Origin of the sequence: Trinickia sp. (assembly GCF_035492435.1) — a bacterium.
GTDB lineage: Bacteria > Pseudomonadota > Gammaproteobacteria > Burkholderiales > Burkholderiaceae > Trinickia.
Map to the genome: position 1 here is coordinate 1 of NZ_DATJJF010000023.1, position 43,346 is coordinate 43,346.

Here is a 43,346-nt window from a genome sequence, read left to right on the forward strand (position 1 = left end):
TTTTTTTGCCAATGACAGCATGCCGCTGCTTATCCGGTTGCCAGTGTGCCGGGCCTTGCGACACGCTGAAACCTCCGTGGGACAACTCGCCCTCTCTCGAGCGTGCCGATTTTACTATTCCGAAGCGCACACTCGATTCCAGACATCACTTCCTTGCGCGACATTAAGCACGCGCCAACCCGCAGCTCGCGAGCCATTGCGGCCTTCACATTGAAACCCACTCGCGGCGACAAGTGCGCCATTTTAAGCGAGACCAGCCGCGCGTACAGCCGGATTATTCGCAAAAATTGATGAAATGTTTCGTATCACGACATGGACCGACTGCAGAGTCGTCTTCAATAACGTAGTCATACTTAAAAACGAGTGCCGATTTTTCGTCATACGCAACGCGGCGCATCATCGGTCCACTTAGTTATCGTTTCATTATCATATTGAAAGGCCGGGTTCGTTTCAGTGTCGTCCCGAATTCGCCAACTGTTATTACGTCTCGTTCAATTCCAAACATCGAAAGGCTAGAAGCGCCGCCACTGCAAGCACTGCTGCCGAACCGCTTCATGCAGCGACTTTTCTTTGGCGAACACGCCGCGCAGCCATGTGGCATCGTTCATCTGCTCGCGTGCAATCGAAGCGATCTGCTCGAGAGCGGCCTCCGAGTGAAGCGCTCGAGCGTGAGGCGCAAGGATATGCAGCGTTTCGAGGATGTCCTCGGAGATGGTCCGGCGCACGCCGGTCTGCGGGTTGATGCAAGCGCCGCCCAGACCGAATCGGCAGGCTTCGAAACGGTTGAACGTGTAGACAAGGTAATCGTCTTCTTTCGGAATGAAGGGTTTGTCGACGAGCAGGTGCCGCGCCAGCGCCTGGATGTAACAGGCGATGGCTGCCGCACGTTCGATCGACAGCGGCGTATCCATCACGCGCACCTCAATGGTTCCGTAACCGGGCTTCGGCCGGATATCCCAATAAAAGTCCTTCATGCTGTTGACGACGCCTGTCGCCACCATCTTCGAAAAGTATTCTTCGAACCCGTCCCACGTCAGCACAAAAGGCGCCCTGCCCGAGAGCGGGAACGCGAAAACCGAATTCAAGCGCGCCGAATGGAACCCCGTATCGACGCCCTGCACATAGGGGGACGAGGCGGAGAGCGCGATGAAGTGCGGAATGAAGCGCGACATGGAATGCAGCAGAAAGAGCGCGCTGTCGGGATCCGGGCAGCCGATATGGACATGCTGGCCAAAGACGGTGAACTGTTTCGCCAGATAACCGTAGAGCTCGGAAAGATACTGGAATCGCGGGGTGTCGAAAATCTGCCGTTCCGTCCAGTGCTGAAACGCGTGCGTGCCACCTCCGCACAGCCCAACGTTGAGTTGGCCGGCCGCCGTCACCAGCGTGTCGCGGATCGTGCGCAGTTGCGCGAGCGCCTCTTCATGCGATGTGCAGATCCCCGTCGACAGCTCGATCATGCTTTCGGTGATCTCGGGCGTAATATTTCCCGGGATTTTTTGGTCTTTCACGAGCCGCATCAGATCTGACGCCGCTTTTGTCAGATCGTAATCGTGCGTGTTGACGACCTGGATTTCGAGTTCGACGCCGAAGGTGAACGGCTGGGAGTTGACGAACGGTTCAAGTGCCATTTGATTTCCTGTCATGCATATCCGGTACCGGTGCTAAAGGCAGCAAGGCGCGACACTGTCACTCCCGGCGCTCGCCGACCAGCGCGAGGCTACGGTAGACGATCCACGGGCCCACGGTCTGCAGTAGGACGATGGAGCACAGCATCACGGCGCGCAGCGTCGGATCGAACTGGGGATAAAGGCGGTAGGTGTCGTCCACGAGCAGATAAGCGAGCGCGGACATCGGCGAAAGACTGAGACCAAGCGCCACGCCCTGTTTCCAGCCGAGGCCGCTCGGTTTCGCAAAGACGAGCACGCCGGCCAGCTTTGCCACCAAGCGCGCGGCGATAAGACCGAGCGCCGCAACGCCGCCGATGGCGACGTCCCGCCATTGAAATGTCGTCAGCGTGAGGACGAAAAGAATTACCGTGAGAAGCCAGCCCGCTGTACCAAAGTGTTCCGGCCACAGCTGCGGCTTTTCCTCGAGATTCTTGAAGATGATGCCGGCCGCAAGCAGGCTCAGGATCGTCGAGACTTTGAATACGTTTGCAATGGCGATTGCCAGCAGCACGAGCCCAAAGAGTGCGACGAACGAATGCTCATCCTGCATGTTGACGCGCCGGTAGAAGAACACACAGGCGCGTGCGAGCAGATAGGCAATGATGAGCGAACCGATGAGCAGGTAGAGCGGCTGGACGATCGTAGCGAAGACGTTGCCGTACATCTCCTGGTGCAGCCACCCGGAGACGAGCTTCTCGAGGACGACGGCATACATGCTGTTGAGTGCCGTCAGCGTCAAAAGACGCTGCGTCACTTGGCCTTCGGCACGCAGCTCCGTCTTCAGCTGAATGACCATAGCGGGCGACGTCGACATCGAAATAACCGCCAGCATCGTTGCAACCGGCGCTGACACCTTGGCAAACAGCAGCACCATGAGCACGAGCGCAAACGTGAGCGTTGCCTCGGCGAGGCTTGACGCGATCAGCCACGGATTACGGCGGATCCATCGCAGATCGAGCCGGCTGCCCAGTTCAAACAGTAGCAGCCCCAAGGCGACGTCGAGCAACAGTCGGGATGTGGCGTGCATTTCGGCATCGATGGCGCCTATGCCTGCGGAACCCGCGAACAGCCCGATTACGGCATAGCCCGAAACGCGAGGCACGCGCCATGCCCGGTAACAAAGCTCACCGCACAGCCCCGCGACGAACAAGGCGAGTCCCGCCCAAAAGACTCCGTTCGGCGCGATGGGCCAACTCGGAAGGAAGGAAAACGCCGATGACATGAATTGCTTCTCCTTTACGGACAGGCCGCTGCAAACGATTGCGAAGCGGCGTGTCGGGTAAACGGGGGCGTCCGCTTGTCGTAAAACAATCGACTGCGGACTCGATGACGGCTGCCGGAGCCAGCGCCTGGGCTCGAGGTGCCCTATTCAGGGATCGAGCTGGCTGGCAGGACAACCGATGTGCCGACACAGCAAGCCGCGGTGAGCGGCGCACTTGCGGGCCAGCGGAGTGAATGGAACGGCCGTAGCCGCCCTGATTTGTGATTCCGAACGGTCTCTCGCCGTACCGTCGACTCGCAGAATTTCCGGCGCGCCGACGTGCAATGCATGCAGGTGGAACGCAGATTGTGCCATACGCTGAGCGTTTTGGAGTGAATCCTGACCGATCTGCGTCGATTTCGGTACAAATGCCCTTACATCTGCATTTAATTGGAATTTTTTTCCGGATCGGAGTCGTCTTGGCGTCTTTTCAACGGCGGATTGGCTCGTTCGCGTTTCAGCAGGCCGTGCGCAGCGGCGACTCCCGGGTGCGCGCCTCATGGTTGATGTTTACTTGTTTACGTATGTATACGTAGTAGAAGTTAACAAGAGGCCCACATTTCTGTGGATAAGTGGCATTTGTCCTTCCAATTCAGTTAGTTGTAACACGTATAACCGTCTGTGCAGCGTGTGCGACCTCCCATGTATACGCAGCACAACTTTTGGGGCTTAGGACAGCAAGCTCGGTTTGTCCCGTTTACGTCCACACAGATTGCACAGCAATGTCAGCATGCAGTTCACCCAGTTATCCACAGTCGCCCGTGGATAACTCCCCGTTGCGGTTGTTTGAGAGACCATGGCGCAGCGCACGCAACAGATAACGTGCGGGATCGAGGCTGTCGGCGAGCTCGCGCTCGAGGGGCCAGGGCTCTCCTTCGATTTGAGCGGCGATGAGTTCGGCAGCCAGCGCTGACCAGACAAGCCCGCGCGAGCCGAATGCGAATGCACCATAAAGGCCTTCGGCGCGCGGCAGGTCGAGTGGCCTTGCGCCGCGCAACGCTGTGGCTTCGCGTACGCTTGTGACTTCATCCGCGAGCGCTCCGACCATCGGCAAGCGATCGCTGGCCACGCAGCGAAATGCGACGCGGCCGTCGAGCGATGCCGCAGCGAGGGAGGTAAGTTCGCTCGATAAGGCGGGCAACAGGCGCGAGAGACGAGACAAATTTTCGGCATGGCTCGATGCGCGCATCGACCGATCGTCGTCGACTTCGTAGGTGGCGCCTGTGAGCAGACCCTCGGCGAGCGGCACGGCGTATCCCTCGCCAATCACCGGGACGCGCAAGGCCGCACTGAAGCGTCGCGGCAACTGCGTCAGCTGGCCGCGCACGAGATGCGTCGGCATGTGGTTCGAACCGGCAAGGCGCACGGCATCCTGAGCATTGGCCAGCACCACGACGCTCGCGCGAGCGAGCAGCTCGCCGCAGTCGTCGAAGACGGCCCACGTGTCGCCGTCACGCTCGATACGCGCTGCCTGCACGCCCCCGCGCCACGTGAGGGCGTCGCCCGCGGCGGCGCATAGCGCTGCGCAAAGCGCCGCGGGATTGAGCGAACCGCCTTGCGGGTAAAAACAGCCGCCCTGACTAAGCGCGATGCCGGCCACGCCTTGCGCTTCTGATGTGGACAGCGTTTGCGCAAATGCGGAAGGAAAGCCATGCGTCTCAAGGGCGTCTCTCATGGTTTGCGCGTCACTCATGTCCGCGGGCAGATGCAAGAGACCGTCCCGGCTGCGCTCGAACCGGTGGCCGGCCAACTCAAGCGCTTGCCAGCGACGCAACGCATACGCGAAGCCGGCGCGCGTGATCCGAGAGGCGACGCTGTCATCGCGCGAGAGCAAAGGATGAAAGACACCGGCCGGATTACCGGACGTTTCGCAGGCGGGCCGCGCATGCCGTTCCACGGCCGTGACGCGCCAGCCTCGCGCGGCAAGGCGCTCGATCACTGCGCAGCCCGCGAGGCCGGCACCGATCACGACGGCATGCCGATCGGCCGGCGCCAGCGCTTGCGGCGGCTCGTGCCGGCGCACGCGCCAACGCGGTGCAAACGTGCCGACGAGCATTTCACGCTTGCCGGCGAATCCCGGTGCTTTCTGACACGTGAAGCCGACGGTTTCAAGGTCGCGCCTTACATGGCCGGCCGAACTGTAAGTGGCAAGCGTGGCCTCATCCCCGGCAACGCGTGCGAGCGCCTTGAAGATCATCGGTGACCATAGGTCGGGATTCTTCGAGGGCGAAAAGCCGTCGAGATAAAAAGCATCGGCTCGTAGCCAGAGCTTAGGCAGCAGATCGAGCGCATCACCGAACGCGATCGTCAGCGTAACGCGCCCACTTTCGAATTCGAGCCGGTTTAAGCCGGGCAGCAAGAGTGGCCACGCGTCGGCAAGCTGCGCCGCCAGCGGCGAATGGGTTTCGTCTGCAACGATGCGCGCATGGAGCGCTCGCAAGTCCTCCCTCGAGAACGGGTGCTTTTCGATCGATACGAACGCGAGCCGTTCACATCGTGCGGGATCCGCCCGCCACGCCGCCCAGGTGGCAAGAAAGTTGACGCCGATACCGAAGCCGGTTTCGAGCACCGTGAAAAGACGCCTGCCCTGCCACCGTGCGGGCAGCGCATTGCCGCAGACAAACACTTGCCGGGCCTGAGCGAGGGCGCCTGAGGCGCTGTGGTAGACATCGTCGTATGCCGGCGAGAACGGCGTGCCGTCTTCGCGAAAGGCAAGCGTGGCGGGGGTCAACGGAGCGGTCATAAAGGACGGATAGAATCCGTTGGCAAAATCCAACGTCGGCGTCACGCAAGCCCGCCAAACCCTTGGCAGAAGGGGCTTGCGAGGATAACAATGCGCTGAACCCAGCACTGGCAAGGCTTGCAAGCGCTAAATTCTTTGGAAGCCTTGCCGTTATTGGGTTTGCGCTGAGCTATCATAGCAAGCGCCGCAGGAACGTTGCGCCCGGACCCGGCGCGGCAGCCGGTGGCGCATGCTTCGCCACGCTACTCGACGGCACAGCTTGCGTACGTTAATCGGCGCGATTCGCGCTGTCCGTATCACTTCAATCTGAAAAGAGGAACGTTAATGAACAAACAGGAACTGATCGACGCCGTCGCAGGCCAGACGGGCGCCAGCAAGGCTCAGACCGGCGAAACGCTGGACACGCTGCTGGAAGTGATCAAAAAGTCAGTGTCGAAGGGGGATTCGGTGCAGCTGATCGGTTTCGGCAGCTTCGGCTCCGGTAAGCGCGCAGCCCGCACGGGCCGCAACCCGAAGACCGGCGAAACGATCAAGATTCCGGCCGCGAAGACCGTCAAGTTCACCGCTGGCAAGGCTTTCAAGGATGCCGTCAACAAGCGTTGAGCAAGCAATTGCCCGACATCTTGTCGACACCCGCCTAAAAGCGGGTTTTTTGTCGAGGGCATTCGCTTGATCATCGGCGATTGCCCTCGCTCGCCTTTCGCGAGACAGATTGCGTGATGCGTGCGCCGCTGTCACCGCCCCGAACACGCGGCGGCGGCAGCCGTCAATGCACGATCTGGCCTACTCCGTCCTCGTCGTCATATTCAGCGCCGAGATCCCATGCGGGGAAAGGGTCGGAGAAAGTGGCCCACCCTGAGGGACCCTGCGCATATTCGTCGTCTGTGACGAGACAAGAATCGAGCTTGGCGCGCCAATAGTGCGGGTCGAGATCGACACCTATCATGACGAGTTCCTGGCGCCGATCGCCGACTGTCGAATCGGTTGGATCTCCATGCCATTCCACGGCGATTTCCGCGGCGAGTTCATCGTCGGCGGGCCATTCTTCGGGCGGCTGCGCTGCCCACCAAAATCCGGCAGGGCCGTGACGACACGCACCGCCCGCCTGCGAGAGCGAGCCGATGACGTCGTTGCGCGTCGCCAGCCAGAAAAAGCCTTTGCTGCGCAAGACGCCCGCCCAGGTTTCGTGCAGCAGTGCCCACAGCCGCTCAGGGTGAAATGGCCGCCGCGCGCGGTAGACAAAGCTGCCGATGCCGTACTTGTCGGCTTCGCCCACATGGGTGTCGCCGTGCTCGTGGTCTTCGTTCAGTGACGCAAGCCAGCCCGGAGCACTCGATGCTTCGTCGAAATCGAAGCGCTTCGTATTGAGCACTTCCTCGACGGGGATGGTGCCGAAACGGCTCACGATCTGGACGGCGCGCGGATTGAGGCGCGCCAGAATGCCCTGCAAGCGCGCGAGCGCATCGGCATCGACGAGATCGGCTTTGTTCACCACGAGCACGTCGCAGAATTCAACTTGCTCGATCAAGAGCTCCACGAGCGTGCGATCGTCGTCTTCCGTCGCCGCGAGACCGCGCTCGGCGAGTGCGTCGGCGGATTCGTAGTCATGCAGGAAGTTGAAAGCGTCGACAACGGTGACCATCGTGTCGAGGCGTGCCGCCTCGCTCAGCGAAACACCGTCTTCATCGATCATCGTGAACGTCTCGGCAATGGGCATCGGCTCGGCGATGCCCGTCGACTCGATGACGATCGCGTCGAAGCGCCCCTCGCGTGACAGCTGCCGAATCTCAGTCAGCAAATCTTCGCGCAGCGTGCAGCAAATGCATCCGTTCGTCATTTCGACGAGCCGTTCCTCGACGCGCGACAGGGACGACGCATCGCGTACGAGCGAGGCGTCGATGTTGACCGCGGCGAGATCGTTGACGATGACGGCCACCCGCAAGCCAGCGCGATTGGCGAGGATGTGCTTGAGAAGCGTGGTCTTGCCTGCGCCGAGAAAACCCGACAGCACGGTAACCGGCAACGGAGGCTGATTCATGACAGTGAAATCGAATGCACGAGAAAGTTGGGCGTCGCTCAATGCGAGCCCGGGCAGCGAGCATTGTGCACTAATCGGGGCGATGCGGGGCGTAGAGGGCCTTCATGCGGCACTTTCAGTGAGATTGCAACTCGGTCGCCATGGAAATGCGCCGTAAGAAGGACTCAGTCTCAGGCGGCATCCTTCATTGCAGTTGTTATTTATTACTGCTCGAGTGCCCTTAATCGCAGTATGCTGCGGATTGCGACCCTTCTACTTTTGCGCCTGCAACAGTTTCCAGCGGCTAAGTATGTCAATGATCTGGCGTGCATAGCGGTCGCGCAGACTCGGGGTTTCAGAATGATAAGCCCCCACCGCTTGCCAGGTATTGCCGTACTTGTTCATTTTTTGGCGCAAATGCCAAGCAGCGATGTAAACGTTCTTGCACGGCTCCATCAGCGTGTCGGAGGAGATGCCGTATTGCGCGAGCGTCGGCAGATGGATCGAGTTGATTTGCATGAGACCGTAGTCGGTCGAGCCGTTGGCGTTCTTGTGGAGCGCGTCGGGCGTATTATGCGATTCCTGCCAGGCGATGGCGCGCAAGATAAGCGGATTCACTTTCTGATAGCGCGCAGCTTCGTCGAAACAATCCGCACGTGCGCTACCCCATGCAAATGCCGCGCCAAGCGCTGCAGCGACCATCATAATTGTGCGCGAAAAACGCGCGCTTCGGTGTTCCAGTTCCATTGCGGGGCCGGTGCTTCGGCCCGCTATCGGTAAGAAATAGCCTCGCATTTTTTACTTGACCTAACCATCCGTATGTATTGCACGCTGCTTCCTTTTCCGTTATTCAAATGAAAACGTCGACGGCGACATCCGAAAACGCCCGGTTCAGCCGTCAGGGTCAGCGGAGAAAACATCCGCCCGTATCATACCGATCGAAGCCTCGTCCGGAAACCTGGCCAACCCGACATAACCTAGCCAGCTGCGGGCGAATCGTTACGGGGAAAGCGTTTGTCGCCTTCTCAAGCTCGTCTTCCGAAATGAAGTCTCTTGGAAAACGAAGAGCGCTTCGAATGGTTGTGATTTTTACGACATAAAAAGCTGCTAAGGTTTCGGCTTTCGAGCGGCGGCTACCGGCGCGTAGAGGCCTGCGCCTTGGCTCGCTGCGCAGGTTGTCGCAATGAGCCGCTTTGTTGCTTTGTATCGAGCTTTCATTCCATGACGAGAAATCCTAGAGTTTTGCGTGGCATCGCAGCTTCGTTCTTGATCGCTGGCTTGGTGACCACCCCCCTCGCCTATGCAGATGTGTCGCTCAATTTCGTCAATGCGGACATTGACCAAGTCGCAAAGGCGATCGGCGCCGCGACGGGCAAGACGATCATCGTCGACCCTCGCGTGAAAGGACAGTTGAACCTTGTCGCCGAGAACCCCGTCCCCGAGGAACAGGCGATCAAGACGCTCGAATCGGCGCTGCGCATGCAAGGGTTCGCTCTCGTGCAAGATCACGGCGTGCTGAAAGTCGTCCCCGAGGCCGACGCGAAGCTCCAGGGCGTGCCGACTTACGTCGGCAATGCCACGCCCGCGCGCGGCGACCAGGTCATCACGCAGGTCTTCCAGCTTCGCAACGAATCGGCGAACAACCTGTTGCCGGTCCTGCGTCCGCTGATCTCCCCGAACAACACCATCGCCGCCTATCCCGCGAACAACACGCTCGTTGTGACCGACTACGCGGACAACGTGCGCCGCATCGCGTCGATCATCGCGGGTGTCGATACCGCGGCGGGCCAGCAGATCGAAGTCCTGCCGCTGAAAAACGCCAATTCGCTCGATATCGCGCAGCAGCTCACGAAACTGCTCGATCCGGGCGCCGTCGGCAGTACCGACGCCACGCTGAAAGTTGCCGTAACGGCGGATCCGCGCAGCAACGCGCTGATGATCCGCGCGTCCAACCCGGCGCGTCTCGCGATGGCGAAAAAGATCGCACAGCAGCTCGATGCGCCCAGCTCCCAGCCCGGCAACATGCACGTCGTTCGTCTGCGTAATGCGAACGCCGTAGCGCTCGCGAAAACGCTGCGCGGCATGATGGGCAAAGACAGTGGTGGCGGCGGCGCGAGCACCGAATCGACAAGCGCGAACGCATTCAATCAGGGCAGCATGTCGGGCGGTGGCGGTTCGACATCGACGGGCGCCTCCGGCACGCCGCCGCTTCCGTCTTCGTATGGCGGCAGCTCGTACGGTGGCGGCTCATTGGGTGGCTCCAGCAGCGGTGGCACAGGGGGCGGCATGGGTGGCGGCCTCGGCGGCGGCCGGAATTTTTCCCAGCAGCAAGGCGGCGGCGGAGGCGGCGGCGACGAAAATCCGGCCGGCGGCATGATCCAGGCCGATGCAGCCACCAACTCGCTCATCATCACGGCGTCCGATCCCGTTTATCGCAACCTGCGAGCCGTCATCGATCAATTAGACGAGCGCCGTGCGCAGGTCTACATCGAGGCGCTCATCGTGGAATTACAGGCGACGTCAGCCGCGAATCTCGGGATTCAGTGGCAAGGCGCGCTGCTGTCCAATGGCGGCAACAACGGCTTGTATGGCAGCTCGAGCTTCGGTTCCGGCAGCGGCAACATCGTGGGCTTGACGGCCACGGGTGCCGTGATCGCGGCCAACCCGGCGGCGGCCCTGGCTACCGCCGCGGCCAGCGGCACCAACTTGCTGCCGAATGGCCTCAACATCGGCTACCTACACCAGTTCGGGAATATATTCGGATTGGGCGGATTGCTGCAGGCGCTCGCGACTTCGAGCGATGCGAACGTACTTTCGTCGCCTAATTTGATGACGCTTGACAACGAAGAGGCGAGAATCATCGTTGGCCAGAACATACCGGTGCCTCAGGGATCGTACGCATCCCCAAGCGGCACGAGTTCGGGCATTACGACGTACAGCACCTTCGATCGCCTCGACGTCGGCACGGTTCTGCATATCAAACCGCAGATCACGGACGGCGGCTTGCTGAGGCTGCAGCTCTATACAGAAGTGTCTGCCGTGGATGGGACGACACTGACGAATGTGAATGGCCCCACGATCAACAAGCGTTCGATCGATTCCACAGTACTGGCTGATAACGGTTCGGTCATCGTCCTGGGCGGGCTGATGAACGACAATTATTCGGGCGGCATCTCGAAGGTCCCGCTGCTGGGTGACATTCCGTGGATCGGGCAGCTCTTCCGCTCGGAAAACAAGACACGCACGAAGGATAACCTGATGGTGTTCCTGCGGCCCGTCATTGTCCGGGATGGGGAGGACAGCGAAGCGATCTCCACGAGTCGCTACAACTACATGCGCGACCAGCAGCTCGGCTATCAGACCGACAACAGAGTCATCCGGGACAAAGACGTGCCCGTGGTACCGCCTATGCCACCTCAAGGTGGGGATCCGGCCCAACACCTGTTCGATCTCAACGATGTGACCCGCCAGCCGCCCGCGCCGCCTGTCCCCCCCGCGCCCACCGGCCCGGGTGTGCCGAACTCCGGCCAGCCTGCGGCACCCGTGCCTGCTCAGCCTGTCACACCCTCGCCCGGTACATCGAATCCGACCTCGCAAGACGGGTTCTCGGGAGTCAAGCCATGAGTACTTCGCTTGCGCCGCAGCCGCTCGCCGAGCGGGAGGCCCCCTCGCCGGTCGCCGCACGGCTCGTGCCGTACGGCTTCGCGCGCAATGGCCAAATCCTCGTCGCGCACCAGCGTCCGGAAGGCGTCGAGGTATGGATCAGCGAGCGCACGAGCGACGTGGCCCTCGCGGAGATTGCGCGCAACTTCGGCGCCTTGACGGCTGTGCGGCTGCCGGCCGATGAGCTCGCGCAGGCGATCAATCAAGCCTATGCGCGTAACGACGGCAGCGCGGCGCAAGTGGTTGGCGAGGTGGAGGGCGAGGTCGATCTCTCTCGCCTTATGCAGGACATCCCCGAGGTCGAGGATCTGCTCGAGTCTGAAGACGACGCGCCGATCATCCGGATGATCAACGCGCTGCTCACGCAGGCAGCGCGCGAGCATGCATCGGACATCCACATCGAACCGTTCGAGAACGCCTCCGTCGTGCGGTTGCGCGTCGACGGTACGCTGCGCGACGTCGTGCGCCCCAAAAAGGCGCTGCACGGGGCACTCATCTCGCGTATCAAGATCATGGCGCAACTCGACATCGCCGAGAAACGCCTGCCGCAAGACGGCCGCATTACGTTGCGCGTGGGCGGGCGTGCGCTCGACGTGCGCGTCTCGACGCTGCCCACCGGCCACGGTGAGCGCGCGGTGCTGCGTCTTCTGGAGAAGGACGCGCAGCATTTGAACCTCGAAGCGCTCGGCATGGGGCCCGACACGCTTAGGCAGTTCGACACGCTGATCTCGCGGCCCCACGGAATCTTGCTGGTGACAGGGCCCACGGGCTCAGGCAAGACGACAACGCTTTATGCCTCACTGTCGCGCCTGGAGACAACGACGAGCAACATCATGACGGTCGAGGATCCGATCGAGTACGACCTGTCCGGCATCGGTCAGACGCAGGTCAACGAGCGCATCGGCATGACGTTCGCGCGGGCGCTGCGCTCTATCCTGCGCCAGGACCCGGACATCATCATGATCGGTGAGATTCGCGATCTCGAGACGGCGCAAATTGCCGTTCAGGCGTCGCTCACCGGTCACCTTGTACTCGCAACGCTGCATACGAACGATGCAGCCTCGGCGGTCACGCGGCTCACCGATATGGGCGTGGAGCCGTATCTGCTCGCCTCCTCTTTGCTCGGCGTGCTCGCGCAGCGGCTCGTGCGGCGACTGTGCCCCGCTTGCAAGGAAGAGCGTGTGGAAGATGGCCGCGCGCATTGGCATCCCGTGGGTTGCGACAAGTGCGGGCGCTCGGGGTATGCAGGCCGGCGTGGCATCTACGAACTGCTGGTAATGGACGACGCGATCCGCTCGATGATCCATCACAATGCGTCGGATGCCGAGATTCTCGCGACAGGCCGCACGAAAGGCATGCGCACGTTGCGTGAGGACGGCGAGCGGTGGCTCGCTTCGGGCATGACTTCGCTCGAGGAGTTGATCCGCGTGACAGGGGGAGCTTAGTCAGGATGCCCGCATTTCGTTTTGAGGCCATCGACACGGCGGGCCACGCGCAAAAGGGCGTGCTCGACGCGGACAGTGCACGCTCGGCGCGCGCGCAATTGCGCACGCAGGGCTTGACCCCACTCGTCGTCGAGCCGGCCGGCAATGCCGCGCGCGGCGAGCGTAGCCGACGCCTTGCACTTGGGCGTAAGCTTTCGTCGCGCGAGCAGGCCATTCTCACTCGCCAGCTGGCCAGTCTGCTCATCGCAGGGCTGCCGCTCGATGAAGCGCTCGCCGTGCTGACGGATCAAGCCGAACGCGACTACATCCGCGAGCTCACGGCGGCTATCCGCGCCGAAGTGCTCGGGGGCCATTCACTCGCGAACGCGTTGGCGCAGCACCCGCGCGATTTCCCCGAAATTTATCGAGCCCTTGTTGCGGCGGGGGAGCACACCGGCAAGCTCGGCCTCGTGCTTTCGCGACTGGCCGACTACATCGAGCAGCGCAACGCCCTCTCGCAAAAGATCGTGCTCGCGTTCACCTACCCGGGCATCGTTACGCTGATTGCATTTGGGATCGTGACGTTTTTGCTGAGCTACGTCGTGCCGCAAGTCGCCAATGTGTTCGCAAGCTCGAAGCAACAGTTGCCGACTCTGACGGTTGTGATGCTGGCGCTCTCGGGGTTCGTGCGGCAGTGGTGGTGGGCGGCACTCATCGGTGTGGCGGTCGTCGTCTATGTCGTGCGCTCAGTGCTCGCACAAACCGGGCCTCGGTTAGCGTTTGATCGCTGGCTGCTGACGGCGCCGCTTGCGGGCAAGATCGTGCGCGGCTACAACACCGTGCGCTTCGCTAGCACGTTGGCCATTCTGACGGCCGCAGGCGTGCCGATTTTGCGTGCGCTTCAGGCGGCGGGGGAAACCTTGAACAACACGGCGATGCGCGGCAACGTCGATGATGCGATCGTGCGCGTGCGCGAGGGCACTTCCCTATCGCGTGCGCTCAACACTACGAAGACGTTTCCGCCTGTGCTCGTGCACTTGATCCGCTCCGGCGAAGCGACGGGCGATGTGACGACCATGCTCGATCGCGCGGCCGACGGCGAGGCGCGCGAGCTGGAGCGCCGCACGATGTTCTTGACCAGTCTGCTGGAGCCGCTCCTGATCCTCGCAATGGGCGGCGTCGTATTGGTGATCGTGCTGGCCGTGATGCTGCCCATCATCGATCTCAACAACATGGTGCAGTAGCGGCTGTGTCAGCGCACGTAAATGGTGGGACCGCCGCCGGTGTTTGCGGGAAGGAAGATCTCAGAGTGCGCGCCATTCTGGTCGAGGATGATGGAGCGCGCACGCACTTCAGCAAGCTTGCCGCTGCCGACCCTGCCGCCCAGCGAAACCGCGCGCGGCGGTTCGTCGCCCACGCTGAGAATCGCTGCGGCGCCTTCGCTCAGCGCGAGGATGCCGAAGAGCTTGATGCTGCGGTTCACTTCGGGCGTAAGCTTGCCGCCGAAGAGTGTCGCAGCGTCGTCGAGGGAGACGCTAGGTGCGACAGCGGCCGCACTTGGCGGCGGTGCGGGCGAACGAGCCCCCAATGTAACGATCCAGTAGGTCAGTGTCGCGCAAAAAATCGCGAACACGGCCAACGATAGAAGGCGGACTTGTAGGGTATTCATGTGCCTCATTGTACGGACTCTTCCGCAATTTGCGCACAACTTCGAAGTCCGATGAAACGACCTTTACAATCAGCCGCCGTATGAAACGCCACGCCAGTTTTTGGCGGGCTCCGGCACCCTTTTTACAACGAGGTACGAATGATGCAGATGTGGACCCTTCGCCGTACGGAACAACCCGCCCCGCGCACGCGGCGCCAGCGTGGCTTCACGTTGATCGAGGTCATGGTGGTTATCGCGATCCTCGGCATTCTTGCCGCACTGATCGTGCCGAGAATCATGAGCCGGCCCGACGAGGCGCGTCGTGTTGCAGCCAAGCAGGACATTGGGTCCGTCATGCAAGCACTCAATCTTTATCGGCTCGACAACGGCCGCTATCCGAGCCAGGATCAAGGCCTGCAGGCGCTCGTTCAGAAGCCCTCGACTGATCCGGTGCCGAACAACTGGAAGGAAGGCGGCTATCTCGAAAAGCTGCCGAGCGATCCTTGGGGACATCCCTATCAGTACCTGAACCCCGGTGTTCACGGCGAAATCGATGTTTTCAGCTATGGGTCGGACGGCAAGCCCGGTGGCGACGGCAATGATGCCGACATCGGTTCGTGGCAATAACCTCGGCTGCACGGTGAGCCGCTCACGTACTCGAGAGCGGCTCCCGGCTCGTACTTCGGACGACTTTCGATCATGACTCACTTTGGCGGCATCGCCGGGCTCAATCGCAGCGGCGGTAGCAGCGAGCGTTACGGCAAATGCCGTCGACGCGATGGGGGCTTTACGCTGCTCGAAATGCTCGTCGTGCTCGTGATCGCAGGGTTGCTCGTCTCGCTCGCCGCCGTCTCGCTCACGCGCAATCCACGCACGGATCTCAATGAACAGGCGCAGCGTCTCGCCCTCTTGTTCGAATCGGCATCCGACGAGGCGCAGGTGCGCGCTCGGCCCATCGCATGGGCACCGGTGGCCGGTGGCTACCGGTTTGACGTTCGGACGGAGGACGGCTGGCGCCCCTTGCAGCGCGATGACCTGCTGCGTGAAAGACACTGGGAAGGTGGGGTGACCGATATCTCGATTGACTATCCCGGCTCCAATCTGCATCCGGATCGGCTCGTCTTCGGGGTCGAAAGCATCGGGGCCGCGGTGACTATTACGCTTTACTCGGCCGTCGGGCGCGTGACTATCGTCGGCACCGGCAACGGCCGCTTCGAGGTGCGTTGAGATGGATCGCACATTCCGCCGCCGCGCGTCTGCTCGCGGCTTTACGATGATCGAAGTCCTCGTTGCGCTCGCGATCATCGCTGTCGCGCTGACTGCCGCGCTGCGTGCGAGCGCCATGCTGGCATCCAACGAAGCGGGGCTGCATCGCCGTCTGCTGGCCGGATGGAGCGCTGACAACGTGCTCACGCGCCTCTATCTGTCGCGTGAGTGGCCTGAAATCGGCTCGCGCACCTTCGATTGCTCTCAGGGCAATCAGGCGCTCAGTTGCACACGACGCGTCAGCGCCACGCCGAATCCCATGTTCAGGCGCATCGAAGTGATGGTCACAGTGCCTGGAGAAGACGGCGTTCTCGCTCAACTCGTCACGGTGGTGCCGAATGAAACGACCCGTGCGCTTTGACGGCGCGGCGCGCACGCGGCGCGCACGCGGCTTCACGCTGATCGAGTTGATGGTGGCCATCACGATCATGGCCGTGATCGCGGTGCTCTCATGGCGGGGTCTGGAGCAGGTTGTACGGGCTCGACAGACGATCTCCCACGCCATGGAAGACGAGCGCGTGTTTGCCCAGTTTTTTGACCAGGTGCGCATCGATGCGCGCGAAGCCGTGACGGATGACGAGGTGGGTCAATCGGCCGTGTCCATTTCCGGCTCCATGTTGCAGATCGTTCGCCGCTTCGGCATGAGCGGTGAGCCGCCGCGGCTGCAGGTCGTGCGCTATCAGGTCTCGGATGGTCTCGTGACGCGCTATGCGTCGCCGCCGATCGCGACGCCCGACGAGCTTAATCGCGCGCTATCGAGTTCGAGCGGTTCAGGCGACTGGAGTGCGGTGCCGCTCATCGGCGGCGTCGGCGCGATCAACGCGCGGCTTTTTGTGCCGCGCACCGGCTGGACGACGCAGATGGACGAAGTGGCCGCCGAGATCGCACGCAACGCCAACAACCTGAAGACGCCGCAGTTTGCCACCGCACCAATCGATCGCGCCGTCAAAGGGCTCGAAGTGAGCATTGGCGCTCCCTCGCTGCATGCGCCGATCACGCGCGCTTTTTTAGTCGGGCAATGACGATGCAGCTGCCTCACTTCATCTCCCCTCGCACGAAGGCGGCTTGCCGATCAGCAATGTGCCGCTCTCGCCCGCTTGGGCGCCAGCGCGGCGCAGCCATCATCAGCGCGCTTTTGGTGGTCTCGCTAGCAGCCATTCTCGTCGCCGGCATTCTGTGGCGCCAGCAGGTGCAAATACGTCGCATCGAAAACCAGCGTCTCTTGGCCGAGGCGAATTGGGTGGCGCGCGGCGCAACCGATTGGACGCGCCTCATTTTGCGTGCCGAGGCCGATACGTCACCGACCATCACGTACCTGGGCGGTGTCTGGGCCGTGCCGATCGCGCGAACGCGGCTGTCGGACTTTCTCGGCAAGATCGGTGAGGCGCAGGCAGGGGAAGGTGCCGAGACCTATGTGTCGGGCTTGATCGAAGACGAACAGGGCAAGTTCAATTTGCGCAATCTTGTCACCGTACCGGCTCCCGGCTTGCTGCAGGTGAACATGATGCAGGTCGCCGCCTTCCAGCAGTTGCTACAGTCGCTCGGAATGAACGCGCAGCTTGCCCAGACCGTCGCGATTCGCGTGCGCGCGGGCCTGCTGCGATCGGCGACGCGTTTTCAGGTGCCCTCGATGGGCATCGTTCAACCGCAACAATTGGGCGGGGGCGGCAACATGACCGACAACCCCGGGCTCGAAGACGGCAGCGGTCAGTCGAATGCGCCCGCGCTTCAAATGACGAGTGTCGATTCACTGCTCGGCGTTCCCGGCTTCACACCCGAAATGGTGACGCGTCTGCGTCCCTTCGTGACCGTCTTGCCGACACAAACGACTGTCAACATGAACACGGCCCCGGCCGAAGTGGTAGCGGCGATCGTGCCGGGCTTATCGATTTCTAGCGCGCAAGCGTTCGTCCAACGGCGCGAGACGGTCTTTTTTCGCAATACCGCAGACATCCAGCTTGCCCTGGGGGCAACCGGCTCGCCGCTTGCCTCGAACACCAGCACCAACCAGATTCCCATGGACGTAACGACGAGCTATTTTTTGATACATGGCCACGTGCAGCATCAAAGAGCCGAAGTCGAACGTACAACGCTCGTCTACCGCGATCCGCTGACTCACGCGACACGCATCGTGCGCGTCGTCGATCAGCCATGACCCATCAGTCCAGCCGAAGGGAGAACGGCCTTTGAGCACGTTGATCATCTTTTTGCCGCCGCGCGATCCGGCGGTGCCTTCACAGGAATGGCAACTGCCGGATATGCCATTCCTGCTACTCGACCGCACGGGCCGCAAGGAGCGTGCAGGCCGCGCCTCGCTTGCTTTCTTGCCGCGCGCGTCGACCACGCTCTTGATCGTTTCCGCACGCGACGTTCTCATGCTCGCCGCGACGCTGCCGCCGCTCAAGGCTCAGCGACTCAGGCAGGCGTTGCCCAACGTCGTCGAGGACCAGATCATCCAGGACCCGCAGAGCTGCCATATTGCGCTCGATCCGCAACCTCTTGCCGATGGCTCGCGGGTGCTGGCAGTCATCGATCGCGGGTGGTTCCGCTTTATCGTCGAGTCGTTCAACACGGCAGGCCATCGCAACCTGCGCGCGGTGCCCGCCACGCGTTGTCTGCCTGTCCCGTCGCAGCCGCCGCTGGCGGAGGGCACTGCGGAGACGCCCGCAAAGGGTAAAGAGACGACGCGAGCCGGCGAGCGCGTTGCGCCTGGCGCCGGAGCCGATGTGGGCCGCGACCGCACGGCGGCCCGTCAATCGTCGCCGGAGGGCAAAGGAGAGCCCGCGTCGGCTTCGCCCGCCCCACTCGTGGCCGCGGTGCTCGGCACCGTTCGCGAGATGGCCCAGGCCATTCTTGGTGACGCCGCCGCGGGTATCGAGCCGGTTCCGAACGGACCAGTGCCGTCTGTTGCGCCGCTTGCGTCGGCCGATCCGCGCATTGAAGTCGCGATTGCGCGTGGTGCGTTGGGCGAAGGCTTGGCGGTACCGGCATCGTCGTTCGGGGCAACGCTGGTTGCCCTCGCAGGCGAGCTGCCGCTGACCGTCTTTGAGCTGACCGATGTGCCGGGCGATGAGCCAATCGCTGTGCCAGGTGCCACTTCCACGTTGACGCGCGTCGGGGTGTCGGCGGGTGCCGAGCCGCTGCCGTTCGAAGCGTTTGCACGGGCGGCACTGACCAGTCGCTTAGACCTTTGCCAATTCGAGTTTGAATCGCGTCCTTGGCGACTCGATCGGACGACGATGCGGCGCTTGCGTGTGCCGCTCGCGCTCACGATCGCCTCTCTCGCCGTCGCGGTGATCGGGGCCAACGTGCAATGGTTGATGCTTTCGCGCGAGCGCGATGCGCTCAACGCACAGATGACGGAGCTGCTGCTGAATGCATTTCCGAAGACGACGGTCGTGCTCGATCCGCCGACGCAGATGAAAACGCAGCTCGAACGTCTGCGGCTCGCGTCGGGCCGGCTTTCGCCCGATGATTTCCTGTCGCTCGCGGCGCGGCTCGCGCCATCGCTCGGGCCGCTGCCCGTGAACGGCATTGCGTCGCTGGACTATCGCGAACACCGACTCGAGCTCACCTTCAAGCCGCAAGTGACGGCCGACCCCGACTTCGCGAAGCGGCTCGGGCAAAACGGACTCAGCGGCGAGATCGACAGCAACACGGGCAAATGGATGATCAAAAATCGGACGGGGCAATGAAGACGACTCACGCAATCGCCGACGTTTGGTCCGGCTTTTGGAGCGTGCGCACCGCGCGTGAAAAAACGCTGCTGACATGGGGCGGTACGCTTTTGGGCTTGGCAATCGCCTACTCGGTGCTATGGGCACCGGCGCAAGCAGGCCGCGCCCAACTACGCGAGACGTTGCCGGCTATGCGGCAACAGGTTGCGCAGATGACGGCTCAGGCCGACGAAGCGCGCTCGCTCGCGCCTAACGCGCAGGGCGCTGCACCGACCGGGAGTGCGCTAAGGGACGCGCTGACTGCCTCGCTCACGCAAAGCGGGTTTGGCGATCCGCAGGTGCAAGTCGCGGGCGACACCGTACGCGTGCAACTGAAAAACGCTTCGTTCCCCGCCTGGACGAGGTGGCTCGACGGCGCGCACAAGCAGTTCAAGGTGCAGGTGTCCGAAGTCCATGCGAGTGCGCTGAAGGCGGACGGCCAGGTCGATCTGACGGCGACACTCCAACCGGCGTCTGCAGGGACGGGGCGCTAATGCCGCTGATGAACGTTTGGATACGCCGCTTGGCAGCAGCACTGCCGTGGCTGGCTGTTGCCGTCGTCTCGAGCGGCCTCGTGCTCGTCGTGCTGCTGCCGGCCGCATGGGTCACACCGCAGCTCGCGCGAGCAACGCAGGGCCGTGTCGATCTGATCGACGCATCGGGTTCGCTTTGGCGCGGTTCGGCTGCGCTGATGCTGGCGGCCGGTTCTGCCGATGCGGGGCCGGCCGCCGTATTGCCGGGGCGCATCGAATGGAACACGGCCTTCTGGCCGCTGTTATCCGGGCGCGTGCGTTTGCGGCTGCGGCACACGGACGCCATGATCGACCCTGTGACAATCGAAGCGTCGCTCAATGGCGCCACCGCGTCGCCCGGCGCTATCACTTTGCCAGCCGCGTTATTGAGCGGCCTTGGCGCGCCTTTCAATACGCTCGATCTGCAAGGCGACGTACGCGTGCGCTGGACGCAATGGCACTGGATTCGCGGCAATGCCTTCGGTGGATTGACGGTCACGCTCGATGACATGGTCTCGCGTGTTTCCCGCGTGAAGCCGCTCGGTTCCTATCGCGTTGCGGTGCAAGCGCAAGGTGCTGCTTCGACGCTCGATCTGTCGACGCTCAAAGGGCCGCTACTGTTGAGCGGACACGGCACCATTGCGCGCCAGGGCACTTCGTTTCACGGCGAAGCGAACGCGACGCCAGAGGCGCGCGACAACCTCGTCGGATTGCTGAACCTGCTTGGGCAGCGCACAGCCACGGGCACCGTCACGCTCGATTACATGCGCTGAGCGGGCGGCGCTTCTATCGCGCCAACCTCGCGCTCGATGTCGGCGGCGTTCCAACCGCCGCCGAGTGCCTTTACGAGCCCGACCGACGACAGCATGCGTTGCCCGTTCAGCGTCGCAAGCCTTTGCTCGGCGAGGAAGGCGGTGGTTTGCGCGGTGAGCACATTGACGTAGCCGACGGTCCCTGCCTTGTACTCATTAATGACGATGGCCAGTGCTTGCCGCGCAGAATCGACGGCCTGCCGCTGCACGACGATTTCCTGCGCGAGGATGCGCTGTGACGCAAAATTGTCCTCGACGTCCTGAAACGCGGCGAGCACCGTTTGCCGGTAGGCGGCCACTTGCTGGTCGTACACGGCGCGCGCGGCTTGCGTCTGAGCGTGACGCAAACCCGCGTCGAACACCGTTTCTGCGAGCGAGGGACCGAGGGTCCAGAAGCGCGACGGCAGCGAGAAGAGCTGCGAAAACACCGAGTTTTGATAACCGCCTTGCGCCGACAGCGTCAGGGTTGGAAAGTATGCCGATATCGCTACGCCGATTTGTTCATTGGCAGCAGCAGCCCTGCGCTCAGCCGACGCGATGTCGGGGCGCCGCTCGAGCAGCGCCGAGGGCAACTCGAGAGGCAGTTCGGGCGGCTCGGCGTCGAGCGGGATGGGCGGGATCGAAAACGTCGAAGCGCTCTGGCCGACCAGCACCGCAATGGCATGCTCGGCCTGGGCCCGCGCCACACCGTTGTCGATGGCCGCGGCCTGTGCTGACTGGAGCTGCGTCTGTGCCTGGATCACATCTGAGCGCGCCGCCACGCCTTGCTCGTACTGATTCTGCGTGAGCTTGAGCGCCGCGGCGTAGGCTTTGACCGTGTCATCGAGCAGAGCCTGCAGCGCATCGAGCTCGCGCAATTGGAAGTAAGTCTGCCCGAGTGTTGCCTGCGCCGAAAGCCGGGCGTTGGCAAGATCCGCAGCGGCGCCCTGCTCGCCCGCCCGCTGCGCGCCAACCGTGCGGCTGATCTTGCCCCAAAGGTCCGGCTCCCAAGTTGCATCGAGCACAGCGTCGAAGTTGTTGGCCACGCGCGAATTCGATCCGCCCAGGTTCGCGAAGCTCGTCGAACTCGAGAACTGCTGCCCTGAGCGCGTTGCGCTGGCCGTGAGGCTGATGAGCGGAAAATAGGCAGCGCGTGCCTGTGCAACCAGTGCGCGCGCCTGCCGATAGGCGGCCGCAAATTGCGCGACGGTCTGATTCGCCGCGTCGAGCTGGTTCATCAGCCCGTTGAGGCGTGCGTCGTTGTAGATCGTCCACCACGGGCCGCGATCGGCGATATCGGCTGGCTGGGCGACCTTCCATCCCGGTGGCGCTTCCTTGTAGGATGCCGGCACCGTGATAGCGGGTCGCTTGTAATCGGGCCCGACGGCGCAACCGGGGAGTACGGCCGCAAGCGCCACGGCGAGTGCGACGGCAAGCGCAGGAGATGTCGTTGCGACCGCCCCCACTGCTCCCGCTGTCCCCTCTGTCCTTTTTTTGGTCGATGCCGCCGTCGTCATGCACGGTCTTGCGACCGTCGTGATGTGTCGATGGGTCCGCATATGAACGAATTTTGAAAGGATGCGGGGATGGTAGCGCATGCCATCACGGGTTGCGGTGTCTCCGTGAGGTCAAAGCACGATAAACGGGGGGCTTGCGCTTGAGATGTGCCCGATACCATGGCTCGCAAGCGCTCGTACCGCGGTTCCCGTCAAGGTCTTGGCGATGAGCCAAGCCATTGGCATTGCCGGCGGCTGAGACTGGCAAGTTGCATCAATCGGTGAGAATCAGCCGGGTGGCGGCACGCGATCCGTTGAACTCGGCGCCGAGGGGGAGGAATCGGGCTCTGATTGCGGCGACGGTTCGACGCCGGATCTGACGAACTGCTTGAACTTTGCGCCGGCCTCCCATGGATTGGGCCGGCAGCCGAACATGCTGTCGCAGTATGCGGCAAACCCGATCGTCGCCGAGCCATCGGCGTTGACCGTCTTTGTGATTTCGTAGGCAAGCTTGCTGCTGCCGCCTTCCGGACCTGTCGTCTCGATCAGCGAGTCGCTTACCGCGAATACCTTGTAGCTGCCGTGGCGCAACACCCAATCCTCCGCCCGCTGCCACCAAAGCGCGCATTCATCCGCACTTTGGCACACAAGGGGGGCCGTTGCGAGTTGCATCGTTTCGGGGCTCACGCGATGCGTCGCCGCCGAGCAGCCGGCAAGGAGCGCGCATGACGCGGCCCACAGCATCGTTCTCATCGGTGGCGCCCTCTTTCTGGTCCACACATCCGATTTGACGCGTAAGACGCAGGCATGTTCACGATGAAGCCGACGACGCCGGCCTCGCGCCGGCACAGGGCACCAGAGGCGCGATCGGCGGGCCGTTAGACGCTGAAACGCTCGAGCGTATAGCTGCGGAAAGCGGTGATGAAAGCGTCGAACGAATCAGGTGCGTCCCGATCTTCGAGCAAGGCTTGTTCCTCGAGCGATGCGGCGGCAAGCGCCGCTGCTTCTTGCGCTTCTTCGGCGCCGAGCGGGTGAGCGCGAAAGTAAGCCGCATGCGCCTCGCTCTGTGCGAGTCCAAAGGCGACAAAGCTTTGCCCACGCTCGCGCATCGTGCGTAGCACGCGCGCCGATGGCGTCGTTTCGGGATCGGCGAGCTTGACGCGCTGCGCCGCTACGGCGCGGAGGTGTTCGTCTGTGCCGGCGAGCTCGTCGAGCGCCTTTGCCGCAAGCTCGATCTGCGTGAGTAATTGAGCGGCCCAATCTTGAAGCGAAATGTCGCGCCCGTCGCGCGTCAGCAGCAACCCTGGCTTGCGCCCTTCGAGCGTCACGCGGCTGAAATTCGCATTAGCCTCGGCATAAGCTGTGCTCGGTAGCGGCGGGCTGTCATCGAGTGCGCACACAAGCAGATACGCATCGAGGAAGCGAGCCGTTTCCAGCGAGATGCCACGCGGCTCAAACGGATCGATGTCGAGACAGCGCACTTCGACGTACTGCACGCCGCGCGAGGCCAGCGCATGCAGCGGCCGTTCGCCCGAGTGCGTGACACGCTTCGGACGGATCGTCGAATAAAACTCGTTTTCGATCTGCAGAATGTTGGTATTGATCTGCACCCACTCGCCATCGCGGTGCGTGCCGATCGCTTCATACGGCGCGTAGGGCTCGCTCACCGCGCGCGCGAGCGCGTCGAGATAACCCGAGAGCGTGTCGTAATCGGGGCACAGGGCTGCTTGCGCCGTCGTGTTTGAATAGCCGAGGTCACTCATCCGCAGGCTGGTGGCATACGGACGGTAAAGAGTCTCGGCATCGAAGCTTTCGAGCGCGTGCGGCCGGCCTCGCAAGAAGGGCCGATGAAGCGCGGGCGATGCACCGAACAGGTACATGAGCAGCCAGCTCGTGCGACGGAAATTGCGCAAGAGCGCAAAGTAGCGCTCGGACTGAAAGTCGACTGTCGTTGCGGAGGACGGCTCCGCCGCGTGCAGCACGCGCCAGGCTTCTTCGCTCAGCGAATAGTTGTAGTGAATGCCCGCGATGCACTGCATTGTGCGTCCGTAGCGCAGCGCAAGGCCGCGGCGGTAGACATGCTTGAGCCGGCCGATGTTCGACGTGCCGTATTGCGCAATCGGAATGTCATCGTCTTCGGGCAGCGTGCCAGGCATCGAGCAGTTCCACAGCACCTCGTCGCCCAGTTGCGAATACGCGAAACGGTGGAGCTCGTCGAGCCGCGCCAGCGTCAGCGCGGGATCCGGCTCAGCCGACGTGACCAGCTCGATGAGCGCCTCCGAGTAATCGGTGGTGAGCGATGGATGCGTAAGTGCAGAGCCGAGCCCGCGCGGATGCGGTGTCATGGCGAGGGAGCCGTCCGGCGCCACGCGCAGGCTCTCCTTCTCGATGCCGCGTAGCCCGCGCGCAAGCACATCGCCTAAAGAGGGCGACGTGAGAAGGGACAAACGCTGCGCAAACGTCCCGGAGAGAACAGAAGATAGATCAGACATCAATGCGGGCTGGGGTCGGCCGAGGGTGTCGGCCCCAGCGAGATTATTTTTGAGTAGCGGGCACTTTAACACCGCGTCGTGAAGCTCGCTTGATGCCGCGCCAGCGTGAGTCCGGGCCTGCACGGAGCCCGCTCGTATGCGTGCTGTCAAAAGCGACGTGTCGGGACCGTCGCACGCCGTGGCGCTGCCGCGCGGTTCCCGCGTTTGCTGTCGCTCCCTTATCCGCCCCGTGCGCCGTTTGCGCGATCGGCCATTTCATTCCACAGATGCATGGCGGCATAGGCGCGCCAAGGGCGCCACGCGTCGGTGCGCGAGCGTTGTGCCGCAGGCCTCGCGAGCGACGCATCACGCGCGGCGATCGATTGCATGAGCACGAGATCGGTAGCGGGCCACGCATCGGGATCGCGCCAAGCGCGCATGGCGATGTACTCCACCGTCCACGCGCCGATGCCGGGCAGTGCTAGCAGCGCTTCGCGCATGGCGGCCAGATCGGTGGCGCTGCCCGAATAGCTTGATCTTGAGTCACCCGGGCGCCCAGCGCTCGTTGGTGCATTCGAGGCAGCGCTTCGTTCGATGAGCACCTCACCGCAGGCGACCGCCCGTGCGACGGCTTTGAGCGCGGCGACGCGTTTGCCGGGCATGCCGATGTTGTCGAGATCGGCTTCGGCGAGTGCGGCGGGTGTCGGAAAGCGCCAAGCGGTCGCTGCATGCGGGTGATCGTCAATGCGCACGCCGGCGCGGGCGACGAGGCGGCCGATCAGCGTCGTCGCCGCTTTGACGCTGATCTGCTGGCCGACGATGGCACGCACGACGAGCTCAAAGGCGGACCACGCTCCGGGCAAGCGCAGCCCTGGAGCCGCCTCTACAAGCGGCGCGAGCCACGGATCGTATGCCAAATGGGCGCCGATGGCCTCAGGATCTGCGGCTGCGTCGAACATCGTCGCCACATGGGGCGCGAGCGCCTCGGCATGGTGGCTTGCATCGCCTTCGACATGGACGACAAGCCGCATCCTGCGCGCATGCCGGCTTACTGAGAGCGTGCCGCTCGCCCCATCCCATTCGATCGCTCGACGGTAAGCCCCCTCGTGCACCGCCTCGACGCCCGGCGTGGCCCGGCCAGCCAGAAAACGAAGCAGGCGTGGCCAATCGTAGGGTGCCTTGAACGGCAACTCGAAGACGGTGGCGTGAGCGGCACTCAAGCGACGTCATCCAGCTTGGCGGGCTTAGCCCCCTCGCCGAGCGCATCGGCGCCTGTGGCGCCGGCGCGCTGCGCTTCTGTCCTGAGCAGGACTTCTTTGCGTGAGAGTCCCCAACGGTAGCCAGCGAGTGCGCCGCGCTTTTGCACGACGCGATGGCACGGAATGGCGAGCGCAACGGGATTCGCCGCGCAGGCGCTTGCAACGGCACGCACGGCACGCGGCGCGCCAAGCGCCTCGGCAATCTGCGTATAGCTGCGCGTCTCTCCATAGGGGATGCGCCGCAATGCGTCCCAGACTCGCTGTCGGAACGCCGTGGCGGCGACGTCGAGCGGAAGGTCGAACGTTTCGCGTCCGCCATGAAGATAAGCATCGATCTGCGCGACGAACGGTGCGATGCGCGCGTCGTCTTCGATCAACTGTGCATGCGCGAGCGTGCGTCGCAATTCACCGACGAGCGAGTCAGCCGCATCGCCGAACGCAATGTGACAGATGCCCTTCTCAGTGGCCGCCACGAGAACCTGGCCGAGCGGCGTTGAAGCGCACGCGTAGTGCACGACAAGACCAGCGCCCTTGTTTCGATAGGCCGACGGCGCCATGCCGAGCTCGCTCGCCGCGTTTTCGTATAGCCTGGATGGCGAGTTGAATCCCGCATCGAGCGCCGCACGCGTCACACGCTCGCCGCGCTGCAGGGCGTCGCGCAGCGCCGCGCCACGGTGTGCCGCCTGATATTGGCGCGGCGACACGCCGACAACGCGCGTGAAAAGCCGCTGCAAGTGGAAGGGGCTGACGTGCACCGCGTCGCTCAATTGAGCCAGCGTGATGCGTGCTTGGGGGTCGGCGTCGAGCACGGCGCAGGCGCGTTCGACGATGGCTAGTTCTCGCGGCAAACCACCTGGACGGCAGCGCTTGCATTCGCGCAAGCCTGCGGCCCGCGCCGCTTGCGCCGTCGCGAAGAACGCCACATGTTCGCGGCGGGGCAGGCGCGACGCGCACGAGGGCCGGCAAAAGATCCCCGTTGTCGAAACGCCATAGAAAAAGGCGCCGTCCGCGCGGGCGTCTCGGGTACAGACGGCTTGCCAGCGCTGCGCCTCCGTCTGATAGACCGAACTTACGCTCGTCGGCCGATCCGCTTGCGGGTTCATCGGGGTCTCCTGGCGGGGCTGCGCGCTTTTGCCGGATTGGCTTGAGTGGGCGGGTTGCATGGCATTCCTCGAACGATCGAAGGCTGAACCCTCACTGTATGCCCAGCGGCGACGAGCTACGCGCCGATTCTTGCGCTCTCATTGCGCAAGAGAGGAGGCAGCTCAATGGAAGTGAAAGAAATATTGCACTGCACCATGTGTTGGTGTATATTGACACTTGTCTCCTCCATGTCTCCTCTGATATGGATTCACCCGCTCCAAGAGCGGGTTTTTTTTGCCCTCTCGGTTCGACGGATCTACCCTGCTCGGTGTTTCGGCGTCCCTAAAGCGAGTTGGCTGCACGACGCAGCCTGTGCCCCGCCCCACCGCAAGCTGACTCAAGAGACGCCATAGTGGGTCATGGCGGCAAGCACGCTGTCGAGCGGCGGTATGCTATCCGTCACGGGCCCCATGCCGTAAACTCGACGACACCTCCACGTGCGAAGCCCTCCCCTCATGGGCTGACGACGCACGGCCGGCCAATGCCCGCTACGCAAGGAGAACGCACCGATGAAGCTGACGATCCGCGAGATCGATCACGTTGTGATCCGCGCCACCGATCCCGGCGCCATGAAGCGTTTTTACTGCGACGTCCTGGGTTGCTCAGTCGAAAAAGAGCAGCCCGAGCTGGGGCTGGTTCAATTGCGCGCGGGCCGCTCACTGATCGACCTGCTGGCCGTTGGCAGCAGTCTCGAGCGTGCCGACAGCGGTGCGCCAGGCGCCGGGCGAAACATGGACCACCTGTGCCTTCGCATCGACCATTACGACGCCGAAGCGATAGCCGCACATCTGATTGCGCACGGCGTGCGGCTGGGGAGCGAAGGACGCCGATACGGTGCGGACGGCTTCGGCCCATCGCTGTATTTATTCGACCCTGAAGGCAACATGATCGAGCTTAAAGGCCCACCGGAGGCGGCGCGCATCACGTCGCTCTGAACGTGTGCCGAGCCGCGGCGTCATGCGGCTGTTCCGGCTTTGAGCACCGACCATTCGACGGCGACAGGCTCGGCCGTCGCGCTCGTCACCCATGCGGAGCCGTCCTGCACGGTGACCTGGAGCCGCATTGAGCGCTCGGCGAGGTGCGCAAGCGCATCGCCGACGCTTTGCGCGAGCGACAGCACGCATACATTGCCGAACCGTTCAACTTTGCTGCGCACGCCCTGCCACCAAATGTCGGAACTACGCCCGCCATACGCCATCACCACAACCTCACCTGCACGCGAACTCGCCTTGGCAATGCGGCGTTCGTCGGGCTGCCCCACTTCGATCCAAGTCTCGATCGCGCCCGTCAGATCTTTCTGCCACACATCCGGCTCGTCGGTGTCCGACAGACCCTTGCAAAACTCGAGGCGCTCGCTGGCAAAAAGCGCGAACGCGACGAGGCGCACCATCATGCGCTCGTCGGTTTCCGACGGATGGCGCGCGATCGTGAGCGAATGGTCGGCGTAGTAGTGCCGGTCCATATCGGCGATTTGAAGTTCCGCCTTGTAGATAATCGATTTGAGAGCCAATTCGAGAGCGATCCGACGTCGAGAGAAATAGGGCTTGCCGGGGCTCGCCGCCTGCGAGGGACAAGGCATGCGACGCCGCTGTCTCGCCTCATCTTGCGAATGCGGTGAGGTAACTTGCGAGAAGAGCAACGCCGGCGCGTGATCATAGCGAATGGCGCGCTGCGCGCAAAGGGCAAGGCAAGAGACAGACGCGAAGGGCCGGTTGTGCCGGCCGCACAGTGCGAGAAAGCGAGCGCGCGGCAGCCCGCGCACGAACGAGTTCAACGAGTCGATGTCGCTATGGCTTGATGAACCGATCGTTGGTCCATAGCCCTCGGGTATCGCCGTTTCCCGCATTTACGAATTCGACGTCGTGGCCGACCACGCGCACTACGCGAAAATCCGAATGCTCGGGCGCCGGCACGCACTCGTAGCCTTCGAAGTAGCGTTGCATCTCTTGCTGCTCGCCGGCACGGGCGTGTCGATCGACAGCGTCGAGCTTGTCCTTGGACACGCATCCGTATGCACCTGAGGCGAACCGGAAAGTTTGGTGCGGCTTCAGCCCGCTATCCTGAGCCTGTGCGACCGATGCGGCGGCAGCAAAACCGGCCGTGATGAAAAGCATCCCGACTTTACGGTTCATGTTCTCCTCCACTGCGGGTTTTTCTGTATGTTAGCTAGCTATTTAAAGGAAACTCAAAAACACGCGATTTAGAGCGTAGATCAGGAACGAAAAAGAACAAGCATAATTTTTGTGCAACCGCAAAATCGGCGGATGGCCGTAGTTATATCGCCTATCAGGATGTGATCTGAGGAAAATGCGTACCGGCTCGATGACGGCGTTCTCGAATCGGCGCACCGTTCCGGCTTTCGTTCTGCAGCAAGGCAGCGATCGAATTGCTCAATACCAGTAGAAGACCGATCTAAATAATGATTCGAAAGACTCGATAAACGTAACCTTATTGATGCAACGCACATAAAACTGTGGCGCGTACGTTGCCTACCGCATGTATTACCATGCCGCTATAAATAAAAACGATGCCAAAACCAAGCGCGGCCATTTTCGAGCTTGCGCAGTGGCGCAGCGCGTGCCTAAATCGGCTTGTCCTTTTTTCCTTGGGGAACGCCCGTGAGTATTACGCATTGGCTGTCGTTTGCCATGGCATCGGCTGTGCTGCTTGTCATTCCTGGCCCCACGGTGTTGCTGGTCGTCTCCTACGCACTGGGTCATGGCCGTCGCTTTGCGCTGGCGACGACGGGGGGCGTTGCGCTCGGCGATTTGACGTCCATGACTGCGTCGATGCTGGGACTCGGTGCCCTGCTTGCCGCGTCCGCGACGGGGTTCACCGCGCTCAAATGGGCCGGCGCGCTTTACCTCGCCTATCTCGGCATCAAGCTTTGGCGCACCCCGGTGGGCGACTCGCAAGCGCCTGACACTTCAATGATGCACGCAGGCAAAGTCTTTGCTCACGCTTATGCGGTGACGACGCTCAATCCGAAAAGCATCGTGTTCTTCGTCGCATTCGTGCCGCAGTTTATCGATATGCAAGCGCCGCTCTGGCCTCAAATGGCGCTTTTCGAGGCGACGTTCGTCGCGTTGGCGGCGATTAACGCGTTGGGCTATGCGCTGCTGGCTGCAAACGCGCGTCAAGCGATTCGCAGCGGCCGCGTCCAGCGCGTCGTCAATCGCGCAGGCGGCGCGATGCTCGTCGGTGTGGGCGTTCTGGCTGCGACATGGAGGACGGCGAGCAAATGAGCGCCGATGAAGCAGCGATGTGGCGGGCGCACTGCGCTGCACCACGCGCGCGCGCCCTGTCCCAATGACACACTCACTGTCCGCAGACGCATAAGCATGGATTGCATTGTCGCGAATTGCCGCTACGCACGGGAGAGTATCGTGATCGAGCGTTTGATACTGGGCGCATTTCTCGTGCTGCCCCTTTTGATCGTCGCCTTTCTTTTGTCCGATGGACTGTGGCAAGAGCGTCGGAGGCACCCTCCCAATCGTCGTCTGCGCCGCATCGACTGGCGCCATCCGTTGCGCAGTCTATTGCATCGACAATAAGCGGCACTCAAGGCTGAAACCTGGCAGCAAGAGCAAGAGGCCCAAGACGTAATCGGCGGCCGTCTGATGCGAAAACATATTCGCCCGCTCCCCCACAGACCCGACTCGCCATGTTCAAACAAATATAGATCTTAATAGTCATTACCACTTTCGCAAGCGACTATCCACAAAAAGCAAAAAGCAAAAAATGCCGCACACATGGTGGCTGATGCTCTTAATCAGATTTTATTTTCTACTTTCTGCTGATGCAGCTCGCATCGGCATATTCACACGAAAACGATAGTCGAGCCTTCTAATCGTGTTTGCGGCCGCGGCGGCAGTGCCAGCGCGCTAGCAGCAAGGCACAACTCAATGCTCTGAACAATGAGAAAAACCTTGATTTGAATTTATCAAGCGTCGCCGACGCCCTTATTTTTAAGATAAACGTCCAAAGTGTCGTTAATTTGTCGCCGGCGTGAAATATATTCGTCCCTCATGGTAAAAGCATTCCGCAGATTTTGGTCGAAGGCGCTTCGGATCTCAAATACTCGTTAAGACTAAAGCTGTGCTCAATGTCTGCCTGCACCGGCATTACATTGGGGTCAACCACTTTTTATAGAAACAATATTCGAGATGAAAAAGAACCTTTTGGCGGCCGCTCTTTTCGGCTGCATTGGAGCAACGGCGCATGCGCAATCCAGCGTCGTGCTCTACGGCCTTATCGACGCTGGTATCAGCTACGTAAACCACAGCGGTACGGCAACCACTCAGGCGCACAGCCTGACCAAGTTTGATGACGGTGTCTCGCAAGGTAGCCGCTGGGGTCTGCGCGGCAGCGAAGACCTCGGCGGTGGGCTGAAGGCGATCTTCGTGCTCGAAAACGGCTTCAATGTCGGTAACGGCCAACTCCGCCAGGGCTCGCGCGAATTTGGTCGCCAGGCGTTTGTCGGTATTACGAAAGATGGCATCGGTGCGTTCACGCTCGGCCGTCAGTACGCGTTCTCAACCGATTTTCTCAGCGCGTACTCGACGGGTGGCCAGACAGTGGGCGGCAACTACGCCTACCACATCAACGACGTTGACGGCTTGATGTCGGCGCGGATCGACAACTCGATCAAGTTCACAAGTGCCAATTTTGCCGGCCTCACCTTCGGCGCGTTGTACGGCTTCTCGAATCAGGCCGGTGCGTTCGGCGGCTCGCCCACTGGCGGTTCGCGCACGTACAGCTTTGGTGTCAATTACGCGAACGGCCCGATCGGCGTTGGTGCCGCCTACACGGATATCCGCTACCCCAACTCTACCTCGGCGGGCTATCCGACCCCGACCACCATTGCGAACGCATCTTTTGAAGGCTTTCAGGAACTGCGCAGCTTCGGCGTGGGCGGCCGTTATCTGATCGGACCGGCGACGTTGTGGGCGTTGTATACGAACACGCGCTACGTGCCCGCCGCGGGCGCGGCCGCTCAGTTCGACGCTTATGACATCGGTGGCAAGTACGCGTTCACGCCTGCGCTGACGGGGGCTCTGGGCTACACCTACATGAATCTCGGCAACGGCAGCGACAGCATCAAGGGCCACTGGAATCAGATCAATGCCAGCGTCGACTATGCGTTGAGCAAACGCACCGACGTGTATGTGCTTGGTATCTATCAGATCGCATCGGGCCACAGCGGTGCACAAGCGCTCCAAGCGGCAATCGGTTCCAACACGAGGGCGTACTTCGACACGTCGGGAACGGACGCCGACAACCAACTCGCCTTCCGCGTGGGTATCCGCCATCGATTCTAATGGCGCGCGCCCAAGGGCGTGATTGAAGGTCAAAGAGCGAAGCGGCTTTCCCGCGCTTCGCTCTTTTTCTTTCCTAAGCCATCCTCATTTGCCCAATTCGTGTCCGACGATGCCGCCGGCGACCGCACCACCGACTGTCCCTACCGCGCTGCCGTGCGTCAGTTTGTTGCCCGCGTATCCACCGGCCACGGCACCGCCGAGCGTGCAACCCGAGAACATTAAAAACGCCGTGAGGACGGCACTGATCTTCGCCCCTTTCATTCGTCTGAATCGAAACATCGTGGTGGCCTCCTTTGCTCCAGACCTAATTTGCTCCGAGCAAATGGTGTACCCGACACCACCTGGTTTCGTCTGGACGAGCCGCCACTTGCATTCAGATACCTGCTCGGACAATTAGCCTGGCCGGTACGTTCGTGCGAGTCTGAATCAGACAGATCGTTAGGACTGCGAATTACGTCAGGCCAGCAATCAGCGACGGCGCATTGACCTCGTAGGACGCGCCTCCCGTAGACGAACTCGAACGGCACTGATAGCGGTCTCGGAAATTGCTGCGGACAATGTTGCGGCCCGGCGCGATCTGCCTGCTCCGCAGTCAGGGCACTGCGATTGCTTATGTCTCATTGGCGCGGCGTTCCCGTTGTGCGCCCCGTGATTTGACGTGACCCATCGACGCCACGCTTGGCGAATATCGAAAGGCCATGAATGCTCAGGGACATCCGGCAAGGCGAGCAGGTTCGGGCGAAGACACTGGCGCCGAAGCCGATCCGCAGCAGCAGCCTAAAACGCTCGACGAATGCCGGCGCTGCGGGTTATGGCAGCGCGCCACACAGGGCGTGCCCGGCGCAGGGCCTTTGCATGCGCGCATCATGATGGTCGGTGAGCAGCCCGGCGATAGCGAGGATCGCGAAGGCCAGCCGTTCGTCGGCCCGGCCGGTAGGCTGCTCGATAATGCACTGCGTGAGGCCGGCGTCGCGCGCAACGAGGTTTTCATTACCAATGCTGTCAAGCATTTCAAATGGGAACCGCGCGGGAAACGCCGTATGCATAAGACCCCTGGGCAGCGCGAGATCGACGCTTGCCATTACTGGCTCGAACAGGAATTGAGCGACGTCGGGCCGCAAGTCGTCGTCGCCCTTGGGTCCACCGCACTCAAAGCGTTGCTCGAAGACACGCATGCGCGGCTACAGAGCTATTTTGACAAGGTCACGACGCACGGCGGCCGCGCAGTGCTCGCCACGTGGCATCCCTCATATGCGTTGCGCGCTCCTGATCCGCAAGCGCGCGAGCGCGCCTATGCGGATATCGTCGCAGCGCTCGCTCAGGCGAAGCAACTGTTGCATGCGGGACGACGCAACGATCAACGATAAGTAGGGAAGCGGGTTGCAATCAAGCTTGGCGCGACCGATTGCGCAGGTCCTCGCGCACGCGCTTTGCGACTAGAACGGGCATGTAGTCGGTGACTCGCGCCTCTTTGCTGTAGGCCTCCCACACTTCCCTATACATTTTCTCGACGACTTCAGTAGGCGTACTGGTATCGGCAGCGATTGCTTTGACGATGTCGTCGACGGCTGGTTGGCGCATGATCGACTCTCCCGTTCCGCATACGGATTAGGATTTGAGGAGAGCTATTACACGCCTTCGAATGCCTGCATGCAAGTACGCACTGCGGGCGCCGCTTTATTCAATACGGGTACCGATTTTCGCTTCCCCTTTCGTCGATTAACTGTATATATTGTTTGCATCGTTTATTGACGAGGAGAGGGTTATGAGGGCGAGTATCTCAAAGGCAACCAAGAGATCGTCGCATCCGTCGGCGCAGACGAATGGGCACACGGTCGCGGCACCCGATGCGGCCCACGCGATGTCCGCCGCGATGGATAGCTCGCGTGGGCGCGCGGTGCGTGGTAAAGCGGCCGAGACACCCTCCGAGGTCACGAACGATTCGGACTTCGTTCCCGGGGCCATGCCGGAAAAAGGCAAACGGCCAAAGAAAGAGAAAGTCGTGCGCGACAGCTTTACCATGCCGAAATCGGACTACGAAAAGCTAGCGAAACTCAAGCAAAAGTGTCTCGAGGCCGGTGTCGCCGTCAAGAAGAGCGAACTGCTGCGGGCCGGCCTGCTTATGCTTGATGCCGCACCTACCAAGCGGCTGCTTGAGGCCGTGTCCCAAATCGAAACGGTGCGAACAGGGCGCCCGGCGAAAACGTGAAGTCATCGGCTTGATCCGATATGGACACAAGCCAATACGAGCCATCGAAGCCACGGGTAGCAGAAGCCATCATCGCGACCGCTTGAAAAAGAAAGGACGCACTGATGCGCTTGGCCCTCGGCGCGCGGCGTCTGCCGACATTCCAATGTGGGCGCACCATAAAAAAATCCCCACTCTACTGAGTGGGGCGAGACCTGCTGGGGATCTGTGCGCCGTTCATTGCGAACAGTGCAGACACGAGCTTATCCTTCTTGTCTCTCGGGAAAAACCCGGCCCGCGGTAATTCACTCTTTCCGTGACGGCATCAACGGGTGCCGCTTTCGAGTTCGCGCATGCATCACGCGGCAACGCGCTTGTCACGCGCATCCGCATTGAGTGCCGCCTCAGCCGCATCGCCTGACGAACCCTTGTAATAGACGTGGGCCCCGATCGCGAGCGAGTCATGGCGAATCGCTTGAAGCACGCGCCAAGCTTTCGCCGGATCGCGGAACAGCAGATAGTGCGTTTCTTCGGCGATGAGCCGTGCCACCTGATGCATGCCGTGGCCGTTGAGCGCGGCGACGAGCGCATCGAGGCTTCGATGCGTGCGCGCATCCGTGCGCGGATACAGCATGTGCAACACCGCGACCTCCTGCTGGGCCAGCGCAGCGGAGAGTCCGGTAACGATGTCCTGATGAGTGATGGCGGTTACGGCGCGAGCATCGTCGCCGTTGTTGGCGTCCACAAAGAGCGTTTCGATATCGAACTTCATGTGTCCTTCCTCTGCTAGGCAAACGGAAGACGCGATGACCACGACAAGCCACAGGCCAGCAACGCTGCGCCATACGGCATGGCAGTGCGAAAGCAATGCGTCATTACGACGCAGTATTGCAAATGCGCCGCGAGCGAAACAGTGCGAGATGCGCAAATGCTCATTGCGTTAGCCGGCATCCGGCGTTATCCGAGACGCGATAACAAACAGCATGATGCGGCTTTCAATTTAATAATCGACCCATTAGAAGGCAACGCTTGCACCAAAATAAGGCGGTGGCGATTCTTTCCATTCGGGGAAAGGCGAAAATTAATTTACCGGGGATGTCCCGCCTGAGCCCAGGTATAGCCGAGGCTTTTTGGTACGAACTTTGCATACCTGCGCGGCTTGTGCCCACAAGAATCAGGTATTGAAATGGCCACACCCGTTTCCGACATCGCGACGCAAGCAACTGCGTCACCGCTCAAAAGCCGCTGGTGGCAATTGTTGTGCGGCCTGGTTTGCGCGATGGTCTCGTCGAATCCGCAGTACATCTGGACGCTTTGGACGCATCCGCTGACGGAGAAACTCGGCGTATCGCTGCCAAGCCTCCAAGTCACGTTTTCGATCCTGATCGTATGCCAGACTTTCCTCTCACCGCTTGAGGGCTATCTCATCGAGCGCTTCGGGCCACGCTGGTTGCTGGCCGCGGGCGGCGCCATGACGGGTCTCAGCTGGGTTCTCACGAGCCAAGCCGAAACGCTCCTCGGTGTCTACTTGGCCTATGGCGTCTTCGGCGGTATCGGTGTCGGCATCATCGTGGTCGGCACCATCGGGCTCATGGCGCGCTGGTTTCCCGATCGGCGCGGGTTGGCGATCGGCATCGTGATGGCGGGCTTTGGCATGGGCGCCATGGTCACCACCTTTCCCATCAGTATCAGTCTCGCTAGTCACGGTTATCAGCACACCATGACGACGTACGGCGTCATCCTCGCCGTGGTGGGTATTTTGGCGGCGCTCGGCTTGCGTCTACCGCCCCCCGGCTACATGGAAGACTGGCAACCGCCAACGGCCGTCGGCATCGCACCCGATACCAAAACGGGCAGCATGCTTCGCACGCCGCTCTTCTGGCTGCTTTTCATCATGATGACGATGATGTCGACGTCCGGCCTCATGGTGACGTCGCAAATGGCCGTCTTTACGCGAGACTTTGGCATGGCCGGCGTGACCGTGCTGGGGCTCGCCGCGTTACCGCTTGCGCTGACCGTCGACCGAGTTGCAAACGGCGTGACTCGACCCATGTTCGGGTGGGTTTCGGATCGTATCGGCCGAGAGAACACCATGTTCATCGCTTTCGGCCTGGAAGCGATCGCGATGGCATTATGGCTCGAGCTGCGAGGCGAGCCGGTTCTCTTCGTTCTGCTCTCGGGGATCGTCTTCCTCGGCTGGGGCGAAATCTTCTCGCTTTTCCCATCGACGCTGACAGATTCCTTCGGTAGCAAGCATGCGATCGTCAACTATGCGTGCCTCTCGTATGCGCAGGGTGTCGGGTCGATCCTGGGAGGGCCAGTCGCGGCGCTGCTGCATCAGCACACCGGCGGCTGGAATGCCGTGTTCGGCACGGCCATCACACTGGATGCCTGCACGGCCGTGTTGGCCATTGCCGCGCTCAAGCCGATGCGTGCAGCTTGGCTCGTGCGCTCCACCCGCTCGAAGACAGCCACGGCGCATTAGAAGGGGCGACACGCCGAGCGCATTGCCCCATCAAAAGCGGTGAATCATCGCTACACGCGAAACGATCTGGTTCTCCGTCGATGAGGGGCCCGCAGCAGCAATGATCTGGGCATTGTCGAATTGCGTTCCCGTGTTGGCGCTTTGAACATGCTGCCAAGCGCCTTGCACGTAGAGGGACGTCCGCTTGCTGAGGTCGTAATCGAGCTCCAGCGCGACTGTGTGCCACTTTGGGCTATAGCTTCCGGTTGTGGCGTCTAGCTCGCCGAGCGTGTACGTGTAGGACGCACCGAGCCAGAGGTTCGGCTGGAAGTAGTACTGACCGTTGATTTGGAAATTGTCGAATTTCCATGATGTCCATGCGCCGCCGCTCACGGGTGTCAGCGATCCCGAAAGGTACGCATTGGAGGTGGGATCGCCGACCGTCGTGTGTGAGTAAGCAAAGGCGAGCATGGCCTTGCCGAACGTGTACCCGACGCCGGCGTCGATGTTTTCTTGCATCGAGCCCGTAAAGATCGAGTCATTCGTTACCGCACCTGAGGAGCCCACGCCGGGATTGTCGATCCGCATGTACGCGACGGCTGCCCTCAGCCCGCCGTTCTGATATTGGCCGGCTCCGCTGATGAGCCGGTTATTCGAAAAGCCGCCCGCTGTATTGCTGAACGCGTACATGGCTTCGCCCGTGAATCCGGCGTAAGTCGGCGTCACGTATTTGACCGCATTGTCGATACGAAAATCGAGGTCTGTATTATCGTTATCGAATGGCGTCGCACCCACATCGCCTCCCCAGTTGCCGCCCGCAGTAAGGCCACTGAAAAGATCCACGGTCGGGTCATACTGCCGGCCGACGGTCAATGTGCCGAGGCGGCTCGAAGCTACGCCGATATACGCTTGCCGGCCAAATTCACGCCCACCCTGCCCGAGTGCTCCGTTGCTCGCATTGAAGCCGTTCTCCACCTGGAAAATCGCCGCGTATCCGTCGCCTAGGTCTTCCCTGCCTTTGATACCCCAACGGCTGCCATACGTATCGCCGCTCTTCATTTGAAACGCCGATCCTCCATTGGCGTTATTGGTGTAGTTGATTCCCTGATCGAAGAGGCCATACAGCGTCACGCTCGTTTGCGCGTGTACAGCGCCTGCGGATAGCAACAGCGTCGGAAGACCGATCTTCCAAGTCCTGCTTTTCATTCTTATTCCTAAACGTTGCGACGGATACGACGGGCGAAAACGAACAGCGCGGGCTAACCGTCTCTGAAGCGAAAACGGGTGAGAAAGTCGAAAGATCCGTGTCCCGCACGCGTCGGCGGAAGTTGGGAATGGAGCCCGACCGATGGCTAAACGAAACAAAACAGTAAGTACACTGACAAACGCTCATTGCCTCGGCATTCGTATGAAGAAATGAATGTGCCAGTCGTTCGGCGAATCAACAATCGAGCGCGGCGATCAAGAGCAGTACCCAATGCGTCCGCGCGGCGCGCTCGCCGGTTGCACCATCATTGTTCAGTCGGTCCCGAGAAAAGCGCACCGGCTTGAGACACCGCACCGCTTACGCCAACTCGAATGTTTCTTTCGTCGACGAGCCGCGAGCAATCGGATCCTTGGGTGCCCCGCCCTATTGAGCCTGCCAAAATTGTTGGTGATACGATGTACACTAACAATCTGAGATGGCCCACATGGAGAATGGAATGACGCTGGACAGTCAGGCGGTTTGCCGCAACATCGAACCGATCAGCCGGGAAATCGTCGAGCCGGGTGGCCGCTGGTCAGGTCGTCTGGAAACAGGCCAACGGTTACGCATCGTCGATGTCGAGGGCCAGCAGGCCGTGGACTTTCTCTGTTACTCCGCGGAACTCCCTCTCGATCGGCTCAACGTGCCCAATACCGTGAAGCTGAATCGTTCCTTGTATGTCACTGAAGGCTGCACGCTGTATTCGGATCGGGCGCGCAAGATGTTCTCGGTGATCAAAGACACTTGCGGCTTTCACGACACGCTTGCCGGCTGTTGCAGTATCGAGATGGATTTGCTTCGCTATGGTGTGCGCAAGAAGACGAGTTGCCGAACGAACTTCGTCGCTGAGTTGGCGAAATGGTCGATGTCGCCGTCGGATATCGTCTCGAACATCAACTTTTTTATGCGCGTGAAATTCGACGACGCGGGGCAAGTCGAGATCGCGCCGGGTGTGTCGAAAGCCGGCGACTACGTCGTCCTCAAGGCGGAAATGCCGGTTATCGCCATGTTGTCGAATTGTCCGCAAGACAGTAATCCCAGCGCGGGATTCCAGCCGACCTCGATCTGCGTCGAGGTGCTGCCGCCGCTTGCCGATGAGGGAACCGCGACGTGAATGCCCGTGCAGCCGTCAAAGCAAAGGGGGATGAAGCGCCGGCTGCCAGTTGGCGTGATGCCGCGCTCCAGGAACGTCCTGGCACCTTGATTCGTCGGCTGCACCAGATCCACACGGCGCTTTTCCTTGAGGAGTGCGCATCCGAGGGCATAACGCCAGTGCAGTACAGCGTGCTGAGTGCGCTCGAGCAATTCGGTCCGTCGGAGCAAATCGTGCTCGCGCGCGCGGTCGGCCTCGATCGGGCGACGACGGCCGGTGTGATCGGTCGGCTGGTCGAAAAGCGCTTCGTGCAAAGCTATGCCTCGCGCACCGACAAGCGCAAACGAGTGGCTGAGCTCACCAAAGTCGGCCGCGCCCTCCTCATTCGTCTTGAACCTAAAGTCGGGCGTGCGCATGAACGCACATTGGCCGCGCTCTCCGAGCGCAACCGCGTGCAATTCATGCGCTGCCTGCGTCAGCTCGTCGAAGCGAACAACGAAATCAGCCGCGCCCCCGTGGGTCTCGCGAGCGACGACGAAAGCGCCCACGCGGAGTAAGTCGACTAATCGACTAATCGACTAATTGATCAGCGGCTCTGCATCAAAGCGCCGTGAACTGTGCGCGCCACGGCGACGACACCGCTGTCGTCGCCGCGTGCGCCAATGATCGACAGGCCGAGCGGCGCGCCATCCACGGTCGTCCACGGCATGCTGACCTGAGGCAATCCCGCGAGCCCTGCGATACAAAGCATCTGTTGCGCCCGTGCCCTTGCTCCGTCGACTGCCGTCGGCGAAGCGTCGAGCCGCGGCGCGACCGAAGGCAAGGTCGGCAGCAGGAGATAGGCGCGCGGCTCGCCAAAGATCCGGGCGAGCTCACCCATGGCTGCCACACGTATGCGCTGAGCTTCTGATACGGCCGTACTCGTTATGTCCACTGCGGCCTTCATCCGAGCTGCGACGTCGGGACCGAAGCATTGCAAGTGAGCCGTTGCCCACGGGCCATGCCGTTGTCCGATCTCCGCTGCCTGCAAGACACGAAAGCCTCGAGCCCATTCATCCAGCGCAAACTGCACAGGCAGCGATTCGATCGGCAGCACGCGGCGCAATGTGTCGATCGAGTCGACAAATGCGCGTTTAACGGGCTCGTCGAGCAACGGCATGACGAGTTCGGGAACCCGCAGCGCAATCTCATTGACAGCCGTTTGCTGAACCGCGTCGTGCGTCAGGACGCTCAGTACATCGGCGAGAATCGCGCCGTCAGACGCAAACCAGCCTACCGTGTCGAAACTGTGCGCGAGAGTCAGACAGCCGTCCGTCGCAATGCGTCCATGTGTCGGGCGAATGCCCCAAATGCCGCAATAGCTCGCCGGGAGGCGAATAGAGCCGCCGCAGTCGGTCCCGAGGCCGATGTCGGCATAGCCACCTGCGACGGCCACGGCGGAGCCTGACGACGAGCCGCCTGGCAAGCGTGCCGGGTCAGCGGGGTTGACCGGCGTGCCGTAATGCACGTTCATGCCGGCGAGGCTGTAGGTCAACTCGTCGGTGACCGTCTTGCCGACCCACTGCGCGCCGTGCTCGAGCAGTAGCCGGACAGCCAGCGCCGTCGACGCCGCATGCCGTTGCTGAGCGGCCCACGTGGGGTTGCCGGCCCCTGTGCGCAACCGCGCCACGTCGAAGACGTCCTTCACCGCCAGGCGGTGCCCGGCCAACGTAGCCTGACGAACGATGGGAGACTCGGGCAGCGCGCCGAAACCGTCGCGCACGAAAGCGCCGTGCATTGCCGGCTGTACTAGTTCATCGCGTGTCATGCGTCCATCCAGCTCACGTGTGCCGAAACGACCTTCCAGTTGCCGTCGATTCTTGCCCAGGATTGTGATTGCCGGCCGACTCGCGGCTCTCCCTCACGCGTGAAAGCGATGTGGGTCGTAGCAAAATCGTCGCCGAACGTTGTGATCGAGCGCTCGACGACGGTACGCATCAATCCTTGACTGGGCCGACGTGCCCGGAAGTCGCGGATCTCGTCGTAGCCCCTGAGGTTCTCAGTCGCACCGTAGCGGATCGTATGAGGGCTCTGCCAGAAGAGCGCGTCGAGCGTGGCGACATCGTTGGTTGTTAGCGCCCGCTCGTACGTGTCGAATGCCTGTTCGACGGCGGCATAGGTGGAAGGCTCGTTGATCAGCATATTCTTCTTGGGTTGATGGATGCGGGCATTGTAACGAGAGGGGCATCCCAGAGCGCGACCGATGGATGGCCCACTCGAAGGCGACGTGCTGCGCTATCGGTGTCCTGGATTTCTCATTCGTCACAGGGGTGACAGCCGATTCGGGATCGGGCTCGTGCCATGTAGCCGGCGGACGTGGCCCTTCGGTCTGGCGGTCTTCGGGCGGTATCGTCCGATCTTTCCATCGCCAGTTTGAGTCACGATCACTCAGTGCCACGCAAAGTGGAACAAAACTACAGGGGGCTGCCGGCTTTGAAAAAGTTACATACCGCCCCTCGTCATAGCTGGGCATGCGGCTTTGCAGCAAAATCGACAAGCCTGAAGCCCGGGCACCCCTCTTGCGAATTCCTTCGGGTCGCTTATAGCGGCGCCATATAAGGAGGACTCACATCATGTATTTCATGTTTACCGACGTTCAACGGGCAAACGCTGAGCTTTTCTTTCGGCTTGCTACGAAAAGCATCGACGCGTTCGAAAAGTTGACGGCGCTTGAGATGGACACGATGCGATCGATGATGACGGTAGCGCATCGGGACACCGTCAATGCGCTGAGCGAGAACCGGCAGGATCAGACTCCCGGGTTGGAAGGCGCGTCGGCGTTGCCATCCCCCGAAAAGGCCGAAACATACACACGCCAGCTTTTCAATATTGCATCCGATGTCCAGTCTGAACTGGCCCGCTGGACACAGGAGCAAATAGGCGCACAACAGGAAACGATGCGCACGTGGGCCGATCAAGTCGGCAAGGCGTCCACTTCTGTGGCCCGCGCCGCAGAGCAGTACTCGGGGACGGTGCAACAGGCGGGTCAGCAGGGTTCTGAGCAGATGTCCGATATGGCGGAGCGCGGTGGGCAGGAAACGTCAGCGATGGCCGATGCCATGAGCCGGTCGGCGAGGCGCGTCGGGGAACAAGTCTCCAACTCCAGCCCGGGCAGCACCGCGTCGAAGCACTAGCGTGCAAGCGTGTGCGGCAAACGGAGTGTCAACGATAGCCGCATGCGCGTCGCGTTTAGGCCCGTGCCTCGATCGTCCTGACGCGGCATGCAACTTGGCGCCGCTTTTGGGGGTCTCTTTCGTTCGGGAAGCGCTATAGCAACAAGGATCAATGCGATGCGCGCAGACGTATTGCCGCTGTTTGCGTTCGCTGCCGCTGCGCCGCCTTTGTGCTGGGCTTCCCTCTTTTTCTTCGATGAACGCGTTCGGCAGTTTGAAGCCGTCGTGATCAGTAAAGCCAAATCGGTATCGCGCGACTCAAATGGACCACGGTGAGTCGTACGTCGGCGAGAAGTTGCAGCAACCGACAGCGATACGGCGGACCAATACCTTTCTATTTCATTGCCTCTACCTAACATCCTGGCTTCGCTGATGAGTAGTCAGTTTCCGACTTGGTGTGACCATCGATAGGTTGTGCGTTGCGTTCGGCGAGCAATACCTGTCGAGGAGTTAACGTCCGAGTGCGGCGCAAGCCATGAACCTCGCATTCGCAGTGATCCCCGTCTTTTGCGCTGTTCGAGATCGCGTTATGGCTGTTTGGGCGGTTGAGGGTTGAGGGAGGTAGGCATTGGGTGTCGTGGTTCGACGCAGATTCGAAGCGGCGGATCACGGTGGGGTTATAGGTTTACATGTTTACTTATGTATACATGTAGTAGTAGTTAACAAGTCGCTGGCAATTCTGTGGATAACTATCCTTTGCCAAGCTAAATCAAGGGGTTGTTAAACGCATAACCCTATGCGA

The 43,346-nt window shown here is 61.5% G+C and carries 40 protein-coding genes; 21 read left to right on the top strand and 19 right to left on the bottom strand.

Annotated features, from left to right (window positions below):
- Positions 1–512 precede the first annotated feature (512 nt).
- The 3 genes from VL598_RS01920 to mnmC form a co-directional block, all read right to left on the bottom strand.
- On the bottom strand, positions 513–1,631 hold the full coding sequence (locus VL598_RS01920; RefSeq protein WP_325325011.1) for a YbdK family carboxylate-amine ligase: 1,119 nt from the start codon (positions 1,629–1,631) through the stop codon (positions 513–515).
- 58 nt (positions 1,632–1,689) lie between these two features.
- The gene (locus tag VL598_RS01925; RefSeq protein WP_325325012.1) at positions 1,690–2,892 is read right to left on the bottom strand and encodes a cation:proton antiporter; all 1,203 of its coding nucleotides are present in this window, start codon (positions 2,890–2,892) and stop codon (positions 1,690–1,692) included.
- 784 nt (positions 2,893–3,676) lie between these two features.
- On the bottom strand, positions 3,677–5,674 hold the full coding sequence (mnmC, locus tag VL598_RS01930) for a bifunctional tRNA (5-methylaminomethyl-2-thiouridine)(34)-methyltransferase MnmD/FAD-dependent 5-carboxymethylaminomethyl-2-thiouridine(34) oxidoreductase MnmC (RefSeq protein ID WP_325325013.1): 1,998 nt from the start codon (positions 5,672–5,674) through the stop codon (positions 3,677–3,679).
- Positions 5,675–5,998: 324 nt separating this feature from the next.
- Here mnmC and VL598_RS01935 point away from each other — a divergent pair, with 324 nt between their 5' ends.
- Positions 5,999–6,277, top strand: a complete 279-nt coding sequence (locus tag VL598_RS01935; RefSeq protein ID WP_118184022.1) for an HU family DNA-binding protein — start codon at positions 5,999–6,001, stop codon at positions 6,275–6,277.
- A 163-nt stretch (positions 6,278–6,440) separates the two neighbouring features.
- Here the strand turns inward: VL598_RS01935 and VL598_RS01940 are convergent, their stop codons facing one another.
- The gene (locus VL598_RS01940) at positions 6,441–7,712 is read right to left on the bottom strand and encodes a GTP-binding protein (protein WP_325325014.1); all 1,272 of its coding nucleotides are present in this window, start codon (positions 7,710–7,712) and stop codon (positions 6,441–6,443) included.
- A gap of 252 nt (positions 7,713–7,964) precedes the next feature.
- Positions 7,965–8,396, bottom strand: a complete 432-nt coding sequence (locus tag VL598_RS01945) for a lytic transglycosylase domain-containing protein (protein WP_325325015.1) — start codon at positions 8,394–8,396, stop codon at positions 7,965–7,967.
- Positions 8,397–8,912: 516 nt separating this feature from the next.
- Here VL598_RS01945 and gspD point away from each other — a divergent pair.
- The 3 genes from gspD to gspF are packed head-to-tail and all read left to right on the top strand — an operon-like array spanning position 8,913 to position 14,022.
- Positions 8,913–11,315: a type II secretion system secretin GspD gene (gspD, locus tag VL598_RS01950; protein ID WP_325325016.1), complete on the top strand. Its 2,403-nt coding sequence runs from the start codon at positions 8,913–8,915 to the stop codon at positions 11,313–11,315.
- A complete protein-coding gene (gene gspE / locus VL598_RS01955; RefSeq protein WP_325325017.1) occupies positions 11,312–12,799 on the top strand; it encodes a type II secretion system ATPase GspE in 1,488 nt (495 codons plus the stop codon). Before gspD ends, gspE begins: the two co-directional genes overlap by 4 nt.
- A 5-nt stretch (positions 12,800–12,804) precedes the next feature.
- Positions 12,805–14,022, top strand: coding sequence for a type II secretion system inner membrane protein GspF (gspF, locus tag VL598_RS01960; protein ID WP_325325018.1), 1,218 nt, complete (start codon positions 12,805–12,807; stop codon positions 14,020–14,022).
- Between the two features lie 8 nt (positions 14,023–14,030).
- Here gspF and VL598_RS01965 read toward each other — a convergent pair whose 3' ends face one another.
- The gene (locus tag VL598_RS01965; RefSeq protein WP_325325019.1) at positions 14,031–14,447 is read right to left on the bottom strand and encodes a hypothetical protein; all 417 of its coding nucleotides are present in this window, start codon (positions 14,445–14,447) and stop codon (positions 14,031–14,033) included.
- Between the two features lie 141 nt (positions 14,448–14,588).
- Here VL598_RS01965 and gspG point away from each other — a divergent pair, with 141 nt between their 5' ends.
- The 8 genes from gspG (at position 14,589) to gspN (ending at position 20,693) form a co-directional block, all read left to right on the top strand.
- Positions 14,589–15,053, top strand: a complete 465-nt coding sequence (gspG, locus tag VL598_RS01970) for a type II secretion system major pseudopilin GspG (RefSeq protein ID WP_325325046.1) — start codon at positions 14,589–14,591, stop codon at positions 15,051–15,053.
- Between the two features lie 72 nt (positions 15,054–15,125).
- Positions 15,126–15,653, top strand: a complete 528-nt coding sequence (locus VL598_RS01975; RefSeq protein ID WP_325325020.1) for a GspH/FimT family pseudopilin — start codon at positions 15,126–15,128, stop codon at positions 15,651–15,653.
- A gap of 1 nt (position 15,654) precedes the next feature.
- A complete protein-coding gene (gspI, locus tag VL598_RS01980; protein WP_325325021.1) occupies positions 15,655–16,053 on the top strand; it encodes a type II secretion system minor pseudopilin GspI in 399 nt (132 codons plus the stop codon).
- Positions 16,031–16,714, top strand: a complete 684-nt coding sequence (locus VL598_RS01985; protein ID WP_325325022.1) for a PulJ/GspJ family protein — start codon at positions 16,031–16,033, stop codon at positions 16,712–16,714. Before gspI ends, VL598_RS01985 begins: the two co-directional genes overlap by 23 nt.
- A 56-nt stretch (positions 16,715–16,770) precedes the next feature.
- Complete coding sequence (gspK, locus tag VL598_RS01990) at positions 16,771–17,847, top strand: type II secretion system minor pseudopilin GspK (RefSeq protein WP_325325023.1); 1,077 nt, start codon at positions 16,771–16,773, stop codon at positions 17,845–17,847.
- Positions 17,848–17,878: 31 nt separating this feature from the next.
- Positions 17,879–19,387, top strand: a complete 1,509-nt coding sequence (gene gspL, locus VL598_RS01995) for a type II secretion system protein GspL (RefSeq protein ID WP_325325024.1) — start codon at positions 17,879–17,881, stop codon at positions 19,385–19,387.
- A complete protein-coding gene (locus VL598_RS02000; RefSeq protein ID WP_325325025.1) occupies positions 19,384–19,902 on the top strand; it encodes a type II secretion system protein M in 519 nt (172 codons plus the stop codon). The genes gspL and VL598_RS02000 overlap by 4 nt, the downstream gene beginning before the upstream one ends.
- A gap of 8 nt (positions 19,903–19,910) precedes the next feature.
- Positions 19,911–20,693, top strand: a complete 783-nt coding sequence (gspN, locus tag VL598_RS02005; RefSeq protein ID WP_325325047.1) for a type II secretion system protein N — start codon at positions 19,911–19,913, stop codon at positions 20,691–20,693.
- Here the strand turns inward: gspN and VL598_RS02010 are convergent.
- The 5 genes from VL598_RS02010 to ada all read right to left on the bottom strand — a co-directional run bounded on the left by VL598_RS02010 (position 20,681) and on the right by ada (position 27,040).
- Positions 20,681–22,228 carry an efflux transporter outer membrane subunit gene (locus VL598_RS02010; protein ID WP_325325026.1) on the bottom strand — a complete coding sequence of 516 codons (1,548 nt, stop codon included), beginning with the start codon at positions 22,226–22,228 and terminating at the stop codon, positions 20,681–20,683. The two genes, gspN and VL598_RS02010, sit on opposite strands and share 13 nt — an antisense overlap.
- A 267-nt stretch (positions 22,229–22,495) precedes the next feature.
- Positions 22,496–22,960 (bottom strand): hypothetical protein, encoded by a 465-nt coding sequence (locus VL598_RS02015; RefSeq protein ID WP_325325027.1) that lies wholly within the window; start codon positions 22,958–22,960, stop codon positions 22,496–22,498.
- 125 nt (positions 22,961–23,085) lie between these two features.
- Complete coding sequence (gshA, locus tag VL598_RS02020) at positions 23,086–24,699, bottom strand: glutamate--cysteine ligase (protein ID WP_325325028.1); 1,614 nt, start codon at positions 24,697–24,699, stop codon at positions 23,086–23,088.
- A gap of 218 nt (positions 24,700–24,917) precedes the next feature.
- Entirely contained in the window at positions 24,918–25,898 is a 981-nt protein-coding gene (locus VL598_RS02025; RefSeq protein ID WP_325325029.1) for a DNA-3-methyladenine glycosylase family protein, read from the bottom strand.
- Positions 25,895–27,040 (bottom strand): bifunctional DNA-binding transcriptional regulator/O6-methylguanine-DNA methyltransferase Ada, encoded by a 1,146-nt coding sequence (gene ada, locus VL598_RS02030; protein ID WP_325325030.1) that lies wholly within the window; start codon positions 27,038–27,040, stop codon positions 25,895–25,897. Before ada ends, VL598_RS02025 begins: the two co-directional genes overlap by 4 nt.
- Positions 27,041–27,589: 549 nt before the next feature.
- On the opposite strand from ada, the gene VL598_RS02035 reads away from it, so the two are divergent.
- Complete coding sequence (locus VL598_RS02035) at positions 27,590–28,015, top strand: VOC family protein (protein ID WP_325325031.1); 426 nt, start codon at positions 27,590–27,592, stop codon at positions 28,013–28,015.
- A gap of 20 nt (positions 28,016–28,035) precedes the next feature.
- On the opposite strand, the gene VL598_RS02040 is transcribed toward VL598_RS02035, so the two are convergent.
- Together VL598_RS02040 and sap1 are read right to left on the bottom strand one after the other, a co-directional pair.
- Positions 28,036–28,590 (bottom strand): YaeQ family protein, encoded by a 555-nt coding sequence (locus tag VL598_RS02040; RefSeq protein ID WP_325325048.1) that lies wholly within the window; start codon positions 28,588–28,590, stop codon positions 28,036–28,038.
- Positions 28,591–28,867: 277 nt separating this feature from the next.
- Positions 28,868–29,212 carry a surface attachment protein Sap1 gene (sap1, locus tag VL598_RS02045; RefSeq protein WP_325325032.1) on the bottom strand — a complete coding sequence of 115 codons (345 nt, stop codon included), beginning with the start codon at positions 29,210–29,212 and terminating at the stop codon, positions 28,868–28,870.
- 486 nt (positions 29,213–29,698) lie between these two features.
- Between sap1 and VL598_RS02050 the strand changes: the two genes are divergently transcribed.
- Both VL598_RS02050 and VL598_RS02055 read left to right on the top strand, forming a co-directional pair.
- Entirely contained in the window at positions 29,699–30,325 is a 627-nt protein-coding gene (locus VL598_RS02050; RefSeq protein WP_325325033.1) for a LysE family translocator, read from the top strand.
- A gap of 921 nt (positions 30,326–31,246) precedes the next feature.
- Positions 31,247–32,401, top strand: coding sequence for a porin (locus VL598_RS02055; protein WP_325325034.1), 1,155 nt, complete (start codon positions 31,247–31,249; stop codon positions 32,399–32,401).
- A gap of 84 nt (positions 32,402–32,485) precedes the next feature.
- Here VL598_RS02055 and VL598_RS02060 read toward each other — a convergent pair whose 3' ends face one another.
- Complete coding sequence (locus VL598_RS02060; protein ID WP_325325049.1) at positions 32,486–32,662, bottom strand: glycine zipper 2TM domain-containing protein; 177 nt, start codon at positions 32,660–32,662, stop codon at positions 32,486–32,488.
- 437 nt (positions 32,663–33,099) lie between these two features.
- On the opposite strand from VL598_RS02060, the gene VL598_RS02065 reads away from it, so the two are divergent.
- On the top strand, positions 33,100–33,768 hold the full coding sequence (locus VL598_RS02065) for a UdgX family uracil-DNA binding protein (protein ID WP_325325035.1): 669 nt from the start codon (positions 33,100–33,102) through the stop codon (positions 33,766–33,768).
- A 19-nt stretch (positions 33,769–33,787) separates the two neighbouring features.
- Here VL598_RS02065 and VL598_RS02070 read toward each other — a convergent pair whose 3' ends face one another.
- A complete protein-coding gene (locus tag VL598_RS02070) occupies positions 33,788–33,982 on the bottom strand; it encodes a DUF3562 domain-containing protein (protein WP_325325036.1) in 195 nt (64 codons plus the stop codon).
- Positions 33,983–34,166: 184 nt separating this feature from the next.
- Here VL598_RS02070 and VL598_RS02075 point away from each other — a divergent pair, with 184 nt between their 5' ends.
- Positions 34,167–34,610: a hypothetical protein gene (locus VL598_RS02075; protein WP_325325037.1), complete on the top strand. Its 444-nt coding sequence runs from the start codon at positions 34,167–34,169 to the stop codon at positions 34,608–34,610.
- Between the two features lie 337 nt (positions 34,611–34,947).
- Here VL598_RS02075 and VL598_RS02080 read toward each other — a convergent pair whose 3' ends face one another.
- Positions 34,948–35,361 (bottom strand): hypothetical protein, encoded by a 414-nt coding sequence (locus VL598_RS02080; protein WP_325325038.1) that lies wholly within the window; start codon positions 35,359–35,361, stop codon positions 34,948–34,950.
- Between the two features lie 414 nt (positions 35,362–35,775).
- Between VL598_RS02080 and oxlT the strand changes: the two genes are divergently transcribed.
- Complete coding sequence (gene oxlT / locus VL598_RS02085) at positions 35,776–37,074, top strand: oxalate/formate MFS antiporter (RefSeq protein ID WP_325325039.1); 1,299 nt, start codon at positions 35,776–35,778, stop codon at positions 37,072–37,074.
- A 30-nt stretch (positions 37,075–37,104) separates the two neighbouring features.
- Here the strand turns inward: oxlT and VL598_RS02090 are convergent, their stop codons facing one another.
- A complete protein-coding gene (locus VL598_RS02090) occupies positions 37,105–38,259 on the bottom strand; it encodes a porin (RefSeq protein ID WP_325325040.1) in 1,155 nt (384 codons plus the stop codon).
- A 497-nt stretch (positions 38,260–38,756) separates the two neighbouring features.
- Between VL598_RS02090 and VL598_RS02095 the strand changes: the two genes are divergently transcribed.
- Complete coding sequence (locus VL598_RS02095; protein WP_325325041.1) at positions 38,757–39,413, top strand: urea carboxylase-associated family protein; 657 nt, start codon at positions 38,757–38,759, stop codon at positions 39,411–39,413.
- Positions 39,410–39,949 (top strand): MarR family winged helix-turn-helix transcriptional regulator, encoded by a 540-nt coding sequence (locus VL598_RS02100; RefSeq protein ID WP_325325042.1) that lies wholly within the window; start codon positions 39,410–39,412, stop codon positions 39,947–39,949. The genes VL598_RS02095 and VL598_RS02100 overlap by 4 nt, the downstream gene beginning before the upstream one ends.
- 29 nt (positions 39,950–39,978) lie before the next feature.
- Here VL598_RS02100 and VL598_RS02105 read toward each other — a convergent pair whose 3' ends face one another.
- Together VL598_RS02105 and hpxZ are read right to left on the bottom strand one after the other, a co-directional pair.
- The gene (locus VL598_RS02105; protein WP_325325043.1) at positions 39,979–41,199 is read right to left on the bottom strand and encodes an amidase; all 1,221 of its coding nucleotides are present in this window, start codon (positions 41,197–41,199) and stop codon (positions 39,979–39,981) included.
- Positions 41,196–41,573 carry an oxalurate catabolism protein HpxZ gene (hpxZ, locus tag VL598_RS02110; RefSeq protein WP_325325044.1) on the bottom strand — a complete coding sequence of 126 codons (378 nt, stop codon included), beginning with the start codon at positions 41,571–41,573 and terminating at the stop codon, positions 41,196–41,198. Before hpxZ ends, VL598_RS02105 begins: the two co-directional genes overlap by 4 nt.
- Before the next feature lie 431 nt (positions 41,574–42,004).
- On the opposite strand from hpxZ, the gene VL598_RS02115 reads away from it, so the two are divergent.
- A complete protein-coding gene (locus VL598_RS02115) occupies positions 42,005–42,565 on the top strand; it encodes a phasin family protein (RefSeq protein WP_325325045.1) in 561 nt (186 codons plus the stop codon).
- Positions 42,566–43,346: the final 781 nt, after the last annotated feature.

Coding starts and splice junctions, on each gene's coding strand:
- VL598_RS02060 (WP_325325049.1), bottom strand. CDS start 32,662: ATGAAAGGGGCGAAGATCAGTGCCGTCCTCACGGCGTTTTTAATGTTC.
- VL598_RS01975 (WP_325325020.1), top strand. CDS start 15,126: ATGACTCACTTTGGCGGCATCGCCGGGCTCAATCGCAGCGGCGGTAGC.
- gspN (WP_325325047.1), top strand. CDS start 19,911: ATGAACGTTTGGATACGCCGCTTGGCAGCAGCACTGCCGTGGCTGGCT.
- VL598_RS02055 (WP_325325034.1), top strand. CDS start 31,247: ATGAAAAAGAACCTTTTGGCGGCCGCTCTTTTCGGCTGCATTGGAGCA.
- VL598_RS01965 (WP_325325019.1), bottom strand. CDS start 14,447: ATGAATACCCTACAAGTCCGCCTTCTATCGTTGGCCGTGTTCGCGATT.
- VL598_RS01935 (WP_118184022.1), top strand. CDS start 5,999: ATGAACAAACAGGAACTGATCGACGCCGTCGCAGGCCAGACGGGCGCC.
- gspI (WP_325325021.1), top strand. CDS start 15,655: ATGGATCGCACATTCCGCCGCCGCGCGTCTGCTCGCGGCTTTACGATG.
- ada (WP_325325030.1), bottom strand. CDS start 27,040: ATGAACCCGCAAGCGGATCGGCCGACGAGCGTAAGTTCGGTCTATCAG.
- VL598_RS02115 (WP_325325045.1), top strand. CDS start 42,005: ATGTATTTCATGTTTACCGACGTTCAACGGGCAAACGCTGAGCTTTTC.
- gspG (WP_325325046.1), top strand. CDS start 14,589: ATGCAGATGTGGACCCTTCGCCGTACGGAACAACCCGCCCCGCGCACG.
- hpxZ (WP_325325044.1), bottom strand. CDS start 41,573: ATGCTGATCAACGAGCCTTCCACCTATGCCGCCGTCGAACAGGCATTC.
- sap1 (WP_325325032.1), bottom strand. CDS start 29,212: ATGAACCGTAAAGTCGGGATGCTTTTCATCACGGCCGGTTTTGCTGCC.
- gspK (WP_325325023.1), top strand. CDS start 16,771: ATGTGCCGCTCTCGCCCGCTTGGGCGCCAGCGCGGCGCAGCCATCATC.
- VL598_RS01940 (WP_325325014.1), bottom strand. CDS start 7,712: ATGAATCAGCCTCCGTTGCCGGTTACCGTGCTGTCGGGTTTTCTCGGC.
- gspD (WP_325325016.1), top strand. CDS start 8,913: ATGACGAGAAATCCTAGAGTTTTGCGTGGCATCGCAGCTTCGTTCTTG.
- VL598_RS02000 (WP_325325025.1), top strand. CDS start 19,384: ATGAAGACGACTCACGCAATCGCCGACGTTTGGTCCGGCTTTTGGAGC.
- VL598_RS02070 (WP_325325036.1), bottom strand. CDS start 33,982: ATGCGCCAACCAGCCGTCGACGACATCGTCAAAGCAATCGCTGCCGAT.
- VL598_RS02090 (WP_325325040.1), bottom strand. CDS start 38,259: ATGAAAAGCAGGACTTGGAAGATCGGTCTTCCGACGCTGTTGCTATCC.
- VL598_RS02015 (WP_325325027.1), bottom strand. CDS start 22,960: ATGAGAACGATGCTGTGGGCCGCGTCATGCGCGCTCCTTGCCGGCTGC.
- VL598_RS02065 (WP_325325035.1), top strand. CDS start 33,100: ATGAATGCTCAGGGACATCCGGCAAGGCGAGCAGGTTCGGGCGAAGAC.
- VL598_RS01920 (WP_325325011.1), bottom strand. CDS start 1,631: ATGGCACTTGAACCGTTCGTCAACTCCCAGCCGTTCACCTTCGGCGTC.
- VL598_RS02075 (WP_325325037.1), top strand. CDS start 34,167: ATGAGGGCGAGTATCTCAAAGGCAACCAAGAGATCGTCGCATCCGTCG.
- VL598_RS02035 (WP_325325031.1), top strand. CDS start 27,590: ATGAAGCTGACGATCCGCGAGATCGATCACGTTGTGATCCGCGCCACC.
- VL598_RS02010 (WP_325325026.1), bottom strand. CDS start 22,228: ATGACGACGGCGGCATCGACCAAAAAAAGGACAGAGGGGACAGCGGGA.
- VL598_RS02080 (WP_325325038.1), bottom strand. CDS start 35,361: ATGAAGTTCGATATCGAAACGCTCTTTGTGGACGCCAACAACGGCGAC.
- VL598_RS02095 (WP_325325041.1), top strand. CDS start 38,757: ATGACGCTGGACAGTCAGGCGGTTTGCCGCAACATCGAACCGATCAGC.
- VL598_RS02105 (WP_325325043.1), bottom strand. CDS start 41,199: ATGACACGCGATGAACTAGTACAGCCGGCAATGCACGGCGCTTTCGTG.
- gshA (WP_325325028.1), bottom strand. CDS start 24,699: ATGTCTGATCTATCTTCTGTTCTCTCCGGGACGTTTGCGCAGCGTTTG.
- gspF (WP_325325018.1), top strand. CDS start 12,805: ATGCCCGCATTTCGTTTTGAGGCCATCGACACGGCGGGCCACGCGCAA.
- VL598_RS01925 (WP_325325012.1), bottom strand. CDS start 2,892: ATGTCATCGGCGTTTTCCTTCCTTCCGAGTTGGCCCATCGCGCCGAAC.
- VL598_RS01985 (WP_325325022.1), top strand. CDS start 16,031: ATGAAACGACCCGTGCGCTTTGACGGCGCGGCGCGCACGCGGCGCGCA.
- VL598_RS01945 (WP_325325015.1), bottom strand. CDS start 8,396: ATGATGGTCGCTGCAGCGCTTGGCGCGGCATTTGCATGGGGTAGCGCA.
- mnmC (WP_325325013.1), bottom strand. CDS start 5,674: ATGACCGCTCCGTTGACCCCCGCCACGCTTGCCTTTCGCGAAGACGGC.
- gspE (WP_325325017.1), top strand. CDS start 11,312: ATGAGTACTTCGCTTGCGCCGCAGCCGCTCGCCGAGCGGGAGGCCCCC.
- oxlT (WP_325325039.1), top strand. CDS start 35,776: ATGGCCACACCCGTTTCCGACATCGCGACGCAAGCAACTGCGTCACCG.